We start from the raw sequence: 57671 nt of genomic DNA on the forward strand, positions 1-57671 counted from the left end.
TGCCGTTGCGGGTGATGCCGGGCGCGACGGAGTTGATGGTGATGCCCCGGGGGCCCAGCGCCTTCGCGTAGTGCAGGGCGAGCTGTTCGAGCGCCCCCTTGCTCATCGCGTAGGCGATCTCGTCCGGGTTGGCGAAGCGGGTCAGGCCGGAGGAGATGTTGATGATCCGGCCGCCGTCGGGCATGTTCCGCAGCGCCCGCTGGATCAGGAAAAACGGCGCCTTCGCGTTGACCGCGAAGATCCGGTCGAACTGGTCGGGGGTGATGTCGGCCGGGCCGACGCCCCCCATCACCCCGGCGTTGTTCACCAGGATGTGCAGGTCGGTGCTGCCGGTGCGCTCCAGCAGGTCCGCTTCCAGGGCGCCGAACAGGCTCTCCACGTCTCCGGGGACGCCGAGTTCGGCCCGGATGGCGAAGGCCCGCCCGCCGTCCTTCTCGACCGAGGCGACGACCTCTTCGGCGGCCGCCCCGTCACTGGTGTAGTGGACGGCGACGAGCGCGCCCTCCTCCGCCAGCCTGATCGCCGCCGCGCGGCCCATGCCCCGGCTCGATCCGGTGACCAGCGCGGTCCGGCCGGCGAGCCGGTCCGTGCCGCCGCCCCGGACCTCCCGGGCCGCCGTCACCGGGGTGACCCGCACCGCCTCGCGCGGGGCGGCCTGGCGCGGGGGACGCAGCGCGGCCGGCCCGAACCACCGTTCCAGGGCGGCCGTCAGGTCCTCGCCGGGCGCCGTGTCCGGCGTCCCGTCCGACCAGGCGACGTGGCCGTCGGGACGCACCAGGAGGGCCGCGGGGCCCGCCTCCCCGTCCGCTCCGGCCGCCGTGGCGATCCGTACGCGGTCCCGCCAGGGCGCGGCGGCGGCCCGCAGTTCCTCGCGGCGTGCCTCGTCGCCCGGGGCGAGCAGCAGCAGTCCCCGGCCCGGCCGCAGCAGCTCGAAGACGGTGGTGCCGCCCTCTTCGCCCACCGCCCCGGCCTGCGGGACCCGCAGGCCCGCCGCGGGGTCCTGGGAGCCGGCGCCGTGGCGGACGTCCAGGCCGGTGATCATCCCGGCCAGGTGGGTGCGTACGTCCTCGTGGCCGGTCAGTTCCGCGAACACCTCCCGGATCGCGTCGACCTCGGGTCCGCCGAGGAGGAGCAGCGCCTGGGTGCGGATGTTGGCCTGCACGGCCCGGCCCACGGCGTGCCGTTCCTCGTGGTAGCTGTCGAGGAGCGCCTCGCCGCCGTGCCCGGACACCACGGCGGCCAGCTTCCAGCCGAGGTTGAAGGCGTCCTGGAGACCGAGGTTGAGGGCCTGGCCGCCGATCGGCATCTGCTGGTGCGCCGCGTCCCCGGCGAGCAGGAGGCGGCCCTTGCGGTAGCTCGCGGCCTGCCGGGAGGCGTCCCCGAAGGAGTTGACCCACAGGGGGGTGCCGCCCCCGATGTCCTCGCCCGTGATGCGCTTCCAGGTGTCGGCCACCTCCTCGAAGGAGGGCGCTCCGGGCCGGGGCCGGGCCCCGAACTCGTGCACCATCACCCGGGTCACCCCGTCGGGGCGCCGGGCGGCGATGGCGAGTCCGCCCTCCAGCCGCTCGAAGCGGCGGCCGGGGATGTCGATGCCCGCCACGTCGGCGCGCAGCAGTTCGCGCTCGGCCCCGGTACCGGGGAACTCGAAGCCGCCCAGCCGGCGCACGGCGCTGTGCTCGCCGTCGCAGCCGACCGCGTACGCGGCCCGGACGGTGGAGACCGTGCCGTCCGGGCCGCGCGCCTCCGCGGTGACCAGGTCCCCGGTCTCGGTCAGCGACGTCAGCTCGTGGCCGCGCCGGATGTCCGCGCCCAGGTCCGCCGCCCACTGGCCCAGCACTTCCTCCAGGCGGGTCTGGGCGACCTTCCACTGGCCCGGGTAGGGGCCGGGGAGGGCCAGGTCGAAGGGGATCCCCCCGAAGTGGCCGGAGGGGTCGTTCGGGATGTCGCCCAGGCCGTCGAGCAGGCCGCGGGTGTCCAGGATCTCCATGGTGCGGGAGTGCAGGGTGGACGCCCGCGATTCGGTGGTCGGCGCGGTGAGCTTGTCGAGGACCACCACGTCCGTGCCCGCCAGCCGCAGTTCTCCGGCGAGCAGCAGCCCGACGGGACCCGCACCGACCACGATCACCTGGGTTTCGCTGTAGTCCCCGCTCATGGTCAGTCCTTCTTCCCGCCCCGGGCGATGCCCTCGGCGTAGGCCTTGGCGTGGTGGAGGGTGGCGGTGCTGTTGGTGCTGAGGGCGGTGTGGACGTAGCGTTTCGCGTCCTCGACCGTGGCCGACTCGCCCAGGATCCGGGCGATGTTGTCGGTGTTGATCGTCACCGTGTGCTGCGAGGAGGCCGCCACCCCGCCCTCGTTCTCCTCGAACGTCCAGTAACCGGTGTGCAGGGTCATCAGCGCCGGCAGGGTCGTCTGCTTGTACGCGATCCGGTGGTGCGCGAACGTCACCCGGTAGGACTTGGTGGTGTGCACCGAGCCGTCCTTGGCGCGGGTGTCCATCTCCAGCTCCTGCAGCCCGGGGGTGTCCTCGCGCAGACGGACCGTGGCCACGTGCGGCAGCCGCTCGTGCCAGCGGTCCGCCTCGTTCACGAAGTCGTACACGTCCTTCGCCGAGCCCTCGATCTGCACGGTGTCCTCGAAGGAGAACGTCAGCTCTTCGGCCGCGTGCGCCGCCTCGACGTTCTTCTTCAGCGCCGCAAGCTCCGAACGCGAGTTGCGGTCGACGGCCTCGTCGATCCACGCCAGCGAGTCCGCGTCGTCGTCGACGGCCCGGTAGTCGTGCAGCAGCCGCACCCGCGACTCCTGCGCGGACAGCTCCTCGATGATCCAGGTCCCGCCCATCGCGGCCACCGGCGGCGCGGTGACCTCCTGGCGGAAGGTGATCCTCAACGCCTCCGCGTCCAGGGTGCGGCGCGAGGTCCAGTTCTTCGCCTCGCCGTTCGCGGTCGCCCAGATCCGGATCCGCTCCTCGCCGGGCCCCTCCGGCACCTGGTCGACGTAGATCGTCGGGGGGAAGATCCGGGGCCAGTTCACGACCTCGGCGATCAGACGGTAGACGGCGGCGGCCGGAGCCGAGACCGTGATCTCGTGCTCCACCTCGCGCAGACCGGGCTGCGTCATGCCGATGACTCCTCAACAGTCGAAACGAGCACGGTCAGAAGTTGCCGAGGCCGCCGCAGACGTTCAGCGCCTGCGAGGTGATGGAGGCGGCGGCGTCGGAAGCCAGGTAACCCACCAGGCCGGCCACTTCCTCCGGCGTCGAGTAACGGCCGAGGGGGATCTTCGCCTGGAACTTCTCCAGGATCGCCTCCTCCGTCGCGTCATAGGCGGCCGCGTAACCCTGCCGCACGCGCTGCGCCATCGGCGTCTCCACATAACCCGGGCAGACGGCGTTCACGGTGATACCGGTGGGGGCCAGCTCGTTGCCGAGCGCCTTCGTGAAGCCCACCACCCCGTGCTTGGAAGCGGAGTACGGGGCGCCCAGCACCACGCCCTGCTTCCCGGCCGTGGACGCGATGTTGATGATCCGGCCGCGGTCCTTCGCCCGCAGCCCGCCCGTGGTCAGCGCCTCACGCGTGACACGGAAGACACTGTTGAGGTTCGTGTCGATCACGTCGTGCCACAGCTCCTCGGCGATGTCGGCCGTCACACCGCCACCCGAACGCCCCGCGTTGTTCACGACCACGTCCACGCTGCCGAAACGGTCCACCGCGGCCTGGATCCAGGCCCGTACCCCGTCGGTGGAGCGGACGTCGACCACCGCTCCGTCGACCTCCAGACCCTCGTCCTGGAGCTCCTTGACGGTCTGCGCCACGTTCTCGGCGCTGCGGGCGCCGATGAAGACCCGGTGGTCCTGCGCCGCCAGCAGCCGCGCCACGGCCAGCCCGATTCCGCTGGTGGCACCGGTGACGACGGCGACCCGCTTGTCCTGATCCGACATGTGTCCGTTCTCCATGGATAAGAAGGGGGGGAGTGCTGGGAATGCCGGCGGCCGCCGCTCCGATGCGGCGGCCGCCCGCAGACGAGAGGGTCCTAGGCGTCGACCAGCGCGCTCAGGCTCTCGTTGATGGCCGTGACCAGGGACCGGGGCGTCGGGTTGTCGGTGAAGACGTCGTCGTCGAGCGTGATGCCGAACTCGCGCTCGATGCGCCCACCGGTCTCCAGCAGTGCCAGGGACTCGTAACCCAGCGTCTCGAACTCGCTGTCGAGGATGTCGCCGTCGAGGTCGACGCCCTCGTCCGCGCCCGCGCCCTCCAGGAGGATGCGCTTGAGGTCGTCGAAGGTGAATTCCTGCTTGGACAAAATGGATCCCTTCATCGGTCTTCCGCACCCGGGGGATCTCGGCTGCGGTCACACACAACGCCCGCCTCCGTCAGGGGGAACGACGGTGGGCGGACGCCGGCTCGGGGGGCCGTCAGTCGACGGCGCGCACCACGACCGCGGAGTTGAAGCCGCCGCGGCCGCGGGCGAGGACCAACGCGGTGCGGACCGAGGCCGTGCGCGGCCGTACGGCCACCAGGTCGAGGTCGTACGCGTCGGACAGCTCCACATTGGTGGTCGGCGGGATCAGGCCCTCCCGCATGGAGAGGACCGCCGAGACGACGTCGATCGGCGCCCCGCCGGAGTTGATCCGCCCGGTCATCGTCTTGGGGACGGTGACCGGGACCGCGCGCGGGCCGAAGACCGCGGTGATGGCCTCGGCCTCCTCGCGGTCGAGGCGCGGGGTGGCCGCGCCGTCGGCGAAGACCACGTCGACCTCGGCCGGATGGCACGCCGCGTCCGTGAGCGCCACGTCGATGGCCCGGCGCAGGCCCGGCTCCCGTCCGCTGCCCGGCTTGGGGTCGAGCGTGGCCCCGTATCCGGCGAACTCCCCGTAGACGGTACGCGCGCCACGGTCCCGGGCGCTGTCCTCGTCCTCCAGGATGAGCATGGCCCCGCCCTCGCCCGGGACGTAGCCGGCGGCGGCGTCGTCGAAGGGCAGGTAGGCGCGCTCGGGTTCGTCGCTCGTGGACATGAGGCCGCCGTGCAGGTGCGAGGCCCAGCCCAGGGAGCAGATCGGGGCGTCGAACCCTCCGGTGGCGATCAGCTTGCTGCCCTTGCGGAGCTGGCGGCGGGCCTGGGCGAGGGCGTCGAGGCCGCCGGCCTGGTCGCTGATGACCACCCCGGCCGGCCCGCGCAGCCCGTTGCGGATGGAGATCTGGCCGCTGTTGACGGCGTAGAACCAGGCGAAGGACTGGTACGCGCTGACGTGCTTGGCGCCCTCGCTCCAGAGCTTGCGCAGCTCGTTCTCGGCGAACTCGAACCCCCCGGCGCCGGCCGCGGTGACCACGCCCATCGCGTACGGGTCGATCGTGCCCGGTTCGATCCCGGCGTCGGCGAAGGCGCAGTCGGCGGCGACGAGGGCGAGCTGGGTGACCCGGTCCGTCTGCGGGACGAGCCGGCCCGGCAGGTGTTCCTTGGGCTCGAAGCCGTGGATCTCGCCCGCCAGCCGGGAGGGGTAGGCGGAGGCGTCGAAGCGGGTCACGGGTCCGATGGCGTTCTTGCCGATGCGGGTGACCGACCAGAAGTCCTCCACGCCGAGCCCGCTGGGGGCGGCCACACCGATGCCGGTGACCAGGATCCTCGCGCTCATGCGGTCCTCCTGTCGGGCCTGGCCAGCACCATCGCGCTCTGGAACCCGCCGAATCCGCTGCTGACGGTGAGGACGGCATCGGTGCGGTGGTCCCGCGCGACGAGCGGTACGTAGTCGAGGTCGCACTCCGGGTCGGGGGTGCGCAGGTTGGCCGTGGGCGGCACCACGTGGTGCTCCATCGCGAGGACGGAGGCGGCGATCTCCATCGAGCCGACGGATCCCAGCGAGTGCCCGATCATCGATTTGACCGAGCTCACGGGGGTCCGGTGGGCGTGCGGGCCCAGGGCCAGCTTGTACGCGGCGGTCTCGTGGAGGTCGTTCTGCCGGGTGCCGGAGCCGTGTGCGTTGACGTAGTCGAGGTCGCCGGGGTCCAGCCGGGCCTCGTCCAGGGCCACCGTGATGGCCTCGGCCATCTCCCGGCCGTCGGGGCGCAGACCCGTCATGTGGAAGGCGCTGGAGCGGGAGGCGTAGCCGGCGATCTCCGCGTAGACGTGTGCGCCGCGGCGGCGGGCGGCGCCGAGCTCCTCCAGGACGAACGCCGCCGCGCCCTCGCCCAGGACGAAGCCCTTGCGGGTGGCGTCGAAGGGGCGCGAGGCCGTCTCCGGTTCCTCGTTGAGCGCCGTCGTCGCCTTGATCGCGTCGAAGCAGGCCAGGGTGAGCGGGCTGATCGGGGCGTCGGTGGCGCCCGTGATCATGATGTCGGCACTGCCCTCGCGGATCAGGTCGACCGCGTGCGCGACCGAGTCGATGCCGGAGGTGCAGCCGGTGGAGACCACCGTGGAGGGGCCCTCGGCGCCGACGGCCCAGGCTACTTCGGTGGCGAAGGAGCTGGGCACGAAGTGGTCGTAGAGGTGGCCCGGCGCGTACATGTGGTCGACCTGGGCGATCCGTCCCTCGTCGCTGGCCACCCGGTAGGCGGTGTCGAGGCCGCTGATGGCCCCGACACCGGTGCCCATGGCGATGCCGATGCGGTACGGGTCGAATGCCGCGAGGTCGAGGCCGCTGTCGGCGAGCGCCTCACGGGTGGCGACCACACCGAACTGGGCGGCGCGGTCCATGCGGCGGACCTCCAGGGAGGTCAGCCCGTGCCGTTCGGGGTGGAAGTCCACCTCCGCGGCCACCCGGGAGCGGAAGGGGGCGGGATCGAAGAGGGTGATCCCGCGGGTGGCCGTGCGGCCCGAACTCAGCAGGTTCCAGAAGGCGGTGGTGCCGATGCCACCCGGCGCCAGCACTCCGATCCCCGTGATCACTACCCGACGGGTCACCGGTACGGCCCTCCCCTCGTGTTGGCCCGGACGGCTCTCATTCCGAGGCCGACCAGTCGTAGAAGCGCGTGGCCATGGCGTCGGCCGGGGTGCGCCAGGTGGCGGGGTCGTACGGCTGGATGAAGGGCAGCAGGTCGTGGCTGATCCGCATGAAGCGCGGGTCGGTGCGGGACTCCTGGATCCGCTGGCCGCCGTCGTCCTCCGCGAAGTCCTGGAGGTGGAAGTAGAGGCCCTTGTACATGAAGAGGCGGCGGCGCAGGGTCCCCATCCGTCCCGGCATGTCCGTCTTGTCGAACTCGGTGAACAGCTTGGCGACTTGGTCGCTCGACATGCTGTCCATCCGGGCCACGATGAGGTTGCTGTGCGTCATCCGAGGTCTCTTTCCGTGCGGTGGGGATGTTCGGGGGCGAGGTGCTCCGGCGGTACCGGAGCGCAGAAGTCCGCGGGTGGTGTCAGGGCCGGTAGAGGCGGATGAAGTCCGCCACCCCGTCGGCGATGAGCGCGTCGGCCTCGTCCCGGGGCAGCGGCAGCGCGCCCAGGAAGGAGCGCTGCACCACCCCGGAGGGGACCAGCAGGATGAAACGTTCCGCCGCCTGCTCCGCGTCGGAGATGTCCAGCAGGCCCATGGAGGCCAGGCGCCGGAGCCTGCGGGCCAGTTCACGACGTGCCTGGCGGGGACCGGTGGCCTGCCACTTGTCGACGGCCTCGGTCGGCAGCCGGGTGACCTCGGCGCTGATGTGCCGGACGATGGCGAAGTGCTCGCGGAAGGCCTCCAGCGGTGCGAGCCAGGCCCGGCCGAGGGCGATGAGGTCCGCTTCCAGGTCGGTGACCTCTTCGAGGTGGCTGTCGGCGACGGCCGCGAGGGCCGCCGCCACGGAAGCGGAACTGTCCAGCAGCACGCCCAGCAGCAGCTGCTCGTGGTCGGGGAAGTGCAGCGCGACGGTGTCGGCCGTTACGCCCGCCTCCGCCGCGGTGGCCTCGGCGGTGCAGCGCGTCCAGCCCTCGCGGGCCAGGACCGTACGGGCGGCCCGGACGATCTCACGGCGCTCCCCGGCCGGTCCGGACGGGGCGCGCTCGATGGTTGCCAGGGGCGTTGCCATGGGTGGTGTCTCCTCGTGAGGTGCTCGGGGATGCGCGTGCGGTGCTCTTGAGGTGCTCGTACGGGGGCGTGCCGGGGCGGGCGGACGCGCCCCGCCCCCGGCCGGCGCGGTGGCCGCCGGACGCGCGGTACTCGGGGCGACCCGGGCCGGACCGGCCCCGGGCGGGGCCCGGCCTCAGGCGGGGCCGAACCAGCGCTCCAGGGCCATCGGCAGGTCGTGGTGGCTGCCGGGCGCGGCCCAGGCCACGTACCCGTCGGGCCGGATCAGCAGGGCGGTGGTGTCGTCCGGCAGCTCGCCCCCGGCCGCTCCGGCGGGGCGGGCGGTGACGGTGTCCACCCGGTCGCCCCAGGCGGCGGCGCGCTGGCGCAGCCGGGGGTTGTCGGCCAGGTCCAGCAGGACGCCCCGGGCGGGGCACAGCAGCGCGGCGGCGGAGGTCCGCCCGCCGGGCCCGGCCAGTTCCAGTCCGGGCATCCGGCGGCCGAGCAGCGGGTGGCCGCCCTTGCCGACGTCGTAGGTGATCTCCAGTCCGGTCACCATGGCCGCGAGGTGGCGGGCGACGTCCTCGTACGCCATGAGCTCGCGCAGGGAGTCGCGCAGCGGCTGCACCTCGGCGCCGCTCAGGAACAGCAGCCCCTGGGCGCGGGTGTTCATCAGCAGCCGCCGGCCGACCGGGTGCCGCTCCCCGTGGTAGGTGTCGAGCAGGGCGAGCGGCGCCCGGCCGAGGACCACGGAGGCGAGCTTCCAGCCGAGGTTGACCGCGTCCTGGATGCCGGTGTTCATGCCCTGCCCGCCCGCGGGCAGGTGGATGTGCGCGGCGTCGCCCGCCAGCAGTACGCGGCCGCGCCGGTACTCGGTGACCTGCCGGGCCGCGTCCCCGAAGGCGCTCACCCACACCGGCTCGGCGGCCGAGATGTCCTCGCCGGTCAGCCGCTGCCAGGCGGCGGCGACCTCCTCGAAGGACGGCGGGGCCTCGCGCCGCCGCGGCGGGGTGCCCCGTTCGCAGACGACGATGCGGGTGGTGCCACCGGGCAGCGGACCGACCATCACCATCCCGCCGGGCAGCGTCTCGCCGATCATGCGGGGCTTGAGTTCGATGCCCTTGATGTCGGCGAGGAACATCTCCATGGTGGCGGCCGTGCCGGGGAAGTCGAAGCCGGCCGCCTTGCGCACGGTGCTGCGCCCGCCGTCGCAGCCGACCAGCCAGTCGGCGCGCAGGGTGTGCGTCCCGCCCGGACCGCGCACCTCGACCGCGACCGTGTCGCCGTCGTCGTGCACCGAGAGGACCTCGTGGCCGCGCCGGACGTCGGCGCCCAGGCCCGTGGCCCATTCCTCCAGGTGGGTCTCGGTGACGGACTGCGGAACGGTCTTGGCCGCCTGGCAGGCTCCGTCGAGCACGCCGAAGTCGAGGGGCAGGCCGCCGAAGTGGCCCAGCGTGCTGCGCTCGATGTCGCCGAAGCGCGCGAGGATGCCGCGCTGGTCGAAGGTCTCCAGCGTGCGCGCGGTGAAGCCGAGGCCGCGCGATTCGCCCGTACGCCGCTCCAGACGTTCGAGGACGATGACGGCGACACCCGCCAGCCGCAGTTCGCCCGCGAGCATCATGCCCGCGGGGCCCGCGCCGACGACGATCACTGGGGCGTCCATCGCGTCTCCTTGAATTCGCCTCCGGAGACAGTGCACCGGATCTTGACTACAAGGTTCTTCGGACGCGAGCGGCCGTTCAATGGCGCTGGATTCAGGACTCCGTCAGGTTCCACAAGGGATTCTCCGCTGGGTCGGAGAACGGCCAAGGGAGTGTCAAGGCCACGTCAGACTGCTCCATCCGGGCCCTACCGGTTGCTGTGCGGGTCCCCGGGGAACGTCGTGCGGAAGACCGGTGCGCCACCGGCGGATCACCGGTGGCGCGGGGGCGGCTCAGGCGCGGGCCTGCGCCCTGCGGGCGAAGCAGGCGCGGACGTCGCCCTCGGCGTAGAAGGTGCGCCCCGCGCGGTTGCGGCGGCGCCACCGCTCCTCGCTGGCCAGCCGGTACACGGTGCCCGTCGGGGTGTGCCACAGCTGTGCGATGTCGGCCGCGGTGAGCCAGCGTTCGGTGGCCGGGGCCGGGGCCGGGGCCGGGGCCGGGGCCGGGGCCGCGGCGGCGCCGGGCGCCCGCCCGGACTCCAGGGAGTCGCTGAGCTCGCTCCACCGGTCGCTGGTCCAGCGGTGGGCCGGGTCGGCGTCGCACACGACCGCCCGGTCGGCGTCCCGCTCCGCGCCGCGCACGGACAGGGCGAGGGCGCCGGAGCAGCCGGGCTCGGGGCAGGTGCCGAGGCGGAAGGTGCGGGCCGGTTCGGGGAAGGCCGCGCGGCGTCCGGCCCGGACCAGGCGGGCGACCTCGTCGCAGACCTCGCCGGCCGCCGGGTGGGCGGCGAGCCAGTCGGCGTTGCGCAGCAGGAAGGCGGTGAGGTCGGCGACGGTGCGCGGCGGTGCGGTGAGACCGCGCTGCTGTGCGACCAGGCCGCTCCAGGATCCCAGTACGGAGACCATCCTGGCCCGTACGTCCGCGGCGGCCCCGTTGAAGGGGAGCCCGGTCGACTCGCCACCGGTGGTCCGCTCGCGCAGGCTGCCGGGGCCCGCGCCGCCGAGCACGCGTCCGCATTCCTCGTAGAGGTGGGCGACTTCGCCGAGGCCCGCCGCGAGGTGCTCGCGGCAGGGGCGGCACAGCCGGCTGCCCCGGTCCGCGGCCCGCCGCCGGGTGCGTCCGGTGGCGTCCGCGCCCCGGCAGCTCTCCCCGTGGCACAGCGCGGTCACCGTCATGTCGTTCCCCCTCGGCTCGTGTCTGTGGTCGCTGGTCGGTGGTCGGTGCGGTGGGGTGGGGTCCGGCCGGGCTCAGCCCTGGCCGAAGCGGAATCCGACGCCGCGGATGGTGATGATCCAGCCGGCGCCGATCTTGTTGCGCAGGGTGCTGACGTGCGTGTCCACGGTCCGGCGGGACCAGGAGTCGCCCCACACCTGCTGCATCAGCATCTTGCGGGGGATGACGGTGTCGGGATGGGACGCGAGGAGATAGAGCATGTCGAACTCCTTGCGGGTGGTCTCGACGGGCACCCCGTCGAGCGTCACCTCGCGCGTCCCGGAGTCGATGGACAGTGGCCCGCAGGTGATGGTGGCGGAGGCGGGGCGGGTCGGGCGCGCGCGGCGCATGACCGCCTCCATGCGCGCCATGAGTTCGCGGAACCCGTAGGGCTTGGCCAGGTAGTCGTCCGCCCCCGCCTGGAGACCGAGGACCCGGTCGAGCTCGCTGCCCCGGGCGGTGACCGCGATGACGGGTATCTCGTGGGCCGCGCGGATGCCCCGGCAGACCTCCAGCCCGTCCAGGTCGGGCAGTTCCAGGTCGAGGAGGACCAGGTCGGCTTCGGCGTAGACGCGCAGCGCCTCGCCGCCGGTGCCCACGATGTCGACCTCGTGCCCGTGCCGGCGCAGACCGCGCGCCAGCGTCTCGGCCTCGGCCGAATTGCTCTCCACGATGAGGATCCGCCACAGCGCCGACTGCGCCGGCACGTGCTGCGGTGTTCTCGGGCCTTCGGCCGGTGAGAAACCGCCGTTCGCTCCCGCGGCGACTGTGTGAGGTTCCAGCACAGCCATGGTCCGCTGGTTCATCTGCCCCCCTCCCTCATGCTCGGTTGGGTCAACGTCAAGAAGATACAAACCGCTGCGTCGGTTTGTCAAAGCCCACAAAACGGAGCCGTGTTGCCGATAAAAGGGTTAAATCGGGCCATCGACAGGCGAATAACCACGCAGAACAGGCCATCCAGGGGGACCCACACCTGCTTCCAATACCAACGGGACGGTTTAATAATAGAAGGAAACTGATACAGGAGCTATGCGTGATCAAACAAGAACGCGCTGTCCGCACCCGCCGCGCACTGATCGAATCGGCGGCCAGGGTGTTCGGACGGCGCGGGTACGCAGAGGCGACGCTGAGCATGATCAGCGTCGGAGCCGGAGTCAGCCCGGGCGCGCTGCACTTCCACTTCGAGAACAAGGCCGCGGTCGCGGCGGCCGTCGAGGCGGCCGCCGCGCGAGCGCTGCGTTCGGCGGCCCGGGAGGTGTACGCGCGGCGCACCTCGGCCCTCCAGGCCCTGGCGGACAGCTCCCACGCCCTCGCCGGGCTGCTCCTGTCCGACACGGTGGCACGGGCCGGGTTCCAGCTCAGCCGGGAGCCCACCTACCCGTCGTCGTACGCCCTGCCCGGGGAATGGCACGAGTACGTCCACCGGCTGCTGGCGGAGGCGGCGCACGAGGACGCCCTGCTGCCCGGCCTCAACCGCCAGAGCGTCGCCACGACGGTGGTGGCCGCCACGCTCGGCTTCGAGGTGCTCGGCCGGGACGACCCCCAGTGGCTCGCCCCGCGCACGCTGGCGGGGTTCTGGCGGGTGGTCATGCCCTGTCTGGCAGCCCCGGCCACCCTGCGCTCCCTGGGCGCTGCGGGCCGCGGCTCCTGACGCGCCGGGGCGGCCCCCGCCACGGCGGCCACGGGCCGCCACGACGACGAAAGGACCGGGCCCCCGGCCCGCACCCCGCGATCGGGGGTACGGGCCAGGGGCCCGGTCCTTTCCGCCCACACACCCGGCCGGGCGAGCGGCCTCGGCCGGTCGGCCGGACGGCCGGACGGCCGGCCGGACGGCCGGACGGCCACAGTCGGGCACGGACGGCCACGGTCGGGCACGGACGGCCACGGTCGGGCACGGACGGCCACGGTCGGGCACGGACGGCCGCCCGGCCCGCTCACACCGGCCGCAGGCTCCTGACCGACTCCCGGGCGTACTGCTGCGCGGGCTCCAGGGTGGCCCGGCTCTCCCGGCCCAGCACCTCCCGCACGTGCCGGCCCGCCCGCGCGGGATCCGCGCCCGGTCCCAGCATCCGCTCGACCGCGCCCGCGTCCAGCAGCACGTCGTGCCGGCACACCACGGTGACCCCCGTGGCGTCAGGCTCCACGGACCACTCCCCGGCGTGCGCGGCCAGCAGGGGGTGCGGCCGGGTGCGCTTGAAGACGATGCGGCCGGCCGCCGGGAAGCACACCCGCACCTCCTCCGTGGTGTACGCGGAGCCGTCGTCGGCCAGGTTGACCATGCTGGTGCGCTGCACCCCGGCGCTCACCTCGGTGACCTCCGCGCCCACCACGTGCGCCACCCGGCCGGGCCAGGACCCCACGCGGTAGAGGAACTCGTGGACCGGTTCGCCCGGTCCCGGGATCCGCACCGAGTCCTCGAAGGACAGCAGCAGCCCGTCGAGCCGCCGCCAGCGTTCGGCGACGGCGCCCAGCCGGCCGAGCACGGACCTCGCACCGTCGCGCGCGGACGCGAGCACCCGCTCCACGTCGGCGCTCCGGTTGCCGGCGACGGTGATGTCCTGCTCCAGCGTCAGCCGTGACCAGCCCGGGGCCAGTTCCTCCACGCTCCAGGAACCCCCTTGCGTGGTGACGGGGTCGGCCGGCCGCTCCCGCCGGAAGTCGATCCGGCGCCGGTGCGCGTCCAGGGTCCGGCGCCACAGCGTCGGCCGCGGGCGCCCGTCCGTGTCCGCCCACTGGGAGAACCGGTCCGTGGTCCCGGTGGAGTCAAGTCTCTCCACGTGCACCGTGTCCGGCAGGAACAGCGGCCACGGCGCCGTGTCGGCCACCACGTTGTACAGGACCCCGGCCGGTGCGGCCGCGTCGACCGCGTGTGACATCCGGTGTACTCGCTCGACAGACATCAGACACCTCTCTCAACGCTTGACGCAGAGTCTGTCTGTATCCGCCGGAGTCCCCTTCGAATGCCGCTCGATTTCCGCACGCGGCCGGCACCCGGGATCACACCGCGGCGGTGGCCCGGCCGCGCAGGACCTGGTTGACGCACCGCAGGAAGCTCCTCGGGGTGTCCGCCAGTTCGAGCAGCTCACCGTCGAGGAGCACGTCGTACTTGCGCTCGATGGAGCCGGTTGCCTGCAGGAGGGAGAGGCTGTCGTAGCCGAGCTCGATCCAGTACAGGTCCTGGACGTCCTCGCTCAGCTCGACGCAGTCGTCTTCGCCTCCCCAGATCCGCAGGATGCGGGCCAGCTCCGTGAGCTCCAGCCGGTCCATGGCTTGCCTCTCTCCTCGTCCGCCGGGGCATCGGCGCACACCGGGTCGCGACGAGCCTGGTCCCACCGGATGGAGAGTCGCTCACGCCGTCGGCCAGCCGCGCTGGAGCCTTGGCGTCAGGCCGCGTAGAGGTCGAAGGTCGAGCTGCGGCGCGGGCCCGCGACCACGTCGAGCGCCGGGTCCACCCGGAGCATCGCCTGGTGCAGGCGCTGGAGCTGCTGCGAGGGTTCCACGCCCAGTTCGCCGATCAGCCGGGCCCGGAGCCTGCGGTACACGTCCAGCGCGGTGGCCTGCCGTCCCGACCGGTACAGCGCGACCATCGCCTGCGAGTGCAGGCCCTCGTGCTGCGGGTTCCTGGCCATCAGCTCGGTGAGCTCGGCGAGGAGTTCGCTGTGCCGTCCCAGGCGCAGGTCCACGTCGATGCGCCGCTCGGTGGTGACCAGCCGGCTCTCCGCCAGCCGCAGCACCTCGATCTCCAGGATCGGCCCGACCTTGACGTCGACGAGGGCGGGCCCCTGCCACAGGTCGAGGGCCTTGCGCAGCATGCTCGCCGCGCGTTCGTCGTCGCCCTCGTCGAAGGCGATCTGGCCGCCGGCCACCAGGGCCTCGTACGCGTGGACGTCCACCGACTCCTGCGGGATCTGGAGCAGGTAGCCTCCGTGCCGGGTCGCGAGCACGTCCTTGGCCGTGCCGGGGGCGCCCGGCCCCAGCGCGGTGCCCAGTCTGCGGCGCAGCTGCAGGATGTACGTCTGCAGGGTGGTGAGGGCGCTCTCCGGGAGCTTGGTCCCCCAGATCTCCTCCATCAGGGTCGGTACGGGCATCACCCGGCCCGGGTAGAGCGCGAGGAGCGCCAGGATCTGACGCGGCTTGCCCGCCGTAGGAACGATCGATGCCCCGTTGACCTCGGCACTCAACGGACCCAGAACCTGAATCTCCACGGTCTCCCGTCTCCCCTCCGTTATTTCGTCGAGATACTCACGGTTTTCAGTATTCGACCCGATGACGGTAAGGCAGCCCAGGGCGGCATCACCGCGTTCTCAAGCCGACGTCGAGCAGACCTCCGAAGGGGGCGAACGGCCGCGGGATTCGAAACCCCGCCTTCCGATTGACTGCCAGAACCCCTGTTCAGCCCGTAGATCAGTTCGGTCGCCGCTGTTCCGCTTGCCTGATGCGCAAATTCGGTCCACGGATTTCCGGGAGATACCGGAAAGCAGTGGGCGAATGATCTTTTAATGATCCGTCAGCCCACTCGGGCGAGCCGCTTGCGGGCCGTCTCCGGGGATTCCGCCGGGTTCTCCGGGCCGCTCATCAGGATCGACCGCTGGAGACTGCGCAGGGCCGAGGACGGCTCGATGCCGAGCTCGCGGACGAGGGTGGCGCGCAGCCGCTGGTAGACGCTGAGCGCCTCGCCGCGGCGTCCGGAGCGGTGGAGGGCGAGCATGAACTGCCCGTGCAGGTTCTCGTGGATGCGGTAGCGGCTGGCCAGGACGGTCAGTTCCGCGAGCAGTTCGCGGTGCCGGCCCAGGCGCAGGTCGGCCTCGATGCGCTGGTCGAGCGCGCACAGCCGGGTCTCCTCCAGGCGCCGCGTCTCCATGTCCAGCTGGACACCGCCCTCCACGTCGGCGAAGGCCGGCCCGGACCAGAGCGCCAGCGCCTCGCGCAGCAGCCGCGCGGCACCGGGGAAGTCGCCCGCGTCCATCGCCCGGTAGCCCATTCCGGCCAGCCGGTCGAATTCGCGGACGTCGCTGGTCCCGCCGGCGCTGCTGAGCATGTAGCCGCCCGGCAGCGTGACGAGCACGTCCTTGGGGGTGCGCGTCCCGTCCGTGCCCTCCAGTGCGGTGGCGATCAGCCCGCGCAGCTGGAGCACGTAGGTCTGCAGGGTCGTACGGGCACTGCGCGGGGGCTGCTCGCCCCACAGTTCCTCGATCAGCGCGGACACCGGGACCACCTGGTCCGCGTGGAGCGCGAGCAGGGCCAGCACCTGACGGGGCTTGGCGGCGGTCGGCGTGATGGAGACCCCGTTCTCCCGCACGGTCAGTGCGCCCAGTACATCGATGTCCACGCCGTACTCCCCTGCTTCGTCCATGGATGAGCCCTTGACTTTCGCTGGAACGAGCAAAAAACAGCCGGGCCGGTTTGTCAATACCAAACCGGCTGTACCGTTTTTCGCCCCCCAGTGACCGTGTCGACTCCTGAATCTCCCCCTGTGAACTGGGAGTTTCCTGACCAGAAGGCCGCCGGCGGCCCCGGACGGGCCCCTCCAGGGCCGCCCGAGGGCGGGAAGAACCGCTCTGGAAGGGGCGTCCTGCGGCCACTAAACGGCCGAGAACCGACCATGTGGTTGGCTCGCCCGCCCCGGCAGCCCCTCCGTACGGACCGCCCTGCCGCCAGGTTCAGACCGCGGAAGGCCATCCCCGCACCCTCGGACGTGATCAATACAAACCGCTTTAGCGGTTTGCTCACCGGCATTCGCGCTCGGCAGTCGCTGGAACGACGCCGGAGCCCCGCCGGAACACCGCTCGAACCACGGGGCCGCCCCCTCCGCCGACGGGCCGCCGACGGGCGCCCTCCGGGCCCCGGACGCGCCGCCGCCAGGCCGGTCCGGCGGCGGGGCCGGCCCGCACCGGGACGCCTCCCCCCTACCGCCGGGTGGCCGGATCGGCGGCGGGCGGGCTCCGGCGCGCGCCCCCGCGGCGCAACGGCATATGCAGAAATCTTCACGTAGGCAAACGGTGAACGAGACTGGCGTTACGGTGCGCCCCGACCGCACCGCTCCCGGCGGCCGCACCCCGCCGCCCGTACCGGCGGCACGCCGGCCCCGGAACCGGCGCACCACCCGTGGACTGCGGGGCTCCATGCGCGGCGGGACCCCCGGGGCACCCGCCCCGACCCCCTGCCGGCCCCACGGGGGGCCACGGCCCCGCCGGGTGCGGGGAGCCCGCCCGCGATCCGCGCGCAAACCCGGGCGCCCGATGCGAATCGGCCATTCTTCGTCCCCGGGGGTTCACCGGACGTCCGACAACCGGTTCACGCACCCCGAGGGGTCCCCTTGAGATGCTTCAGTGCGAGTGGCGGAGATCCGATGCCGGATGAGGGGTGGGGGCACGGACGGTAGGGGGGGTCACCGATTGCCGGAACCCCACCCTCCGCATTTTTCATGGCCAAGGGTCGTGATCCCTCTGGATAAAAAACCGGTTGGTATATATTTTTCTCGCAGTCACACCTGTAACTGGCCAGCGCTGCCTAGGGGGAACAATGAGCGCGAGCACGTTTCAAGTCGAGCGCACAGCGGTCTACGAACCGGCGTGGCGGACGGCCGCCCCTCCGCTCGGACAACGGGGTAACCGCTTCACCTCGCTGACCTCCACCGTCCCGAAGGAATTAGTGCACCGCGCCTCGGTCGCAGAAGTCCTTCTCACCGACTGGGAACGCGTCGACCACAGCCGTTTCACCGTCAGCGCGCAGTGGCCCCGCTCCCACAGCTTCTTCACGCCCGTCGCGGGCACCTACCACGATCCGCTGATGGTCGTCGAGACGATCCGGCAGATCGGCAGCCTGCTGGGACACGCCGAGTTCGGGGTCCCTTTCGGCCAGCACTTCCTGCTGTGGGACCTCAGCGTCACGGTCGTCCCGGAACACCTCCAGGTCAGCAGGACCCCCGCCTCCCTCGACATCGACGTCAGCTGCACCGAGGTCAGACGCCGCAGCGGTGACCTGGGCGGCCTGAACTACGAGGCCGTGGTCCACCGCGCCGGCCACGTCGTCGCGACGGGGCGCGTCTCCTACACCTGCACCACACCCGCCGTGTACCGGCGCATACGCCCGCCGCACACCCTGCTGCCCGGCCACAAGCCGCTGCCCCTGACCGCTCCGGTGGCACCGCAGAGCGTGGGACGGGTCTCGCCCACCGACGTGGTGCTGTCCCCCACCGGCACGCAGGACCGCTGGCAGCTGCGGGTGGACTCCCTCCATCCCATCCTCTTCGACCACCCGGTGGACCACGTTCCGGGCATGGTGCTGCTGGAGGCCGCCCGGCAGGCCGCCTCGGCCGCCCTGGGCCGCTCCTCCCTGCTCCCGCTCAACATCTCCGGCGATTTCAAGCGCTACGCCGAACTCGACCTGCCGTGCTTCATCGAGGCCGAGCGCCTGCACGACGGCGCCCCCGGCGGGGAGGAGACGGTGGCCGTGACGGGCCACCAGGACGGCCACCTCGTCTTCAACTCCACGGTGACGGCGGCCCCTTACATCGGCTGACCGAATGCCCCTCAGCGCGGCCCGAAGGCCGTCAGGTGTTCCCCGGCCCACTCCCGGAACGAACGGGCGGGCCTCCCCACGACGTCCGCAACCGTGCTCCCCACACCGGCCTTGGCCCCGGCACGCTGCCGCTCGGCGCTCTGCAGCAGTGCCTCCGCCACGGCCTCCGGGTACCGCGCACCCCACACCGCGCGGGCCTGCTCCGGATCCCACTCCTCGAAACGCAGTGGACGGCCCAACAGGACGGAGAGCTGGGCCGTCTGCTCCACCGCCGAGAGCGCCTCGGGTCCGGTCAGCGTGTGCACGCGCCCGGTGTGTCCCGGCTCGCCGAACGCGCGCACGGCCACCTCCGCGATGTCGCCCGGATCGACGCAGGCGTTCGGCGACGTCCCGTACAGGCCACGCACGACGCCCTCCGCACGCACCGCACCGGTCCAGGAGAGGGCGTTGGACATGAAGGAACGCGGGCGCAGCAGCGTCCACTCCATCCCCGAACCCCGCAGGGCCTCCTCGTTCCCCCGTTGCCAGCGGGTGATCAGGTCATCGGCCCCGCCGTCCTCGACGGCGGCCGCGGAAAGCTTCACCACGTGCCGCACCCCGGCCGACCGGGCGGCGGCCAGGAACCGCTCGTCGTCGTCGCGGCCGACGCGGCTGGTCACCAGGAAGGCGGTGTCCACCCCCCGCACGGCCCGGGCGAGCGAACCGGGGTCGTCGTAGTCCCCGTGGACGGCCTCGACCGTGCCCCGGCCGGCCACGACACGTTCCGGTTGCCTCGCCATGGCCCTGACCGCGGGGCCCGGGCCGATGCGCCCCAGCACTTCCCGTCCCACCGTCCCGGTGGCCCCCGTCACGAGAATCATGGTGCTTCCTTCCGGTCATGTACGCGCCCTCCGGCGCGTACGGGGTTGGCGTAAGAGTTACCCGCTGTAAGATACGTACGGGACGGACGGTTTGCATCAGGGCTTCCGACGCTCCGAGAATCCTGTGAAGGAAGGGAGCCACAGTGGCTGAGCAAATTCGAGCCATCCGCACACGCCAGGCGATCCTCGGCGCGGCGGCCAAGATCTTCGAGGAACGCGGCTACCAGGCCGCCACCATCTCCGAGATCCTCTCGGAGGCGGGCGTGACCAAGGGCGCCCTGTACTTCCACTTCCAGTCGAAGGAGGACCTGGCCTTCGGCGTGCTCAACGCGCAGAACCAGAGCCTCGTCGTCCCCGACCGCGCGATCAAGATGCAGGGGATCGTCGACATCGTCATGCTGCACACCTACCGCCTGCAGACGGACCCGATGGTCCGCGCGGGCGTACGGCTGACGATGGACCAGCTGGCACAGGGCCTGGACCGCAGCGGCCCCTTCCGCGCCTGGGCCGTGCCGATGCGCGAGGGCCTGGAGCGGGCCCAGAGCCAGGGCGAGCTGCTCCCCCAGATCGATCCGGCCGAAACCGCCGACGTCATCGTCGGCACCTACGCCGGCATCCAGTCCATGTCGCAGGCGCTCACCGAGTACGAGGACCTCGTGATCAGGGTCAGCGCGCTCATGCGCCACCTGCTGCCGAGCATCGTGCAGTCCTCCGTCCTCACCTCCCTCCACCTCGGCGAGAGCCGCGGCGCCGAGGTCTACGCCGAGGCCGTCCGGGCCATGGAGATCTCGCAGGCCCGGGAAGACCTCGCCAGCTGATCCGCGCCGTCGGCGGCCGCGCGCGGCCCCGGCCCGAAGTACCGGGACAGGGCGTCGGCCAGCGGGCCGCCGTCCTGTGACCAGGCGATGTGTCCGTCGGGACGCACCAGCAGCGCCTCGTACGGCAGCGCGGGGGTCGCCCGCGCGTGCACCACGCGCAGGGTGTCCGACCACGGGCGCGCCTCTTCCCCGTGGCGGGCGGCCAGCCCGCCGAAGAGGAGGAGCAGCGGGCTCCCCTCCCGCAGCAGCGCGATCAGGTCCGTCTCCCCTTCCCGGGTGACGATCCGCGCGTTCGGCAGGAACCGTCCCTCCGGCCCGGAGGGACGGCCCGTGCGGGCGGGCAGTACCGTCCCCTGGCCGCTGATCATGTCGCCGAGCCGCCCGGTGTCCCGGTCCGCGGTCAGGAGCCCGGTGAACACCTCGCGCAGCGCGTCGACCTCGGGCCCCTGCCGCATCAGCGCGAGCTGGGCCCGCGTGTTGTCGACGACGGCCCGCGCCGCCGGCCCGCGTTCGAGGCCGTAGGTGTCCAGCAGGCCCGCGCCCGCCGTGCCGCGCACCGCGAGGGCCAGCTTCCAGCCGAGGTTGAGGGCGTCCAGCACCCCCGTGCTCAGCCCCTGGCCGCCGATGGGGAAGTGCACGTGCGCCGCGTCGCCCACCAGGAAGACGCGCTCCGCCCGGAAGGTGCGGGCCACGCGCGTGAAGTCGCTGAACCGGCTGATCCACCGGGCCCCCTCCATCGCGATGTCGCGCCCGGCGATCCGGGACACCTCGCGCTGGAGCTCCAGCGGCGACGGCGGCGCCTCCCGGCCCGCGTGGGCGCCGGAGCAGTCGACGGTACGGATGTGCGTTTCACCGGCGGGCGTCCGCTTGGAGACGATCCACCCCCGCGGGGTGCGCAGCCACCCCTGCTCCAGGTCGCCGGGGTCCCGCAGCCGTGCCAGCCCCACCAGGGCGGACACCGTGGCGGGAGTGGCGTCGGACGCGATGCCCGCCAGTTCGCGGACCGTGCTGCGGGCCCCGTCCGCCCCGACGGCGTAGGCGGCGGTACAGGTGGCCGTCCCCTGCGGCCCCTCGACGGTGAGCAGCACGGCGCCGTCCCGCTGCGTGAGCCCCGTGACCCGGTGCTCCCTCAGGACCCGCGCGCCCGCCGCCCGCGCCCGCGCCTCGAACCGCCGCTCCAGCTCCGCCTGGGGGCGCTTGAGGATCGGCTCCGGCTCGTTCTCGGGCACGGTGATGACCAGTTCGTGGATGCCGGCGAAGTGGAAGCGGCCCGATTTCGTACCCGCGGACGTCTGCGCCGCGTCCGGCGGAAGGTGCCCGCGCCGGGCCAGCCCCTGTACCGCACGGGCGTGCAGGGTGGTGGCCTTGGGCCGCTCGCAGACCTCCGCCCGCGCCTCCAGGACCAGCGTGTCGACCCCGTACCCGGCCAGCTCGGCCGCGACCAGCAGGCCGACCGGCCCCCCGCCGACGACCACCACTTCAGCGCGCACGCCGTCCCCCTCTTCCTCATCCGGCGAGGAGAAAATATACCGGCTGCCCCGTTCTTTTCAATGACCTGACCGTAGGATCACCGCATGATCAGCTCTACGCTCCGTCTGGTACCGGTCACCCCGGACAACTTCGACGCCGTGTGCGCCGTGCGGGTACACCCACGCCAGGAACACCTCGTCTCCCCCGTCCAGAAGTCGCTGGCCGAGGCCTACGTCCACGGGGACACCGCCTGGCCGCGTGCCCTGGTCGACGGCGACGAGGTCGTCGGTTTCGTCATGGCCTTCCTCGACATCGTCTGGGACCCGGCGAAGGACCCCGAGCACCGCCGTTCCGGCCTGTGGCGTCTGAACATCGCGGCCGGCCACCAGGGCAAGGGGTACGGCAGCTTCGCGGTGGGCGCGGTCCTCGAAGAACTCCGCCGGCGCGGCGCCGGGCAGGCGTACGTCACCTGGGACACCGGCGAGGGCACCCCCGAGCCCTTCTACGCGGGCCTCGGCTTCCGCCGCACCGGCGAGCTCAGCGGCGACCAGCCCGTCGCCGTGCTGGACCTGGCGTAGGCCGTCCAGCGGCCCCGGTCCGTCAGGCCAGCACCGCCGTGGCGGAACTCCCCGCGGGCACCGGCGAGGTGCCCGCGCGGAACTCCTGCGGGCTGACCCCGCGCACCCGCTTGAAGGCCGTCGACAGCGCGAACGCGCTCCCGTAGCCGACCCGGCGGGCCACCGTCGCCACCGTGGCCTCCGGCTCGCGCAGCAGGTCGGCGGCGAGCGCGAGCCGCCAGCCCGTCAGGTACGCGACGGGCGGCTCCCCGACGAGCGCGGTGAAGCGGCGGGCCAGCACGGCCCGCGACACCCCCGCCCGCCGCGCGAGTTCCGCCACGGTCCAGCCGTGCGCGGGGTCCTCGTGGAGCAGCCGCAGGGCGACCCCGACGACCGGATCGCCCTGCGCCCGGTGCCAGGCCGGCGCCCCCGCCCCGGGCGCGGCGAGCCAGGCCCGCAGGACGCCGATCAGCAACAGGTCCAGCAGCCGGTCCAGCACCAGCTCCTGCCCCGGCTCGTCGCGGGCCGTCTCCGAGGCCAGCAGCCCGATCAGGGTGGCGTCGGCCGCCCCCGCCGGGCGGACCAGCACCGTCGGGAGCGTGCCGAGCAGCCGCCGCCCGACCTCACTGGGAGCCTGGTAGGTGCCGCTCAGCAGCACCGCCGCCCCCGGCTCCGCCCGGGCGTCGCCCCAGGTCCGCACGCCCTGCGCCAGGGTGTCCGTGAGGTCCTCGCCCGTCTCGGTGCTGCACCGCTGGTCCGGTCCCACCACGATCTGCGGGGTGGCGGTGCCGGGGGTGTCCGGGCTGTCGGCGAGCCCGTACGGCGCGGGACCCCGCACCACCGCCACGTCGCCCGGGCCGATCGGGACCGGCTCGCCGTCCTCGGGCAGCAGCCAGGCCGTACCGCTCACCAGGGCGATCACCGACAGCGGGGCCCGGTCCTCCACCCGCAGGGACCAGGGCGGGTTGAGGACGGACTTGAGGATGAAGGCTCCGCGGGCCTTGGGCCCGTCCAGCAGGCAGGTCAGCGTGTCCATGCCCCCATCCTCCCCTCCCCGCCGCGCCGTTCAGACGTCCCATACCCCGGTCGCCGCCGTCTCGCGGGCGTAGTCGGCGAAGTCCTTCGGCGCCCGCCCCAGCACCTCGCGCACCCCGTCGACCAGATGCGCGTTGCGTCCGTCCAGGATCACGGTGAACAGGTCCACCAGTTCCTCGGGCAGACCGTTCTCGCGCAGCACCGCCCGGTAGTCCTCCGGCGAGACGGGCACGTACGCGATCTCGCGTCCGGTCGCCTTCGACAGCTCGTCCGCCACGTCGGCGAGGGAGAGCAGCCGCGGTCCGGACAGTTCGTAGGTCCGGCCGACGTGCCGGTCGTCGGTGAGCGTGGCCACCACCACGTCGGCGATGTCGCCGGTGTCGACGAAGGGTTCGACGGCGTCGGCGACCGGCAGGGCGATCTCCCCGGCCCGTACGGAGTCCAGGAAGAAGCTCTCGTCGAAGTTCTGGTCGAACCAGCTGGCGCGGACCACGGTCCACTCGGCGCCGGGCACCTTCAGCCGCTCCTCGCAGAGCACCGCGGCCTCCTCGCCGCGGCCGGACAGCAACACCAGCCTGCGGACCCCCGCGGCCACCGCCGCCGAGGCCAGGGCGCCGATCAGGTCGGGGGCACCGGGCACGGAGAGGTCGGGCTGGAAGGTCACGTACACCCGCTCCACCCCCTCCAGCGCGGCCGGCCATCCGGCGGGGTCGTCCCAGTCGAAGGCCGGCTCCCCCGTGCGCGACCCGACCCGTACCGCGTCGCCCCGCTCCCGCAGCCGCTCCACGACCCGCCGTCCGGTCTTGCCGCGCCCCCCGATCACCAGGGTCAGCCCCGCGTGCACGTTCTCGTTCTCGTTCTCGTTCGTCGTCATGCGTCCCAGTCAACCGCCGCCCGCCGAGACGCGACATGGCCCAGAAGCTCACCTCCATGTGCGAGCGTCTCGCCGCAAACGCGTCGACACCGCCACCGGAATCCCTGATCATCCTGTGGTGACCTGGACCGAACGCATCGTCATCCGGGACGGCGTACGCCTGTCCTGCCGCGACTGGGGCGGCAGCGGCTCCCCCGTCCTCCTCCTGCACGGCCTCGCCGGGCACGCGGGCGAATTCGACGCCGTCGCGGCCCACCTGTCCGCCCGCCACCGGGTCGTCGCCCTCGACCAGCGAGGTCACGGCGCCTCCGAGCGCCGCCCGGCCGACGTCTCCCGCGAGGCCCACGTCGCGGACGTGCTCGCCGTCGCCGCGCGGCTCGGCCTCGACCGCCCCGTCCTGGTCGGCCAGTCCCTGGGCGGGCACACCGCGATGCTGACCGCCGCCGCCCACCCGGACCTGGTCCGCGGCCTCGTCCTGGTCGACGCCGGTCCGGCCGCCGCCGCCCCGGACACCCCCGCCACGATCGACGAGGGCCTCGGCTCCTGGCCCCTGCCCTTCCCCTCCCTCGACGCGGCACGGGAGTTCCTCGGCAGCGACGCCTGGGCCGCGGGCCTGGAACGCCGCCACGACGGCTGGTACCCGCGCTTCGACCGCGACGTCATGGTCGCCGCGATCACCCCCGTCACCACCCGTCCCTGGTGGCCCGAGTGGCAGCGCGTCGCCTGCCCCGCCCTCGTCGTCCTGGGCGAGCGGGGCATCGTCCCGCCCGCCGAGTCCGCCGAGATGCTGCGCCTCGCCGGCCCGGACACCACCCTGGTCTCGGTCCCCGGCTCCGGCCACGACGTGCACCTCGACCGCCCCGAGGTCCTGCACCCCCTGCTCTCCGGCTTCCTGGACGCCCTCCCCCGCACCTGACCCCGGCCCGCCGCGCAAACCCGGGTGCGCGTCCCCCGTACCGGGTATTAGGGTCGACCCCCGTGGAACCGCTCAGTGAGATACAGATCCGCTCATCCTTCGTGAACTGCACCAAGGGCGAGGCCGCACGGCTGCGCCTGCCGCTGGACTTCGCCGAACTGCCCTGGCAGGACCTCGACTTCCTCGGCTGGGTCGACCCCGGCGCGCCGCTGCGGGCGCACCTCGTGCTGCCCCGGGAAGGGGGCCCGGTCGGGATCTCCCTGCGCGTGCCCTCCGTGGGCCGCACCAGCGCCGTCAAGTCCAGCCTCTGCCAGATCTGCCTGACGGGCCACGCCTCCTCCGGGGTCACCCTGCTCGCCGCGCCCCTCGCGGGCGCCCGCGGCCGCGAGGGCAACACCGTCGGCACCTACATCTGCGCCGACCTCGCCTGCTCCCTGTACGTACGCGGCAAGCGCCGGCCGAAGCTGCGCACCACGCGGTACGAGGAGTCGCTGACCCTGGACGAGCGGCTCGCGCGGATGTGGGGGAACCTCGACGCCTTCACTTCCAAGATCACCGCGGGCTGAACCCGCGCGCGGAATGTGATCACATGACCGTATGACGAGGACTCTCTACCTGCTCTGCTCCGCCGCCCCGCCCGTGTTCGACGTGGCCCACGTGATCGAGGACGCCCAGTCGCGCGGCTGGAACGTGTGCCTCGGCCTGACCCCGGCGGCGGCGCAATGGGTGTCCGGGAGCCTCGACGGACTCGCCGCGCTCACCGGCAACCCGGTGCGCTGGCAGTACAAGCTGCCCGGAGAGCCGGACGTGTGGCCGCCGGCGGACGCCCTGCTGTTCGCCCCCGCCACCTTCAACTCGGTCAACGCGTGGGCCCTCGGCCTCACCGACCGCGTCGTCGTCGGCATCGCCGCCGAGGCCCTCGGCAAGGGCACCCCGGTCGTCGCCGTACCGTGCCTGAACGCCGCCCTCGCCGCGCACCCGCAGTTCGAGCAGTCCCTGACGGTCCTGCGCGGCGCGGGCGCCGAACTGCTCTACGGCGAGGGCGGTTTCGTCCCCGGACCGGCCGGTCCCGACGCCCCGCCGCACTTCCCGTGGCAGGCCGCCCTGGACGCCGTGGACCGGACCGGCACCGACCAGGTCTGATCCGAAGCGGGCCGGCCGCTACTCCCCCGTGACCCCGTCGATCGCCTCGCGCAACAGGTCCGCGTGCCCGTTGTGCCGGGCGTACTCCTCGATCATGTGGGCCAGGACGTAGCGCAGGGAGTACGGCTGGTCCCCGTAATACCCCGGCACGTCGAGGGAGGCGGCGGCCTCGACCACGGCCCGCGACCGCGCGCAGGTCTCCTCCCAGATCGCGAAGGACTCCGCCGGGTCCGCGTCCTCCACGTGGAACTCGGTCCACTCACCGGCCTCGTTCCGGGGGAAGTACCCGCGTACGTCCTCGCCGCCCACCACGTTGCGGAACCAGCCGCGTTCGACCTCGGCCAGGTGCCGCACCAGCCCGAGCAGGCTCAGCCCGGACGGCGCGACGGCCCTGCGGCGCAGCTGCTCGTCGGTGAGGCCCGCGCACTTCATCATCAGGGTGTCGCGCTGGCGCTGCAGGAGGCTGGTGAGGGTGGCGCGTTCGTCGCCGTCCAGGACGGCCGGGGTCCGCTGTTCGTCGTTCATCATCGGATGATCACACCCGCGCCGGGCCCCGCCCGCACGTTTTCACATGCCGGACGCGGCCAGGTCCCGGAAGAAGCTCCTGATGTCCCCCACCAGCAGCTCCGGCACCTCCATGGCCGGGAAGTGGCCGCCCCGGTCGTACGAGGTCCAGCGCACGACGGTGTCGGTGCGCGCGGCGACGTGCCGCAGAGGGATGAAGTTGTCCCGGGGGAAGTCGGCGAGGGCGGTCGGCGTGGCGGACACCTCGGGCGGCTGCCCGTAGTAGTCGGCGTGCGCCCGCTCCCAGTAGATCCGCGCGGCGGAACCGGCGGTGCCGGTCAGCCAGTACAGCATCACGTTGGTCAGCATCTGGTCCCGGTCCACCGGGCAGCGCGGGTCCGCCCACTCCGTGAACTTCTCCCCGATCCAGGCGAGCAGCCCGGTGGGCGAGTCGTTCAGCGCGTACGCGAGGGTCTGCGGCCGGGTCGCCTGGATGTCGGCGTAGCCCTGCCGTTCCCGCGCCCAGACGCGGTACCGCTCCCAGGAGGCCCGCGTCCGCTCCCGCTCGGCGGGGCTCAGCGCGGCCAGTTCGGCCTCCGCCGGCTCGGCGGTGGCCCCCGCCCCGGGCAGCAGGTTCAGGTGGACGCCGCACACCCGCCCGGGCAGCAGCCGGCCCAGCTCCCGCGAGACGGCCGCGCCCCAGTCCCCGCCCTGGACCCCGTACGTCCCGTACCCGAGGCGCTCCATCAGCACCCCGAAGGCCCGCGCGACCCGCTTGAACTCCCAGCCGGGCGAGGCCGTCGGCCCGGAGAGGGCGAAGCCGGGGATGCTCGGCAGCACGAGGTGGAAGGCGTCGGCGGGGTCCCCGCCGTGCGCCCGGGGGTCCGTCAGCGGGCCCGCGACCCGCTGGAACTCCACGAACGAGCCGGGCCAGCCGTGCGTCATCAGCAGGGGCGTCGCGTCCGGTTCGGGCGAGCGGAGGTGCGCGAAGTGCACCCGCGCCCCGTCGATGACGGTGGTGAACTGCGGCCACTCGTTCAGGCGCGCCTCGGCGGCCCGCCAGTCGTACTCCTCGCGCCAGTAGCGCACCAGCTCGCGCATCTCGCCGAGCGGTATCCCGTAGGCCCACCCGGCGCCGTCGATCCCGTCGGGCCACCGCACCCGGCGCAGCCGCCCGTCGAGGTCGTCGAGCTCCTCCTGCGCCACGTCCAGCCGGAACGGGGTCAGTCCCTCACCGAGATCGTCCATCCCCCCACCCTGCCAGCCCGCCCGGCACGGCCGAGCACGGGGTGCGGCGACCGGGCCGGAGAGGGGTCAGGCCGCGTAGAGGTCGAAGGTGGAGCCGCGCTTGGGGCCCGCCGCCACGTCCAGGGCCGGGTCGACCGTCAGCATCGCCTGGTGCAGCCGCTGCAACTGCGGCGACGGTTCGACGCCCAGGTCCCCGATCAGCCGCTGCCGCAGCCGCCGGTAGACGTCCAGTGCCGTCGCCTGCCGCCCGGACCGGTACAGCGCCACCATCAGCTGGGAGTGCAGACCCTCGTGCTGGGGCTGTCGCGCGGTCAGCTCGGTCAGCTCGGCGAGGAGTTCGGTGTGCCGCCCGAGCCGCAGGTCGACGTCGATGCGCCGCTCCACCGCGACCAGCCGGCTCGCCTCCAGCCGCAGCACCTCGATCTCCAGGACCGGTCCCACCCGTACGTCGACCAGAGCGGGCCCCCGCCACAGCGCGAGTCCCTCGCGCAGCAGGTCGGCGGCGGTGCGGTCGTCGCCGGCCTCGAAGGCGCTCTGCCCCCGGCCCACCAGGCTCTCGTAGGCGTTCACGTCGACGCACTCGGGCGGCACCTGGAGCAGGTAGCCGCCGTGCCGGGTCGTGAGGACCTCCTTGGCACCGCCGGGCCGGCCCGGCCCCATCGCGGTGCCCAGCCGGCGGCGCAGCTGCAGGATGTACGTCTGGAGGGTGGTCAGCGCGCTGACGGGCAGGTTCTGGCCCCAGATCTCCTCCATGAGGGTCGGCACGGGCATCACCCGCCCGGGGTGCAGTGCGAGGAGGGCCAGGATCTGCCGCGGCTTGGCCGCCGTCGGCACGATCGAGTCCCCGTCGACCTCGGCACTCAACGGACCCAGAATCCGGATCTTCACGGTCTCCCCCTTCGTGGTTCCTCGCATCGCCCGATACCGCCGGGCTCCGGCCGGAGCCCGCTTCCCACACTCCGTGCGGGTCCGCCCGCACGGCACGGCCCCCGGAACCCGGCGGACCCGCGAGGGCCACCGCGGCCCTGGGACCCGTCAGACCCCGCTGCCGAGGAACTCGTAGGCGCACACTCCGCCGCTCTCGGGCACCTCGCGGGCGTCCGTCCGGTACTCGCCCGAACACGCCCGTCCCACCAGGCTCGGCAGCAACAGCCCCCACAGGGCGGCCACCTTCCGCCGCAGCTCTCCGTAGGACAGTCCGGTTCCCGACAGCACCTCGATGCCGCAGACGGCCGCCGCCACCAGTGCCTCGGCGCTCTCCCACCGCTCGGCGGGCGAGAGCCCGTCGCCCTCGGCGCCGCCGTCGCCGGCCTCGCCGGCCGGTCCGCCGAGGGGCAGTTCCCCGGTGTCCCGCGCCATCCGCAACAGGTCGGACACCGTCGCCAGCCACGCGCCCTGGAAGTCCTGCTGCGCCGACGGGTGCCCGCCGCACTCCTTGGTGATCCGGAAGCTCGCCGGGATCGCCGGTTCCTCGTGCAGCGTCCGCGCCAGCCAGTGGGTCGCGTCGATCAGCGCCTGCAGGGGCGAGACGCCGCTCTCGTTCAGCCCGCGCACCGCCTCGCGCAGCAGGCGGCAGCCCCGCCGCTGCACGGCGTCCGCGAGCTCGTCCTTCGAGGCGAAGTGGAAGTACAGCGCCCCCTTCGTCACCCCGGCCGCGCCCGCGATCTCGCCGAGCGTCGCGTTGGCGTATCCGCTGCGGTGGAACAACTCGGCCCCGGCGAAGACCAACCGCCTACGGGTCCGCTCCGACCTCTCCTGCACCGCTCCGTCTCCCTTCCGCTCCGCCGCGCCCCGCTCCGGTGCCCGGGCTCAGGCGCGTACGAGCCGGTCCGTCCGCAGGCCCGGCACGGCCACCGCGCCCACCGCCGCGGCCGCGGCCGCGCCCGTCGTCTTGCCCACGCTCGCGCTCTCCGGTCCCGCCATCAGGATCGATCGCTGCAACCGGCGCAGCGCGGTGGACGGTTCCAGACCCAGGTCCCGTACGAGCGTGGCCCGCAGCCGCTGGTACACGTCGAGCGCCTCGCCCCGCCGCCCCGAGCGGTGCAGGGCGATCATGAACTGCCCGTGCAGGTTCTCGTGCGTCCGGTACCGGCTCACCAGCACCGTCAGCTCCGCCAGCAGTTCGCGGTGGCGGCCCAGCTTCAGATCGGCCTCGATGCGCTGGTCGAGGGCGCACAGGCGGATCTCGTCCAGCCGTCGCGTCTCCATGTCGAGCTGCACCCCGCCGTGCACGTCGGCGAAGGCGGGGCCGGACCACAGGGCGAGCGCCTCGCGCAGCCGCTGGGCGGCGACCGGGAAGTCCCCGGCGTCCATGGCCCGGTAGCCGAGCGCCGCCAGCCGGTCGAACTCCCGCACGTCGCTGGTCCCGCCACCGCTGTTCAGCAGGTAGCCGCCGGGCAGCGTGACGAGCACGTCCTTCGCCGTCCGGGACCCGTCGCCCTGCCCCTCGCCCTCCTCCAGGGCGGTCGCGATCAGCGCGCGCAGCTGGAGGACGTACGTCTGCAGCGTCGTACGGGCGCTGCGCGGCGGTACCGCGCCCCACAACTCCTCGATCAGCGCCGACACCGGCACGACCTGGTCGGCATGGAGGGCCAGGAGGGCCAGGACCTGCCGGGGCTTGGGGGCGGTCGGCGTGATGGAGATTCCGTTCTCCCGCACGGTGAGTGCGCCCAGTACATCGATGTCCACGTCGTACTCCCCTGTCCTTGGATGAGTCGCAAGAGTCAGTAGAAAACAGGCCGGACGGTTTGTCAATACCAAACCGGCTGCGCTGTTTTGGACCCGGCAAGGTCGTGGCGCCACGCGAAGATTCCTACCTGACCTGCACTTTTGCATGCAGTGCACCTATGCGCGACGACTTGGAAGGCTTCGGCCGCCTCGCAACAGGGGTCATATAACACCCAGAGGAGCTCAAAAATCAAACCATTCAGTCTGTTTCTTGGGGTTCTGCCGCGATGCCCGGCAGCACGACCGACCAGATACGGGTGAGGGCCTGGTGCACGTCGGCCCCGTCGGCGTGCACCGCGCCCAGCACCTCCAGCCCGGCCGTCACGGCCACCACCAGGCGGGCGGCGTCCCGCGCGGACACCCTGTCGGCCAGCTGCCCGGCGCGCGCCGCGGCCCCGAACGACTCCTCGGCCCAGAGCCGCCACTGCCCGCGCAGGTCCACCCGACTGCGGTGGGCGACGTCCGCCCCGAGCGCGAACCCGGCCCGGACGAGCACGTCACCGACGAGCAGCCGCTGGAGCGCGTACGTCGAGTCGACCAGCGCTCCCAGGGGATCGCCGGCCCGTCCCGCCCCGCCCCCCGCGCGGGTGATCGACCGCACGGCCTCGGCGGCCCGTCCCTCGACGGCCCGCGCGAGGGCGGTCTTGCCGTCGAAGTGGAAGTTCAGCGCGCCGGGGCTCACTCCGGCCCGTTCGCTGATCGCGGCGATCGAGGCGGCGACGAAGCCCTCCTCGGCGAACACCTCCGCGGCCGCACGCACCAGGGACTCCCGCGTGCGTGCCGCACGCTGCTGCTTGACCATGGGGGCTCCGCGGTTCGCCCCAGAGACAGGGGTACGACATCGTCGCGGCAACGGTCGGCGCCGCCACCGGAGGCCGGGCGGACTCCCACCGGAGACCCCCGCGGGCCACCGCCCCGGTACGGCCTTTTCCGGACACCCACCACCCTCCGAACATGCCGCCGAACCCTCCCGAACAGCACCTACGCCACCCCCACCCACCCTCCAACAACCCCAAACAGGCCCCCTTCCCCCACACCTGGTCTCCCCCACCCCAACACCCGCTCCCGCACACCCGGTCCCAGTCCCGGTCCCAGTCCCAGTCCCAGTCCCAGTCCCAGTCCCAGTCCCAGTCCCAGTCCCAGTCCCAGTCCCAGTCCCAGTCCCAGTCCCAGTCCCAGTCCCAGTCCCAGTCCCAGTCCCGCTCCCGCTCCCGCTCCCGCTCCTGCTGCCGCCCCCAGTCCCAGTCCCAGCCCCAGCCCCAGTCCCGCTCCCGCACACCCGGCCCCGCTCCCGCACACCCGGTTGCACCAACCCCGCGCCCAGTCCCCGACCCCGCACCCCCGGTTCCACCGCCCCGCGCCCCGACACCCACACACCCGCTTCCGACGCCCCAGCCCCGGCCCCCACGCACCCGCGCACCCGCGCCCCGACACCCGGCCACCCAGTTCCGACGCACCCGCGCCCGCACCCAACACCCCGCACCGCGGCACCCGCACACCCGGCTCCACCACCCCCGCCCCCGCCCGGCCCCCGACCCCGCGCTCCCGGTTGCACCGCCCCCCGCAGTCGATCCCCGCCGCCCCCAAGCCCACCCACCCGGCCACCCGCCCCGCCATGCCCCCGGCCGCACGGATCACCCCTACGCCCCAGAGCCGGCCCCCCGGCCCTCGCGCAGTGCTCTCACCACCGGCCCCGTCATCGCCGTGGTCACCACGGCCATCAGCACCAGGACCGTGAACAGCTCCACGCCGATCACCCCCAGGCCGATCCCGATGTTGAGCACCACCAGCTCGGTCACCCCGCGGCAGTTCATCAGCGCCCCCAGCAGCACGGCCTCCTCCCGGCTCCGCCCCGCCAGCAGCGCCGCACCCGTCGCCCCGCCCCACTTCGCCACGACGGCCACCGCCGGCACGACCGCCGCCCACAACCAGACCCCGCCGCCCCCCAAGGCCCCCACATCGGTGCGCAGCCCGCTGCCCACGAAGAACAACGGCAGCAGCACCGGCACCGCGAACTCCCGTATCCGCTCCGCCGCCCGCTCGACCGCCTTCACCCCCCGGGGTACCACCGCCCCGAAGACGAAGGCCCCGAACAGCGCGTGCAGCCCGAGGGAGTCGGTCGCGTACGCCGCCAGGCAGAGCCCGCCGAACAACCCGGCCAGTACCCCGCCGCCACCGGTCCCGCCCGACCGCCTCCCCACGACCCGGGCCAGCAAGGGCCGTACGCCCCACCACATCCCCGCCACGAACGCCCCGGCCGCCAGGGCCCGTACCGGCCCGGCCCCCGCCCCGCCTCCGCCCGCCACGGCCACCACCACCGCGAGCAGGCACCAGGCGACCACGTCCACCACCGCCGCGCAGGCCATCGCCAGCGCCCCCACCGGCGTCCCGTACAGGCCCTGCTCGGTGAGGATCCGGGCCAGCACCGGAAAAGCGGTCACGCTCAGCGCGACCGCCACGAACAGGACGAACTCCGCCCGGCCCACCCCCTCCGGGGCGAAGGACCCGTACAACCCGAGGGCCAGCAGCGCGCCCAACGCACAGGGCACCCACACACTCGCCTGGCTCACCAGAACAACCGCGCGCCCCTGCCCCCGTAGCAGCCCGAAATCCAACTCCAGCCCCACCAGAAACATGAAGGCGACCAACCCGAGGTCCCCCAGCACCCCCAGATACGGCAGGACCTCCCCCGGCAGCAGCCACCGCTGCCCCTGCGGCCACACCCACCCCAGCAGCGTGGGCCCGAGCAGGATGCCGACGGCGATCTCCCCGACCACCACCGGCTGCCCGAGCCGGCGCGCCCCGGCACCGCCCACCCCACACGCGAGCACCACCACCGCCACGGCGACCAGCACCTCACCCGCCACAGCCCCTCACTGCCCGGCGGACCCCACCGAAAACAACCCGGCCCCCGACTTCGGCAGGTCGTCACCGTTCGGTTGCCGTCAGCCGTGGCCGCAGCGCGCACCGATCCGCCGATGATCCCGTCGGACTCCGACGCGCACCCCCCGACCGACCCACCCGGTGCCCTGGTGCTCTGACCGGAAGGGCTCACCGGAAGGGTCCACCGGAAGGGCTCACCGAGGGGTCACGGCACCGGCAGCCGACGATCAGCCCCCCGCCCCCCGCGCGGCCACCAGCAGCCCGATCCCGTCAAGAATCCGTTCCAGCCCGAAGTCCAGCGCCTGGTCCTGCCCGCCGTCCCGCGCGACCGACGCCAGCGCGGCCCCGAGCGCCGGGAAGTCCGCCCCGCGCAGCCGCATCACCTCCCCCAGCACCGCCCCGAGCTCCACGTCCGGCCCACCCCCGGCGGCGCCACCGGCGGCACCCCCAGCGACAGCAGCTCCAGCCGCACCCCCGGCCGACACCGCCCGCTCCTGCTCCGCGATCCCCCGCACGTGCCCGGCCACCAGCACCACCGCGTCCATCGACTCGGCCCCGCTCAGCCCACACCCCTCCAGCGCCGCGAGCGCCCGCTCCAGCCACCCCACCTCCCGCGGCCCCACCGCCCGCGCCCCCACCGTCGCCCGGAGCAGCCACGGATGCGCCCGGAAGGCGGCGAGCAACTCCCGCGCCCAGGCCCCCAGCCGCTCCCGCCAGCCGCTCCCGGCCCGCTCCAGCGCGGCGTCGAGTCCCGCGGCCGGATCCGGCATCGCCGCCTCCGCCATCAGCGCGACCAGTTCCGCCTTGCCCGGCACGTACCGGTAGAGCGCCATCTTGGTGACCGCCAGCTCCGCGGCCACCCGCTGCATGGACACCCCGCCCAGGCCCTCCGCGTCGGCGATCGCGACACCCGCCCCCGCGATCCCCTCCAGCGTGAGCCCGCGCCGGGGCCCCCGGGCCGGCGGCCCCGGCGGCGGCCCCCACAGCAATCGCACCGCCGGGCCCCACTGTTCGTCCGCCATCGGATCCCCTTGCGCTCGCACCAAAACTGCGTCTACCGTACACAAAACAAAAAAGTATCCACCGGACACAATTACCGAACGCCTGGAGCCCCCGTGCCCACACCCACCCGACCCGCCCGCACCGTCCTGATCTCCGGCGCGAGCATCGCCGGCCCGGCCCTCGCCCAATGGCTCGGCCGCCACGGATTCCGCCCCACCGTCGTCGAACTCGCCCCCGCGCTGCGCCCCGGCGGCCGGGCCGTCGACTTCCGCGGCGAGACCCACCTCACCGTCCTGGACCGCATGGGGATCCTCGACGAGCTGCGCCGGGCGCAGACCGGCGGCACCACGATGACCTTCGTCGACGCCGACGACCGCGAACTCCTCCACCTCCCCGCCTCGTTCGCGGGCGGCGACATCGAGGTACTGCGCGGCGACCTCTCCCGCATCCTGTACGCCTCGTCCCTGCCCACCACCGAGTACGTCTTCGGCGACTCCGTCACCGGCCTCAGGGAGACCCCCACCGGCGTGGACGTCACCTTCCGCCACGCCCCGCCCCGCACGTTCGACCTGGTCATCGGCGCCGACGGCCTGCACTCCACCGTCCGCCGCCTCGCCTTCGGCCCGGAGCGACGCTACGTCCGCCACCTCGGCTACTACGCCGCCACCTGGAGCCTCCCCCTCGGCCCGTCCCCGTCCCCGTCCCCGTCCCCCATCACCACCGGCGCCCCCCACACCTGCGCGACCATCGGCCTCAACACCCCCGGCCGCCTCGCCGGCATCGGCACCTCTCCCGCGGACCCGACCCGGGCGCACGCGTTCTTCCTCTTCGCCTCCCCGGAACTGCGGTACGACCGCGACGACCCCCTGCCGCAGAAGGCCCTCGTCAAGCAGGCCTTCGACGGACTCCCCTGGCGGGTGCCCCACCTCCTGGACTCCCTCGACGCCGCCGAGGACCTCTACTTCGACTCCATCAGCCGCGCCGACGTCGGCACGTGGTCCACCACCGGCGGCCGGATCGCCCTCGTGGGCGACGCCGCCTGCGGCGCGACGATCGGCGGCATGGGCACCGGCACCGCACTCGTCGCCGCGTACGTCCTCGCGACCGAGCTGGCCCGCTCGCCCGACGACCCCCGCTCCGCCCTCACCCGCTACGAGTCCCTCGTACGTCCCTACGCCGAGCGCTGCCAGAAGGGCGGCGACCGCACGGGCCCCTTCCTGGCCCCCGCCACCGCCTTCGGCCTACGGGTGCGCAACACCCTGCTCAGCCGCCGCCGCTGCCTGGAGTGGATGCTGCGGCAGGGCCGGAGGGCCACCGCCCTCCCCCTCCCCTCCATCACCGTTGACCGTTAACGCCGTTAACGCCGTTAACGCCACCGACGCGCCCCCCACCAAAAAGTAACAGTGCAAATCGCCCCACAGTCCGTCAAAACCCCTTCCCGCGCCTCCTTAAACGTACTGGTCGACTGGTTTTCTTTCACCGAAGCCCACTAGATTGATCACGTACCGCCGGAGCGATCCGGCACCGGAAGCAGAGAGGCAGAGGCAGACGTGGCAAGGGTCAGGCAGGAACGGGCCGAGATCACCCGACAGGCGATCCTCAACGGTGCGGCCATCGCCTTCGACCGCTCCGGCTTCGGCGGCACCAGCCTCAGCGACGTCGTCAAGCACGCCGGGGTCACCAAGGGGGCCCTCTACTTCCACTTCCCCTCCAAGGAAGCCCTCGCCCGCAGCCTGATGGGCGAGCAGTTCCAGGTGTCCCAGGACATCCCGGCCATGGAGGACCCGGGCCTCCAGACGGTCATCGACCTGACCCACCAGCTGGCGGCCGGGCTGCGCTCCAACGTCCGCGTCCGCGCCGGGATCCGCCTGGTCATCGAGTTCGGCTCGTTCACCCACCCGGACCCATCCCCGTACAACGCGTGGATCGACACCTGCGTCCACTGTCTGACGCCGGCCCGGGACCGCGGGGACATCATGCCCTCGCACGACGTATACGACCTGTCGACCTTCCTCGTCGGTTCGTTCACCGGCGTCCAGGTCACCTCGCACGTCCGCACCGGCCGCGAGGACCTGCACGCACGGGTCGTGGACCTGTGGAACTACCTCCTCCCGGGCATCGTGCCCGCCCGGCGGATGCACCTCTTCGACCCCGCGGGCTCCCGCGCCTGCCGCGCCGAACTCGGCCTGACCACCACGGCGGCCACCCCGGCCACCCCGGCCGCGACCGACTGACGACCCGCCTCCAGGGCGGCCTCGCACACGCCGTGGCGAACCACGGGGGTGCTCGCTACGGCGTGCGCGAGGCCGCCCTGTCGCATGTCCGGACCCTCCCGACGCCCCCAACCACCCTCCCCGACGCCCTCCGCACCCATTTCGTTAGCAAAACCCAAGCGTGGCGCCCACATGCACCCAAGAACGTTAGTAAAGTCCCTCTCATGACTTCGCCCTCGTCCCAGAGCGACCGAGAGAAGGTCGTCTCCAAGCTCCCCCCGTGGCTCCGCCAGGAGTTGAAGATCCGCACCGCCCAACTGCGGGTCGACATCCAGGACGCCGTCCACCAGGGCATCGCCCACTGGAGCGGTCTCGCCTCCGCCCCCTCCCCCGTCGACACGGCGGGCGCCGAATCGTTCTCCACCTGGCTGCCCGCGGGCCAGTGGGAGTCCTTCCGCGCCGACTCCAAGGACCGCGGCGTCTCCCTCATCCAGGGCCTCGCCCAGGCGGTGCACCTCTGGCTGGAGTTGAACCCGGCCCCCACCGTCAAGCGGCCCTCCGTCGTCCGCCGCATCGTCGTGTGCAACCAGAAGGGCGGCGTAGGCAAGACCGCCATCACCGCCGGCACCGCGGAGGCCCTCGCGGAGGACCCCTCCTCCCTCCACCCGGTCCGCATCGCGCGCCAACTGGCCCGCCTCACCCCGGCCGAGGAGAGCGAACACCCCCACGCGCCGGTCACCCCGCTGGACCTCGAAGACCTCCCCGGGCTCGGCATGCGCGTCCTGCTCGTCGACTTCGACCCGCAGGGCCACCTCACCAAGCAGCTCGGCCAGCAGCCCCTGCCCATCGGCGGCGACAGCCTCACCTGCCACATGGCGGGCGAGGCCAAGGGACCGCTCTCCGACCTGATCGTCCCCGTCCCGGACGACCGCTTCGGCGACCGCCTCCACCTCCTCCCCGCCTGCACGGACGCCTTCCTCCTCGACGTCCGCCTCTCCACGGTCCGCGCCCGCGAGGCCGCCCTCGAACGGGCCCTCTCCCCCGTCGAGTCCGATTACGACGTCATCCTCATCGACTGCCCTCCCAGCCTCGGCCTCAGCATGGACGCGGCCATCTACTACGGCCGCCGCCGCGACGCCGAGCAGCCCGGCGCCTCGGGCGCGCTGATCGTCGTACAGGCCGAGGACTCCTCGGCGGACGCGTACGACCTCCTCACGTCCCAGATCAACGACCTGCGCGACGACCTCAGCCTCGACATCGACTACCTCGGCCTCGTCGTGAACCTCTACGACGGCCGCCGCGGCTACATCGCCACATCCTCCCTCCAGGCCTGGATGGACATAAAGGATCCGCGGGTCGTGGCGATCGTCCCCGACCTCAAGGAACAGCGCGAAGCGGTACGGGTGAAGCAGCCGCTCTTCGTCTACGCACCGAAGGGCGACCAGGCCGTGGCCCTGCGCGCCCTCGCCAGGGAGATCTCATGAGCAAGGCCGACAAGCTCGGGGTATCGGCTTCCTTCGCCCGGGCCCAGCCCGTCGGCGTCAGTTCCCGCCGCGCCGCCATCGCCGAGGCCACGGGCGCCCCCACCTCCGGGGTCGTTCCCCCCTCCGAGGTGCCCATCGACGCCCTCGCCCACAACCCCTTCAACCTCCGCGAGGACCTCACGGACCTGGCCGAGCTGGCCGAGTCCCTGACCGTACGGGGACAGCTCCAGCCCCTGGCCGTCGCGACCCGGATGGCCTTCATGGAGGCCCACCCCGGGGCCACCGACGGCCTGGGCCGCGCCCCGTACGTGGTCATCGACGGCAACCGGCGCCTCGCCGCGGCCCACCTGGCGGGCCTGAAGACCATCCAGATCCACGTCAACGACTCCCTGTCGGCGTCGGCCGCGGACATCCTCGAATCGGCGCTCATCGCCAACGTCCACCGGGTCGACGTGGCCCCCATGGACCAGGCGCGTGCCCTCCAGGAACTGGTCGACGTCCACGGCTCCCAGGCACAGGTCGCCAAGCGGATCGGCAAGACGGCCGCCTGGGTCTCCCAGCGGCTGACCCTGCTCAATCTGACGCCCACCCTCCAGGAGAAGGTGGAGACGGGCGAGCTGAAGGTCGAACCGGCCCGCCGCATCGGCCGCCTCCCCCAGGAGGAACAGGCCGCCGCTGCCGACGAGAGCCTGAGCGCGGTCAACCCCCCGCGCCAGCGCACCCGCCCGGCACCCGCCACCGCCAACCCGCAGCCGCAGCCCCAGCCCCAGCCACCGGCGCCGACCGCGTCCCCCTCTCCCTCCCCTTCTCCTTCTCCCTCCGCCGCACCGGCCCCCCGCATCACGATCTCCACCCACTCCCCGGAGACCATCGCGGACGCCCTGACCGCCCACCTCACCCCGGACGACCTGAAGGCCGTCACCGAACTCCTGATGACCCGCATCTGACCGGGCCCGCGGGAACCGCGAAGCACCAGACGCCCGGGGGCGCCGACGGCACGGAGCCGCAGGCGCCCCCGCGTGCTGCCGCGAACACCTCCGGCAGAGGGCCTCAGCGCTCCCGGCCGTCCGCGTCCAGGCTGCGCCGGCGCACCAGCAGCCGCCCGTCCTCACCGCGCACCAGGTCGTCGTGGCAGAGCAGCGAACCGCGGATCTTCAGCGGGCCGCCCTGCGGGGTCGCCATCGCCAGCGCGTAGTAGCGGGTGCGCAGCGTGTCGTCGGGCCGCTGCTCGACGCCGACCATCCCGAACCAGTGCCGGAAGTCCAGCCCCTGCGCGGCGATGTGGTTCACGCCCGCGCGCACGGTCTCCCGCAGGTCCTCCCGTCCGGTCTGCGGCTCCGGCTCGCCCGCCGACTCGAAGACGGCGTCCTCGGTGAAGGTCTCCGCCCACGCGTCCGGGTCCGCGGCCTCCCCTTCCAGGAGGTTCATCTGCCGGGCGTAGAACTGCTGCACCTCCGCGTACAGCGCCGCCGGCACGTAGTCCGCGCCCGCCCCGCTCGTGGCCTCGCTCATCGCACATCCCCATCTCTCACACGGGCGCTCGTCGCGCCGAGGTTCCACCGCACCTCTCAAGTCCGAGTTGAGCCGCGCCCGTCATCGTGGCCGCGCAGCCGTTTTCCAGCCGAATCGAGGTCGCCGCCATGCGCGTGCTGTTCAACGTCTCCCCCGGACTCGACCACGTCTATCCAGCCCTCGGACTGGCCTGGGCCCTGCGCACGGCCGGCCACCAGGTGGCCGTCGCCACCACGGGAGTCTCCGTACAGGCCGCCGTGGGTGCCGGGCTGACCGCGTACGACGTGGCCCCCGGGGCCGACTTCTCCAAGATCTTCCCCAAGAAGGGGACCCCCGAGGAGCGGGCCGCCGCGATGCGTGCCCGCGGCGCGGAGATCACCGTCTCCGAGGAGACCCCGGACTTCATCCTGCAGAAGTTCGGCGAGATCAACGACCTGATGGCCGACCGGACCCTGGAGTTCGCCCGCAACTGGCGGCCCGACCTGGTCGTCTACTCACGGCTCCAGGGCACCGCGCTGCTCACCGCCCGCGCCCTGGGCATCCCCGCCGTGGAGAACGGATACAGCTTCCTGCGCGAGGGCAACCTGCCGGGCCGGCTGCTGCCGCACCTCGCGCCCACCTTCGAACGGCTCGGCGTGCCCCTGGAGCTGCCCACCGTGCAGCCCGTCTACTTCGCCCCCGAGGAGCTCATGCGCGGCGAGGGCCAGGGCTGGACGATGCGTTTCGTCCCGCACCACGGCGGCGGGGTGCTCCCCGAGTGGCTGGCGGCCCCCAAGGAACGTCCCCGCATCGTCGTCACCCTGGGCACCATCGTGCCCGGCGTGGCCGGGGTGGGCAGCCTGCGCAGCGTGCTCGACGCCGCGGAGGGGCTGGACACCGAGATCGTCCTCGCCCTCGGCGACCAGGTGGACCTCGAACCGCTCGGCCCCCTGCCCGCCAACGTCCGTCCGGTCGGGTGGACGCCGCTCAACTCGCTGCTGCCCACCCTCGACGGCATCGTCCACCACGGCGGCGCGGGCACCACCCTGGCCTCCGCGCACGCCGGAGTGCCGCAGCTCGCGATGCCCTACGGATCCGACAACTGGATCAACGCCGGCATCGTCGAGACCGCGGGGGTCGGCTTCAACCTCCAGCCGGAGGAGATCACCCCGGCGGTGCTGCGCGCACTCGTCGAGGACCAGCCGCTGCGCAAGGCGGCCACCGCCCTGGCCGAGAACCTCGCCGCGCAGCCCGGCCCGGACGCGATGGTGCCCCGCCTGGTGGAACTGGCCGGCGTCCGCTGAAGCCGTCCCCGCCCGACCCGGCCCGGCCCCGCCCGGCCCCCCATACCGCACCACCACCCCGCACCGCCATCCAACCGCACCACCGAGAGGAATCCCGCAAGATGAGACTCAGCCCGCTGTCCCGCGCAGTGCGAGGAGCCGGCCTCGTGCTCGGCACGGCGACCCTGCTGGCGGCGACCGTACTGCCCGCGCACGCGGCGGTCACGGTCACCGACCTCGGCACCCTGCCCGGCGGTACCTCCAGCCTGGCGTACGGGATCAGCCCGCACGGCGTCACCGTCGGCTTCTCCGACAACGCCCAGGGCGCCACCCGCCCCGTCCGCTGGTCCGCGAACGGAACCGTGTCCGACCTGGGCACGCTCCCCGGTGACGTCGGCGGCTCGGCGTTCATCGTCAACGACTCCGGCGTCACCGTCGGAAAGTCGGTCGGCGCCGACAAGTCCGAGCACGCCGTCGTGTGGCGTCAGGGCGCCGCCCCCACCCAGCTGCAGGCCCTGCCCGGCTCGGTCAAGAGCCGCGCCTACGCCGTCAACTCGTTCGGGGACATCGTCGGCTTCTCCGCCACCCCGGAGAACGTCTACAAGGCCATGCGCTGGACCCTCAACGGCAACGCCGTCCCGCTGCCCCCGCTGGCCGGCGGCACCGCCAGCTCCGCCGGCTCCATCAACAACCTGGGCACCACGGTCGGCTACTCCGTCCAGAACGGCTTCCAGAACGCCGTCCGCTGGAACCCCGACGGCACCCCGGTCGCCCTCGGCGGGATCCTGCCCGGCGACGACTCCAGCCAGGCCAGCTGGATCAACGACTTCGGTGTCGTGGTCGGCAACTCCTTCAAGGCCGGCAAGTTCTACGACGGCCCGTACCACGCCGTTCGCTGGAACCGGCAGGGCCAGATGACCGCCCTGTCGCCGCTGCCCGGCCACACCGGAACCGCCGTCTACGGCATCAACAACCACGGCGTCGCGGCCGGGTTCTCGTACTCCCCGGGCGGTGTCTACCACGCCGTGACCTGGGACGAGAACGGCGCCGTCACCGACCTCGGCGTCGCCTGGAACGGGGCCACCGAGGCCTACGCCGTCAACGACGCCGGCACCGTCGTCGGCTCCGTCACCACGCCCGCCGGCGTCCTGCGCGCGGCACGCTGGCGCAGCTGACCGGCCGCCATGGAAGAGGAGCACATGGGACAGACACCGATCCACCGGTCCTCGCACGGGGCACCGGTACGGGCCCCCGCGCGGGAGGTCCACCGGCTGCTCGCGGACGAGGACAACTGGCCCCGCGTCTTCGCGTCCTTCGTCCACCTGGAGAACCTCGGCCGTGACGGCGGGTTCGACCGGATCGGCATGTGGGGGCACTACGACGGCACCGTCGAGCACTGGGTGGCGCTGCGCAGCGTCGACGAGGAGGCCCTGCGCGTCGAGTTCCGGCCGGAATCCCTGCCGCCGCAGCTGGAGTCGATGAAGCGGACCTGGGTGGTCGAACCGTCCGCCGACGGCGGCTGCGTGGTCCGCCTGGAGCACGAGTTCCGCCTCAAGGAGGAGGACCCGGAGGCGGCCGCCACCACTCTCGCCACCGTCGAGGGCATCGCCCTCTCGGAGGTGGCCGCGGTCCGCGAGGCCGCGGAGCTCGCCGCGCTGCGGCCGCAGGCCCTGGTCACCGTCGAGGACACCGTCACCGTCGAGGCTCCCGTCGGGCGGGTGTTCGCCGCCCTGTACGGGGCCGGGGAGTGGCCCGACCACATGGAGCACGTGGCGCGGGCCGAGGTACGGGGCGAGGGCCCGGGACACACCCACGTCCTGGAGCTCGACACCATCGAGCGCCACGGCGGGTCCTTCACCACGCGGGCCGCCCGCGTGGGCCTGCCCGACAACAAGATCGCTTACAAGCAGCTGCTGCTGCCCCCGCTGGGCGCCTCGCACCACGTGCAGTGGCTCCTGACGGAGGAGGGCGGCACCACCCGCGTCCGCTCCGTGCAGACGGTCGTCATCAAGGAGTCGGGGGTCGCCGCCGTCCTCGGCGAAGGCGCCTCGACCGAGGCCGCGCGGGGCTTCGTGCAGAGCGAGCTGAGCTCCAAGGTTCGGCTGATACTCGACGCGGTCAAACACCGTCTGGAGCAGGATGCGAAGTGATCCACCGATCGACAGCCGAATTCTCCGCTGGACCGCTGAACAGCTGAAAGGACCCCACGATGCGAGCAGCCGCTCTGACTGAGTTCGGCGCACCCGAGGTGCTGCGGGAAACCACGGTCAAGGACGTGGAAGCCGGCCCCGGGGAAGTACGTGTCCGCGTCCGGGCCGCCGGGGTACTGCCCTTCGACGTCCGGGTGCGCGGCGGCTGGACCCCGCCGTTCATCAAGCGGGAGTTCCCGCTGGTCCTGGGCAACGAGTTCGCCGGCACGATCGACCGGACCGGCGAGGGCGTGAGCGGGTTCGAGGTGGGCGACGAGGTCCTCGGCTACGGCGTGCTGGGCGGGTACGCCGAGTACCTCGTGGTGCCCGCCGATCAGATCGTCCGCAAGCCCGCGGGCATGCCCTGGGAGGTCGCGGCCGGCTTCTCGGGCAACGGCCAGGGCGCGCACATGGCCCTGTCCACGGTGGGCGTCCAGCCGGGCGACACCGTCCTCGTCAACGCCGCCGCCGGCGGTTTCGGCACCTTCGCCGTACAGCTCGCCCTCGCCTGGGGCGCGGGCCGGGTCATCGGCACGGCCAGCGAGCGCAACCACGACCACCTGCGCGCGCTGGGCGCCATCCCCGTGACCTACGGCGAGGGCCTTGCCGAGCGGGTCCGGGCGATCGCGCCCGAGGGCGTGGACGCGGCCGTCGACGCGGCGGGACCCGAGGCCCTGCGGGCCTCGGTGGAGGTGGCAAAGGACCGCAGCCGGGTCACCACGATGATCGCCGACGAGGTGGCCCAGGAACTGGGCCTCCCGCCGGTCGCGGGCGCCCGCTCGGCCGAGCGCCTCGCCGAGCTCGTCGAGCTGTACGTCCGGGGCAAGGTGAACATCCACATCCGGGAGGCGTACCCGCTCGCCCGGGCCGCCGACGCCCACCGGGACGTGGAGAGCGGCCACGGCCGCGGCAAGGTCGTCCTGACCGTCGACTGACCCACCGCGCGGGACGGCGGGAGGGGGGTGGCCGTGACGGCCGCCCCCCTCCTCCGCGTGCGGGCTTCAAGGCTCCCTCGACCGCATGGCCGCAGGCTCGGCGCAGGCGACGACGACATGAGGTGAGACTTCCGTGAAGGGCATCATCCTGGCCGGCGGGAACGGTACCCGGTTGCATCCGCTCACCCTCGGGATCTCGAAGCAGCTGCTGCCCGTCTACGACAAGCCGATGATCTACTACCCGCTGTCGGTGCTCATGCTCGCCGGGATCCGGGACATCCTCGTCATCAGCTCCCCGGTCGACCTGCCCCAGTTCCGCCGGGTCCTCGGCGACGGCAGCTCCCTGGGCCTGCGCCTGTCCTACGCCGAGCAGGCCGAACCGCGCGGACTCGCCGAGGCCTTCGTCATCGGCGCCGACCACATCGGCGACGACTCCGTCGCCCTCGTCCTCGGCGACAACGTCTTCCACGGCCCCGGCTTCGCCCAGCTGCTGCACCACCACGTCCCGCACACGGACGGGGCCCTGCTGTTCGGCTATCCCGTGCGCGACCCGGAGCGGTACGGCGTCGGCGAGACCGACGCACACGGCCGGCTGGTGTCCATCGAGGAGAAGCCGGTCCGGCCCAAGTCCAACCGGGCCATCACCGGCCTGTACTTCTACGACAACGACGTGGTCTCCATCGCCCGCGGCCTGCAACCCTCCGCACGCGGCGAGCTGGAGATCACGGACGTCAACCTGGAGTACCTGGCCCGCGGCAAGGCCGCCCTCGTCGACCTCGGCCGGGGTTTCGCCTGGCTGGACACCGGCACGCACGACTCGCTGCTGGAGGCCTCGCAGTACATCCAGACGCTGGAGCGCCGCCAGGGCCTGCGCGTCGCCTGCGTCGAGGAGATAGCCCTGCAGATGGGCTTCATCGACGCCGACCAGTGCCATCGGCTCGGCCGTGCCCTGCACAAGTCCGGCTACGGGGAGTACGTGATGTCGGTCGCGGAGGCGGCCCGTACCGCGGAGCACGCGCAGGCGGTCCCGGCCGGTGTGGCCGGGACCGCCCCGGTCCTGTTCTGAGGGGGCTGAGCGGGCTGAGCGGGCTGAGGGGGCTCCCCCTCAGCCTCGGCGACAGTCCGCGCCCGCCCCGGCTCCCGGCTCCGCCGACGGTGCCGCCTCCGCGGCGGGCTCCTCGGCGGCGGCCTCCGTCCGGGGCCGCTTCGGCATGAAGAGCGCGGGCACGACCATCGCCGCCACCATGCCCAGCACCCACCAGAAGGTGTTCGCGTACGCGGCGGGGTCTGCACCGGCCTCTCCCGAACCGCCGCCGGAACCGAGGTTGACCGACAGCAGCAGCGCGACCATCGCCGTCCCGAAGGAGGCCCCGACCCGCTGGACCACCGCGATCATGACGGTGCCGCGGGGGATCCGGTCGCTCGGGATGTCGAGGTAGGCGGTGATCAGGATGGAGACGCCGACGACGCCAAGACCCAGGCCCCGCAGCCCCAGCGAGAAGCCGAGGAGCAGGTCGTCGGTGTCTGCCGAGAGCTGGGTGAAACCGACGGTGCCGGCCACGGACAGGACGGTGGCGCCCAGGATCAGCAGCCGGGGGTCGTAGCGGTCCGTGAGCCACCCGGCCGCCGAGATGCCCACCAGCATGCCCAGGCCCTGGGGGGCCAGCAGCCAGCCGATGGTGGAGCTGTCGTAGCCGAGGTAGCGGGCGTAGAAGAGCGGCAGGACGAAGAGCGGGCCGTAGACGGCCACGGCGTTGAGGAAGACCAGCAGGGACGAGGAGGAGAAGGCGCGGGAGCGGAACAGCGCCACGTCGACCAGCGGGTCGGCGGAGCGCGCGGAGTGCACGCAGAACGCGGCGACCAGCAGCAGACCAGCCAGCAGCACCGCGAGCGTCAGCGGATCCGTCAGCTGCGACACGTCCCTGACCCGGGAGAACCCGTACACCAGCGCCACCATGCCGGGCGGCAGCAGCATGATGCCGCGCCGGTCCACCTTGACCTCCCCGCCCTTGGCGGACGACGGCAGCACCCGCTGTGCCAGCACCAACGCCACCAGGATCACCGGGACGTTGACGAAGAAGATCCAGCGCCAGCCGGCCGCGTCGATGATGAGGCCGCCGACGACCGGCCCCAGGATGGGCGCCAGCTGCCCGGGAATGCCCACCAGGCTCATCACCCGGCCGAAGCGCTTGGGACCGGCCGCCTGGGCGAGGATCGTCTGCACCATCGGCAGGACCATGCCGCCGCCGATGCCCTTGACGACGCGGAACGCGATCAGACTCTCGACTGACCACGCCAGCCCGCACAGCACCGATCCGCCCAGGAACACCGTCAGGGCGCACATCCACATCCGTTTGTTGCCGAACCGGTCGACGGCCCAGCCCACGAGCGGGGTCACCAGGGCCAGGGTGAGGAGGTAGGAGGTGCTCACCCATGAGAGGGCGGACTCGGACGCGTGCAGATCGGCCGAGATGTCGTTGAGAGCGACGCTGACGATCGTGGAGTCCAGCAGGGAGGCGATGGCGCCTATGAGGAGCGTGCCCGCAAGGATGAGCAGCTTGCGGTCCAGGCGTTCCGGGGGTGGAGTCTGCATGCGAGGACCGTACGGACGGAGCCTCCACTCCTCCTCGAATCCGGTTCGAGCGAATCGGTGGTTCCGGATCGTGCCCCCGGTGCCCGGACGCGCCCGCCGCGGCGGGGCGAAAACCAGACGGCCCGCCGGGTGCGGGGCGGGCCGTCGAGCGGTACGGGAAGGTCAGGCGCGGGTGCCGAGGAAGAATCCCGGGCGGCCGCCGCCCGTCTCGACGTACTCCACGTCGGACAGACCGCTCTTGCGGAACGCGTTCGCGTAGTCCTCACGCGAGAACAGGGTGAGGTCGTCGATCTCGCTGCGGTGCTGGACGCCCGTCTCGGGGTCGGCGGTGAGGTAGTGGATCTCCATGCGGGTGACGTTGCCGTCGACGAGCGTGGAGTGGGAGACGCGGGATATGGCCCGGTCGCCGTCCTTGAGCGCGTGCACGGACACGTGCTGCGGAAGGAAGGTGTCCGGGAAGTACCAGGGCTCGATGGCCAGCACACCGCCCTCGGAGAGGTGCCGGGTCATCGCCGCCACCGCGGACTCCAGGTCCTCGACGGTACGCAGGTAGCCGATCGAGCTGAACATGCACACGACGGAGTCGAAGGTCTCGCCCAGATCGAAGCTGCGCATGTCGCCCCGGTGTACGGGCACACCGCCCAGGCGCTCGGAGGCGACCTGCGCCATCCACTCGGACAGGTCGAGGCCGGCGACACGGTTGAACTGCTTGGCGAAGGCGGCGAGGTGGATGCCGGTGCCGCACGCCACGTCCAGCAGGGAGGAGGCCCCGTCCTTGCGGGCCCGGACGAACCCGGCGACCTGGGCGGCTTCGGCGTCGTAGTCCTTGCGGTCCTGATAGAGCCGGTCGTAGAGCTCCGCCTGGTTCTTGTTCTCGTACATCGAATTCCTCCCGTTGGGCCCGTGGGACCGGGTCGCCCTCGAACCGCGACGAGGCTTCCGCACCCGGCTCGCGCCCCCCTGGACTCCGGGTCGACGTACACCGCCCGTCGGCATGGCCCCGTCAGGCGTCGCCCGAGCCGCCGTCGAGCGCCTCGCGGCACAGTCTGCGCCGAAAGCCGGCATGGTCCTCCATGCATCATTCGGGATTGAGGTCGTCGCGATGCGCGTACTGTTCGCTGTCTCTCCGGGGTTTGACCACCTGTATCCGCTCTCAGGCCTCGCGTGGGCGTTCCGTACCGCCGGACACGATGTCGTCGTGGCCACCTCGGGCGTCTCCACGCAGGCGGCGGCCCACGCCGGCTTCGCCGTCCGCGAGGTCTCTCCCGGCGCCGACTTCGCCTCGATCTTCCCCAAGGTCGGCACGCCGGAGGAGCGGACGCGCGCCATGCGCGAGCGCGGCCTGGCCATCGCCGAGACCCTGGAGACCCCCGACGTCATCCTGGAGAAGTTCTCCCGGGTCAGCGACCTGATGCTCGACGGGATCCTGGAGTTCGCGACCGCCTGGCAGCCGGACCTGATCGTGTACTCCAAGCTCCAGGGTGCCGCGCTGGTCACGGCGAGGGCCCTGGGCATCCCCGCCGTCGAGCACGGGTTCAGCTTCCTGCGCGAGGGCACCATGGCCGAGCGTTTCCTGCCGTACCTGGCGCCGCTCTACGAGCGCGTGGGCGTACCGGTGGAACTGCCGTCCATCACCTCTCTGTACTTCGCGCCCGAGGACATGATGCACGGTGAGGGCGAGGGCTGGACGATGCGGTCCGTCCCCTTCCACGGCGGCGGAACCCTGCCCGACTGGATGGCCCGGCCCAAGGAGCGCCCGCGCGTCTGCGTCACCCTGGGCACCACCGTGCCCCACGTGGCCGGCATCGGAAGCCTGGAGAGCGTACTGACGGCGGCGGCCGACGTGGACGCGGAGTTCGTCCTGGCCCTCGGGGACGACCCCGACCTGGACTCCCTCGGCACGCTGCCGGAGAACGTACGGGTCGTCGGCTGGACCCCGCTGAGTACCCTGCTCACCACCTGCGACGCGATCATCCACCACGGCGGGTCCGGGACCACCCTGACCGCCGCGCACGCCGCCGTCCCCCAGCTGGCCATGCCCCACGGCGCCGACAACTGGATCAACGCCGCGATGGTGGAGCGCTGCGGCCTCGGCCTGAACCGGGACCCCGAGCAGGTCGACGCCCAGCTGTTGAAGACCCTCCTGCACGACACGGAACTGCGGGCCTCCACCCGGGCCGCGGCCACCGCCCTGGCCGCCCAGCCGGGACCCGACCAGATCGTGCCGCGGCTGCTGGGCCTGCTCGACGCGAACTGACCGACCCGGCAACGACCGGACGTTGAGCGGACTTCCAGAACCGCTGCCCAGCATGGAGGTCCGCCCGCCGGCGCCACCCGTCCACCCCCAGCCACCGGAGAGTCATGTCCCGCCGTCTGTTCACCTCGGAGTCCGTGACCGAGGGCCACCCCGACAAGATCGCCGACCAGATCAGCGACACGATCCTCGACGCCCTCCTCACCGAGGACCCGACCTCCCGCGTGGCCGTGGAAACCCTGATCACCACCGGTCTCGTCCACATCGCGGGCGAGGTGACCACCAAGGCGTACGCGCCGATCGCCCAGCTCGTCCGCGACAGGATCCTCGACATCGGCTACGACTCCTCCGCCAAGGGCTTCGACGGTGCCTCCTGCGGCGTGTCGGTTTCCATCGGCGCGCAGTCCCCCGACATCGCGCAGGGCGTGGACACGGCGTACGAGCAGCGCGTCGAGGGCGAGGGCGACGAACTCGACAAGCAGGGCGCCGGCGACCAGGGCCTGATGTTCGGCTACGCCACCGACGAGACCCCCGAACTGATGCCCCTGCCCATCCACCTCGCGCACCGGCTCTCCCGCCGCCTGACCCAGGTCCGCAAGGAAGGCGTCATTCCCTACCTGCGGCCCGACGGCAAGACCCAGGTCACCATCGAGTACGACGGCGACCGCCCCGTCCGCCTCGACACCGTCGTCGTCTCCTCGCAGCACGCCGCCGACGTCGACCTCGACTCCCTCCTCGTCCCCGACGTCCGCGAGCACGTGGTCGAGCACGTCCTGGCGCAGCTCGTCGAGGACGGCATCAAGCTGGACACCGAGGGCTACCGGCTGCTGGTCAACCCGACCGGCCGCTTCGAGATCGGTGGCCCGATGGGCGACGCCGGCCTCACCGGCCGCAAGATCATCATCGACACCTACGGCGGCATGGCCCGCCACGGCGGCGGCGCCTTCTCCGGCAAGGACCCGTCGAAGGTCGACCGCAGCGCCGCCTACGCCATGCGCTGGGTCGCCAAGAACGTCGTCGCCGCCGGCCTCGCCGCACGCTGCGAGGTCCAGGTCGCGTACGCCATCGGCAAGGCCGAACCCGTAGGCCTCTTCGTCGAGACCTTCGGCACCGGCACCCTCCCCGACGAACGCATCCAGGAAGCCGTGTCCAGCGTCTTCGACCTGCGCCCCGCCGCGATCATCCGCGACCTCGACCTCCTGCGCCCGATCTACGCCCAGACCGCCACCTACGGCCACTTCGGCCGCGAGCTGCCGGACTTCACCTGGGAACGCACCGACCGCGTCGACGCCCTCCGCAAGGCCGCGGCCGCGCACTGACCGCAAGTCCGCAGTCCGCGGGTCCGCACCGCCCACCCGCCCGCCCGCCCCGAGTGAGAGGAACAGCGTCTTGCGCATCGCCGTGTCCGGCTCCATCGCGACCGACCACCTCATGGTCTTCCCCGGCCGCTTCGCCGAACAGCTGATCACCGAGATGGTCGAGCACGTGTCCCTGTCCTTCCTGGCAGACAAACTGGAAGTACGGCGCGGCGGCGTGGGCGCGAACATCTCCTTCGGCCTCGGGCGGCTGGGCCTGCGGCCCGTACTCGTGGGCGCCGCGGGCGTCGACTTCCGTGAATACGAGGACCTGCTGCGCGAGGCGGGCGTGGACACCACGTCCGTCCGGGTCAGCGAGACCCTGCACACGGCCCGCTTCGTGTGCACCACGGACGTCGACCAGAACCAGATCGCCACCTTCTACGCGGGCGCCATGGCCGAGGCCCACCTCATCGATCTCGCCGATGCCCACCACCGTACGGACGGCCTCGACCTGGTCATCGTCGGCGCCGACGACCCCGCCGCCATGCTCCGGCACACGGCCACCGCCCACGCCCTCGGCATCCCGGTGGCCGCCGACCCCTCCCAGCAACTCGCCCGCCTGGACTCCGAACAGACCCGCTCCCTGGTCGACGGGGCCCACCTGCTCTTCACCAACGAGTACGAGAGCGCCCTCCTGCGCGAACGCACCGGATGGACGGAGGAGGACGTCCTGGTCCGCGTAGGCACCTGGATCACCACACGCGGCGCCGACGGCGTCTCCATCACCCGCGCCGACGGACTGCACCTGGACATCCCGGCCGTCCCGACCCAGGACGTCGTCGACCCGACCGGCGTCGGCGACGCCTTCCGCGCCGGCTTCCTCTCCGGCCTCTCGTGGGAGCTGTCCTACGAACGTGCCGCGCAGCTCGGCTGCGCCCTGGCCACGGTGGTGCTCGAATCGGTGGGCACGCAGGAGTACAAGCTGCTCTCCGCCGACCTGCTGGCCAGGATCGGCCGGGTCTACGGGAACGAGGCGGTCCGGGAGATCGAACCGTGGCTGGCGGAGTCCCTGTGACCACGCACCAGACCCGGGCCGATGCCCTCCGGGAGGCGCTCGCGACCCGTGTGGTCGTCGCCGACGGAGCCATGGGAACGATGCTCCAGGCGCAGGACCCCACGATGGAGGACTTCCAGCAGCTCGAAGGCTGCAACGAGGTCCTGAACGTGACGCGCCCCGACATCGTGCGCTCCGTCCACGAGGCGTACTACTCGGTGGGTGTGGACTGCGTCGAGACGAACACCTTCGGTGCGAACTTCGCGGCGCTCGCCGAGTACGACATTCCCGAGCGGAACTTCGAGCTGTCGGAGGCCGGTGCGCGGATCGCGCGTGAGGTGGCGGACGAGTTCACCGCTTCGACGGGTCAGCAGCGGTGGGTGCTGGGTTCCATCGGCCCGGGCACCAAGCTTCCCACCCTGGGCCACATCACTTACGCGCAGATCCGTGACGCCTATCAGATCAACGCGGAGGGTCTGATCTCCGGCGGGGCGGATGCCCTGCTGGTGGAGACCACGCAGGACCTGCTGCAGACGAAGTCCTCGATCATCGGTGCCCGGCGCGCGATGGAGGCCCTCGGGGTCAGCGTTCCGCTGATCTGCTCCGTCACCGTCGAGACCACCGGCACGATGCTCCTGGGTTCGGAGATCGGCGCGGCGCTGACGGCGTTGGAGCCGCTGGGGATCGACATGATCGGTCTGAACTGCGCGACCGGCCCCGCGGAGATGAGTGAGCACCTGCGCTACCTGGCGCGCAACGCCCGTATCCCGCTGTCCTGCATGCCGAACGCGGGTCTGCCGGTGCTGACGAAGCAGGGTGCGCACTATCCGCTGTCGGCTCCTGAGCTGGCGGATGCGCAGGAGACGTTCGTGCGTGAGTACGGTCTGTCCCTGGTCGGCGGCTGCTGTGGCACCACTCCGGAGCATCTGCGGCAGGTGGTGGAGCGGGTGCGTGGCACGGCCGTCACCGCGCGCAGCCCGCAGCCCGAGCCGGGTGCCGCTTCGCTGTATCAGACGGTGCCGTTCCGGCAGGACACCTCGTACATGGCGATCGGTGAGCGGACGAACGCGAACGGGTCGAAGAAGTTCCGTGAGGCGATGCTGGAGGCGCGCTGGGACGACTGTGTGGAGATGGCCCGGGACCAGATCCGTGAGGGCGCGCACATGCTCGATCTGTGTGTGGACTACGTCGGGCGTGACGGTGTCGCGGACATGCAGGAACTCGCCGGGCGTTTCGCGACCGCCTCGACGCTGCCGATCGTGCTGGACTCCACCGAGGTTCCGGTGATCCAGGCCGGTCTGGAGAAGCTGGGCGGGCGTGCGGTCATCAACTCGGTCAACTACGAGGACGGTGACGGGCCCGAGTCCCGCTTCGCGAAGGTCACGCAGCTGGCGCGGGAGCACGGTGCCGCGCTGATCGCGCTGACCATCGACGAGGAGGGCCAGGCCCGCACGGTCGGGCACAAGGTCGCCATCGCCGAGCGTCTCATCGCCGACCTGACGGGGAACTGGGGGATCCGCGAGTCGGACATCCTCATCGACACGCTCACGTTCACGATCTGCACGGGGCAGGAGGAGTCCCGCAAGGACGGCATCGCGACGATCGAGTCGATCCGTGAGCTCAAGCGCCGCCACCCCGACGTGCAGACCACCCTCGGTCTGTCGAACATCTCCTTCGGCCTGAACCCGGCCGCGCGTGTCCTGCTGAACTCCGTGTTCCTCGACGAGTGCGTGAAGGCGGGTCTGGATTCGGCGATCGTGCACGCGTCGAAGATCCTGCCGATCGCCCGGTTCGACGAGGAACAGGTCACCACCGCCCTGGATCTGATCTACGACCGCCGTGAGGGCGACTACGACCCGCTGCAGAAGCTGATGGCCCTCTTCGAGGGCGTCAACACCAAGTCCCTGAAGGCCGGCCGCGCCGAGGAACTCCTCGCCCTGCCGCTGGATGAACGCCTCCAGCGCCGCATCATCGACGGCGAGAAGAACGGCCTGGAGGCCGACCTCGACGAAGCCCTGCGGACACGCCCCGCCCTGGACATCGTCAACGACACCCTCCTGGAAGGCATGAAGGTCGTCGGCGAGCTGTTCGGCTCCGGCCAGATGCAGCTGCCCTTCGTCCTGCAGTCGGCGGAGGTGATGAAGACGGCCGTCGCCTACCTCGAACCGCACATGGAGAAGACGGACGACGAGGGCAAGGGCACGATCGTGCTGGCCACCGTCCGCGGGGACGTCCACGACATCGGGAAGAACCTCGTCGACATCATCCTGACGAACAACGGCTACAACGTCGTCAACATCGGGATCAAGCAGCCGGTCTCCGCGATCCTGGAAGCCGCCCAGGAACACAAGGCCGACGTGATCGGCATGTCGGGTCTCCTGGTCAAGTCCACCGTGATCATGAAAGAGAACCTGGAAGAGCTCAATGCCCGGGGACTCGGCTCACGCTTCCCCGTCATCCTCGGCGGCGCGGCCCTCACCCGCGCCTACGTCGAACAGGACCTCCACGAAATCTACGAAGGCGAAGTCCGCTACGCACGCGACGCCTTCGAAGGCCTCCGCCTCATGGACGCCCTCATCGCCGTCAAACGCGGCGTCCCCGGCGCCACCCTCCCACCCCTCAAGCAACGCCGTGTGCCGCCCACCGGCTTGGTCCTCGAAGAGCGCCCCGAAGAACCCCCCGCACGCTCCGACGTAGCGGCCGACAACCCGGTCCCCGCCCCGCCGTTCCTCGGAACCCGGGTGGTCAAGGGCATCCCGCTCAAGGACTACGCCTCCTGGCTGGACGAACAGGCCCTCTTCAAGGGCCAGTGGGGTCTGAAGCAGGCCCGGGGCGGTCCCTCCTACGAGGAGCTGGTCGAGACCGAGGGGCGGCCCCGGCTGCGCGGCTGGCTGGACCGCCTGCACACGGACAACCTGCTCGAAGCGGCCGTGGTCCACGGCTACTTCCCCTGCGTCTCCAAGGGCGACGACCTGATCATCCTCGACGAGGACGGGAGCGAGCGGACCCGCTTCACCTTCCCCCGCCAGAGCCGCGGCCGCCACCTCTGCCTCTCGGACTACGTCCGCCCCGAGGACTCCGGCGAGACCGACGTGGTCGCCCTCCAGGTGGTCACCATGGGCTCCAAGATCGGCGAGGCCACCGCCAAGCTGTTCGAAGCCGACGCCTACCGCGACTACATGGAGCTGCACGGCCTGTCCGTCCAGCTCGCCGAGGCCCTGGCCGAGTACTGGCACGCCCGCGTCCGCGCCGAACTGGGCATCGACGGGTCCGACCCGGCCTCGGTCGACGGCATGTTCCGCACCGAGTACCAGGGCTGCCGCTACTCCCTCGGCTACCCGGCCTGCCCCGAACTCGCCGACCGGGCGAAGATCGCCGACCTCCTCCGGCCGGAACGGATCGGCGTCCACCTCTCGGAGGAGTTCCAGCTCCACCCCGAACAGTCCACGGACGCCATCGTGATCCACCACCCCGAAGCCACCTACTTCAACGCCGGGGGACGCTCATGACAGCCCTGCGTGAAGCCCTTGCCGGCGGGGTGCCGTCCTTCTCCTTCGAGTTCTTCCCGCCCAGGACCGATGCGGGCTCCCGCGTGCTGTGGGAGGCGATCCGCCGTATCGAGGCACTCGCCCCGACCTTCGTATCGGTCACCTACGGGGCCGGCGGCTCCTCCCGGGACCGTACCGTCGAGGTGACCAAGCGGATCGCCGCCGAGACGACGCTTCGCCCCGTCGCCCACCTCACCGCCGTCGGGCACTCCGTCGCCGAGCTGCGCCACATCATCGGGCAGTACGCGGACGTGGGCGTACGGGACGTCCTGGCCCTGCGCGGCGATCCGCCCGGCGATCCGAACGCTCCCTGGGTCCGCCATCCGCAGGGCCTGACCCATGCGCACGAGCTGGTCAGCCTGGTCCGGGACTCCGGTGCATTCAGCGTCGGCGTCGCCGCGTTCCCCGAGCGGCATCCGCGCTCCCCTGACTGGGAGAGCGAGATGCGGCACTTCGTGGCCAAGTGCAGGGCGGGCGCCGACTACGCGATCACCCAGATGTTCTTCCACGTCGACGACTACCTGCGGCTGCGTGACCGGGTGGCCGCCGCGGGCTGCGACACCCCGATCGTCCCGGAGATCATGCCGGCCACGGACGTACGCCAGATCGGCCGGTTCGCCGAGCTCAGCGGCGCCTCGTTCCCCGGGGAACTGGCCCGCCGCCTCGATGCCGTGCGCGACGACCCGGCCGCCGGACACGCCATCGGCGTCGAGTACGCCACCGCCATGGCACAGCGGCTGCTGGCCGAGGGAGCCCCGGGGCTGCACTACATCACCCTCAACCGCTCCACGGCGACGCTGGAGATCCACCGCAACGTACTGAACTCAAGGAGCACACAGCATGTCCTCGCAGCCCACCGCTGACCTCAAGGACTCCACGGACTTCACGGATTTCAAGGTCGCCGATCTTTCCCTCGCCGCTTTCGGCCGCAAGGAGATCACCCTGGCCGAGCACGAGATGCCGGGTCTGATGTCGATCCGCCGCGAGTACGCCGAGGCGCGGCCGCTGGCCGGCGCGCGGATCACCGGTTCGCTCCACATGACCGTGCAGACCGCCGTGCTGATCGAGACCCTCGTCGCCCTCGGCGCGGAGGTCCGGTGGGTGTCGTGCAACATCTACTCGACGCAGGACCACGCGGCCGCGGCGATCGCGGCGGCCGGGATCCCGGTCTTCGCCTGGAAGGGCGAGACGCTGGAGGAGTACTGGTGGTGCACGGAGCAGGCGCTGACCTGGCCCGGTCACGCCGGTCCGAACATGATCCTGGACGACGGCGGTGACGCGACCCTGCTGGTCCACAAAGGCGTCGAGTACCAGAAGGCCGGCGCGGTCCCGGACCCGTCCACCGCCGACAACGAGGAGATGGCCCTGGTCCTGGGCCTGCTGGCGAAGACCGGCATCGACTGGACGGCCCTGGCCTCCGGGATCCGCGGCGTCACCGAGGAGACCACCACCGGTGTCCACCGCCTCTACGAGATGCACCAGGCCGGCACCCTCCTCTTCCCCGCGATCAACGTGAACGACGCCGTCACCAAGTCGAAGTTCGACAACAAGTACGGCTGCCGCCACTCCCTGATCGACGGCATCAACCGCGCCACCGACGTCCTGATCGGCGGCAAGGTCGCCGTCGTCTGCGGCTACGGCGACGTCGGCAAGGGCAGCGCCGAATCCCTCCGAGGCCAGGGCGCCCGTGTGATCGTCACCGAGATCGACCCGATCTGCGCCCTCCAGGCGGCCATGGACGGCTACCAGGTCGCCACCCTCGACGACGTCGTGGAGATCGCGGACATCTTCATCACCACCACCGGCAACAAGGACATCATCATGGCCGCCGACATGGCCAGGATGAAGCACCAGGCCATCGTCGGGAACATCGGCCACTTCGACAACGAGATCGACATGGCCGGCCTGGCCAAGGTCGAGGGCATCGTCAAGGACGAGGTCAAGCCCCAGGTCCACACCTGGAAGTTCCCCGACGGCAAGGTCCTCATCGTCCTCTCCGAAGGCCGCCTCCTCAACCTCGGCAACGCCACCGGCCACCCGTCGTTCGTGATGTCGAACTCCTTCGCGGACCAGACCCTGGCCCAGATCGAGCTCTTCACCAAGCCCTCGGAGTACCCGACCGACGTCTACGTGCTGCCCAAGCACCTCGACGAGAAGGTCGCCCGCCTCCACCTCGACGCCCTCGGCGTCAAACTCACCACCCTGCGCCCCGAACAGGCCGCCTACATCGGCGTCGACGTCGAAGGCCCGTACAAGCCCGACCACTACCGCTACTGATCCCCACGCGACCCGTACAGAGACGGCCAAGAGAGGCGGCTATGATCAATCTCTTCCAGCCCCAGGTGGGTGCTGAGGAACTCGACGCTGTTGCCCAGGTGTTCCAGGACCACTGGCTCGGCCACGGCCCCCGCACCAAGGCCTTCGAGGCGGCCTTCGCCGAGCACCTCGGCGTCGCACCCGAACACGTGGTGTTCATCAACTCGGGCACGTCGGGGCTCTTCCTGGCCACGGAACTGCTGGACCTGGAGGAGGGCGACGAGGTCGTCCTGCCCTCGCTCAGCTTCCTCGCCGCCGCCAACGCGATCATGACCAGCGGTGGCCGCCCGGTCTTCTGTGACGTCGACCCCCGCACCCTCAACCCCACGCTCGACGACATCGAACAGGTCCTCACCGACCGCACCAAGGCGGTGATCGTCCTCCACTACGGCGGCTACCCCGGCGACATCGTCCGCATCGCGGAACGCTGCCGCGAGCTCGGCATCACCCTCATCGAGGACTCCGCCTGCTCGGTGGCCTCCCGCGTCGACGGCAGGGCCGTGGGCACCTTCGGCGACCTCGCCATGTGGAGCTTCGACGCCATGAAGGTCCTCGTCACCGGCGACGGCGGCATGATCTACGTCAAGGATCCCGAGCAGGCCGCGAGGGTCCGTCGCCTCGCCTACCACGG

53 protein-coding genes (2 of these 53 running past the window's edge) are annotated in these 57671 nt (G+C 72.2%); 23 read left to right on the top strand and 30 right to left on the bottom strand.

The features are described 5' to 3' along the window. The 11 genes from SLAV_RS40260 to SLAV_RS40310 all read right to left on the bottom strand — a co-directional run. Positions 1–2152, bottom strand: the 5' portion of a protein-coding gene (locus tag SLAV_RS40260) for an SDR family oxidoreductase (RefSeq protein WP_030238003.1). Its footprint begins 173 nt before the window's first position; only the first 2152 of its 2325 coding nucleotides appear in the window; its start codon is at positions 2150–2152; the stop codon falls past the left edge of the window. A gap of 2 nt (positions 2153–2154) precedes the next feature. Further along, complete coding sequence (locus SLAV_RS40265) at positions 2155–3117, bottom strand: aromatase/cyclase (protein ID WP_100661372.1); 963 nt, start codon at positions 3115–3117, stop codon at positions 2155–2157. Positions 3118–3151: 34 nt separating this feature from the next. Further along, on the bottom strand, positions 3152–3937 hold the full coding sequence (fabG, locus tag SLAV_RS40270) for a 3-oxoacyl-ACP reductase FabG (RefSeq protein WP_100661373.1): 786 nt from the start codon (positions 3935–3937) through the stop codon (positions 3152–3154). Between the two features lie 92 nt (positions 3938–4029). Further along, positions 4030–4299, bottom strand: coding sequence for an acyl carrier protein (locus tag SLAV_RS40275; RefSeq protein ID WP_030240823.1), 270 nt, complete (start codon positions 4297–4299; stop codon positions 4030–4032). A 112-nt stretch (positions 4300–4411) separates the two neighbouring features. Then, positions 4412–5629: a ketosynthase chain-length factor gene (locus SLAV_RS40280; protein WP_030240821.1), complete on the bottom strand. Its 1218-nt coding sequence runs from the start codon at positions 5627–5629 to the stop codon at positions 4412–4414. Next, entirely contained in the window at positions 5626–6894 is a 1269-nt protein-coding gene (locus tag SLAV_RS40285; RefSeq protein ID WP_030240819.1) for a beta-ketoacyl-[acyl-carrier-protein] synthase family protein, read from the bottom strand. Before SLAV_RS40285 ends, SLAV_RS40280 begins: the two co-directional genes overlap by 4 nt. A 37-nt stretch (positions 6895–6931) precedes the next feature. Continuing rightward, entirely contained in the window at positions 6932–7264 is a 333-nt protein-coding gene (locus SLAV_RS40290; protein WP_030240817.1) for a TcmI family type II polyketide cyclase, read from the bottom strand. 82 nt (positions 7265–7346) lie between these two features. Beyond that, on the bottom strand, positions 7347–7994 hold the full coding sequence (locus SLAV_RS40295; protein WP_030240816.1) for a TetR/AcrR family transcriptional regulator C-terminal domain-containing protein: 648 nt from the start codon (positions 7992–7994) through the stop codon (positions 7347–7349). 174 nt (positions 7995–8168) lie between these two features. Then, the gene (locus SLAV_RS40300) at positions 8169–9635 is read right to left on the bottom strand and encodes an FAD-dependent monooxygenase (RefSeq protein ID WP_030240810.1); all 1467 of its coding nucleotides are present in this window, start codon (positions 9633–9635) and stop codon (positions 8169–8171) included. A 270-nt stretch (positions 9636–9905) separates the two neighbouring features. Further along, the gene (locus SLAV_RS40305) at positions 9906–10787 is read right to left on the bottom strand and encodes a hypothetical protein (protein WP_031943728.1); all 882 of its coding nucleotides are present in this window, start codon (positions 10785–10787) and stop codon (positions 9906–9908) included. Between the two features lie 72 nt (positions 10788–10859). Continuing rightward, a complete protein-coding gene (locus SLAV_RS40310; protein WP_030240803.1) occupies positions 10860–11630 on the bottom strand; it encodes a response regulator transcription factor in 771 nt (256 codons plus the stop codon). 227 nt (positions 11631–11857) lie between these two features. On the opposite strand from SLAV_RS40310, the gene SLAV_RS40315 reads away from it, so the two are divergent. After that, the gene (locus SLAV_RS40315; protein WP_030240800.1) at positions 11858–12475 is read left to right on the top strand and encodes a ScbR family autoregulator-binding transcription factor; all 618 of its coding nucleotides are present in this window, start codon (positions 11858–11860) and stop codon (positions 12473–12475) included. Positions 12476–12758: 283 nt separating this feature from the next. Here the strand turns inward: SLAV_RS40315 and SLAV_RS40320 are convergent, their stop codons facing one another. The 4 genes from SLAV_RS40320 to SLAV_RS40335 all read right to left on the bottom strand — a co-directional run bounded on the left by SLAV_RS40320 (position 12759) and on the right by SLAV_RS40335 (position 16153). Continuing rightward, positions 12759–13700 (bottom strand): SRPBCC family protein, encoded by a 942-nt coding sequence (locus SLAV_RS40320; RefSeq protein ID WP_233109168.1) that lies wholly within the window; start codon positions 13698–13700, stop codon positions 12759–12761. 121 nt (positions 13701–13821) lie between these two features. After that, complete coding sequence (locus tag SLAV_RS40325; protein ID WP_030240796.1) at positions 13822–14091, bottom strand: phosphopantetheine-binding protein; 270 nt, start codon at positions 14089–14091, stop codon at positions 13822–13824. Between the two features lie 116 nt (positions 14092–14207). Then, positions 14208–15029, bottom strand: a complete 822-nt coding sequence (locus SLAV_RS40330) for an AfsR/SARP family transcriptional regulator (RefSeq protein ID WP_030240794.1) — start codon at positions 15027–15029, stop codon at positions 14208–14210. 302 nt (positions 15030–15331) lie between these two features. Further along, positions 15332–16153: an AfsR/SARP family transcriptional regulator gene (locus SLAV_RS40335; RefSeq protein ID WP_030240791.1), complete on the bottom strand. Its 822-nt coding sequence runs from the start codon at positions 16151–16153 to the stop codon at positions 15332–15334. Positions 16154–17346: 1193 nt separating this feature from the next. Between SLAV_RS40335 and SLAV_RS40340 the strand changes: the two genes are divergently transcribed. Then, positions 17347–18345 (top strand): ScbA/BarX family gamma-butyrolactone biosynthesis protein, encoded by a 999-nt coding sequence (locus tag SLAV_RS40340; RefSeq protein WP_031943727.1) that lies wholly within the window; start codon positions 17347–17349, stop codon positions 18343–18345. Between the two features lie 11 nt (positions 18346–18356). Here SLAV_RS40340 and SLAV_RS40345 read toward each other — a convergent pair whose 3' ends face one another. Next, on the bottom strand, positions 18357–19205 hold the full coding sequence (locus tag SLAV_RS40345) for an NAD(P)H-binding protein (RefSeq protein ID WP_030240786.1): 849 nt from the start codon (positions 19203–19205) through the stop codon (positions 18357–18359). Between the two features lie 143 nt (positions 19206–19348). Here SLAV_RS40345 and SLAV_RS40350 point away from each other — a divergent pair, with 143 nt between their 5' ends. Beyond that, positions 19349–20023, top strand: coding sequence for a ScbR family autoregulator-binding transcription factor (locus SLAV_RS40350; RefSeq protein ID WP_030240784.1), 675 nt, complete (start codon positions 19349–19351; stop codon positions 20021–20023). Here the strand turns inward: SLAV_RS40350 and SLAV_RS40355 are convergent. Then, a complete protein-coding gene (locus tag SLAV_RS40355; RefSeq protein WP_031943726.1) occupies positions 19963–21513 on the bottom strand; it encodes an FAD-dependent monooxygenase in 1551 nt (516 codons plus the stop codon). The two genes, SLAV_RS40350 and SLAV_RS40355, sit on opposite strands and share 61 nt — an antisense overlap. An 84-nt stretch (positions 21514–21597) precedes the next feature. Here SLAV_RS40355 and SLAV_RS40360 point away from each other — a divergent pair, with 84 nt between their 5' ends. After that, a complete protein-coding gene (locus SLAV_RS40360) occupies positions 21598–22071 on the top strand; it encodes a GNAT family N-acetyltransferase (RefSeq protein ID WP_030240779.1) in 474 nt (157 codons plus the stop codon). Positions 22072–22093: 22 nt separating this feature from the next. On the opposite strand, the gene SLAV_RS43325 is transcribed toward SLAV_RS40360, so the two are convergent. After that, on the bottom strand, positions 22094–23086 hold the full coding sequence (locus SLAV_RS43325) for an AraC family transcriptional regulator (protein WP_030240776.1): 993 nt from the start codon (positions 23084–23086) through the stop codon (positions 22094–22096). A gap of 30 nt (positions 23087–23116) precedes the next feature. Then, entirely contained in the window at positions 23117–23959 is an 843-nt protein-coding gene (locus SLAV_RS40370; RefSeq protein WP_030240772.1) for an NmrA family NAD(P)-binding protein, read from the bottom strand. A 118-nt stretch (positions 23960–24077) separates the two neighbouring features. Here SLAV_RS40370 and SLAV_RS40375 point away from each other — a divergent pair, with 118 nt between their 5' ends. From SLAV_RS40375 to SLAV_RS40385, 3 genes are all read left to right on the top strand, one after another. Further along, positions 24078–24875, top strand: a complete 798-nt coding sequence (locus tag SLAV_RS40375) for an alpha/beta fold hydrolase (RefSeq protein WP_030240769.1) — start codon at positions 24078–24080, stop codon at positions 24873–24875. Positions 24876–24937: 62 nt separating this feature from the next. Further along, on the top strand, positions 24938–25441 hold the full coding sequence (locus tag SLAV_RS40380; protein ID WP_030240766.1) for an FBP domain-containing protein: 504 nt from the start codon (positions 24938–24940) through the stop codon (positions 25439–25441). A gap of 31 nt (positions 25442–25472) precedes the next feature. Continuing rightward, positions 25473–26018 (top strand): flavoprotein, encoded by a 546-nt coding sequence (locus SLAV_RS40385; RefSeq protein WP_030240764.1) that lies wholly within the window; start codon positions 25473–25475, stop codon positions 26016–26018. An 18-nt stretch (positions 26019–26036) separates the two neighbouring features. On the opposite strand, the gene SLAV_RS40390 is transcribed toward SLAV_RS40385, so the two are convergent. The 8 genes from SLAV_RS40390 to SLAV_RS40425 form a co-directional block, all read right to left on the bottom strand. Further along, entirely contained in the window at positions 26037–26543 is a 507-nt protein-coding gene (locus tag SLAV_RS40390; RefSeq protein ID WP_030240761.1) for a DinB family protein, read from the bottom strand. A gap of 42 nt (positions 26544–26585) precedes the next feature. Next, on the bottom strand, positions 26586–27770 hold the full coding sequence (locus SLAV_RS40395) for an epoxide hydrolase family protein (RefSeq protein ID WP_030240759.1): 1185 nt from the start codon (positions 27768–27770) through the stop codon (positions 26586–26588). Between the two features lie 66 nt (positions 27771–27836). Then, positions 27837–28658, bottom strand: a complete 822-nt coding sequence (locus tag SLAV_RS40400) for an AfsR/SARP family transcriptional regulator (protein ID WP_030240756.1) — start codon at positions 28656–28658, stop codon at positions 27837–27839. Between the two features lie 147 nt (positions 28659–28805). After that, a complete protein-coding gene (locus SLAV_RS40405; protein ID WP_031943722.1) occupies positions 28806–29531 on the bottom strand; it encodes a ScbR family autoregulator-binding transcription factor in 726 nt (241 codons plus the stop codon). Between the two features lie 48 nt (positions 29532–29579). Continuing rightward, positions 29580–30458 (bottom strand): AfsR/SARP family transcriptional regulator, encoded by an 879-nt coding sequence (locus tag SLAV_RS40410; RefSeq protein ID WP_030240749.1) that lies wholly within the window; start codon positions 30456–30458, stop codon positions 29580–29582. Between the two features lie 238 nt (positions 30459–30696). Then, positions 30697–31299, bottom strand: a complete 603-nt coding sequence (locus SLAV_RS41425) for a ScbR family autoregulator-binding transcription factor (RefSeq protein WP_030240746.1) — start codon at positions 31297–31299, stop codon at positions 30697–30699. Between the two features lie 838 nt (positions 31300–32137). Next, positions 32138–33364 (bottom strand): cation:proton antiporter domain-containing protein, encoded by a 1227-nt coding sequence (locus SLAV_RS40420; RefSeq protein WP_031943721.1) that lies wholly within the window; start codon positions 33362–33364, stop codon positions 32138–32140. Positions 33365–33607: 243 nt separating this feature from the next. After that, positions 33608–34402 (bottom strand): TetR/AcrR family transcriptional regulator, encoded by a 795-nt coding sequence (locus SLAV_RS40425; protein WP_030241866.1) that lies wholly within the window; start codon positions 34400–34402, stop codon positions 33608–33610. Positions 34403–34495: 93 nt separating this feature from the next. On the opposite strand from SLAV_RS40425, the gene SLAV_RS40430 reads away from it, so the two are divergent. The 4 genes from SLAV_RS40430 to SLAV_RS40445 all read left to right on the top strand — a co-directional run bounded on the left by SLAV_RS40430 (position 34496) and on the right by SLAV_RS40445 (position 39026). Continuing rightward, complete coding sequence (locus SLAV_RS40430; protein ID WP_031943720.1) at positions 34496–35734, top strand: FAD-dependent monooxygenase; 1239 nt, start codon at positions 34496–34498, stop codon at positions 35732–35734. Between the two features lie 198 nt (positions 35735–35932). Then, a complete protein-coding gene (locus SLAV_RS40435; protein WP_031943719.1) occupies positions 35933–36616 on the top strand; it encodes a ScbR family autoregulator-binding transcription factor in 684 nt (227 codons plus the stop codon). Positions 36617–36819: 203 nt separating this feature from the next. After that, positions 36820–38079 carry a ParA family protein gene (locus tag SLAV_RS40440; RefSeq protein ID WP_030241873.1) on the top strand — a complete coding sequence of 420 codons (1260 nt, stop codon included), beginning with the start codon at positions 36820–36822 and terminating at the stop codon, positions 38077–38079. After that, positions 38076–39026 carry a ParB/RepB/Spo0J family partition protein gene (locus SLAV_RS40445; protein WP_031943717.1) on the top strand — a complete coding sequence of 317 codons (951 nt, stop codon included), beginning with the start codon at positions 38076–38078 and terminating at the stop codon, positions 39024–39026. The genes SLAV_RS40440 and SLAV_RS40445 overlap by 4 nt, the downstream gene beginning before the upstream one ends. Positions 39027–39129: 103 nt before the next feature. On the opposite strand, the gene SLAV_RS40450 is transcribed toward SLAV_RS40445, so the two are convergent. Continuing rightward, positions 39130–39591, bottom strand: a complete 462-nt coding sequence (locus tag SLAV_RS40450; protein ID WP_030241878.1) for a nuclear transport factor 2 family protein — start codon at positions 39589–39591, stop codon at positions 39130–39132. A 128-nt stretch (positions 39592–39719) separates the two neighbouring features. On the opposite strand from SLAV_RS40450, the gene SLAV_RS40455 reads away from it, so the two are divergent. From SLAV_RS40455 to rfbA, 5 genes are all read left to right on the top strand, one after another. After that, complete coding sequence (locus tag SLAV_RS40455; protein ID WP_030241880.1) at positions 39720–40874, top strand: nucleotide disphospho-sugar-binding domain-containing protein; 1155 nt, start codon at positions 39720–39722, stop codon at positions 40872–40874. Between the two features lie 146 nt (positions 40875–41020). Further along, positions 41021–42028, top strand: a complete 1008-nt coding sequence (locus SLAV_RS40460) for a hypothetical protein (RefSeq protein ID WP_030241882.1) — start codon at positions 41021–41023, stop codon at positions 42026–42028. Between the two features lie 24 nt (positions 42029–42052). Continuing rightward, positions 42053–43003: an aromatase/cyclase gene (locus SLAV_RS40465; protein ID WP_030241884.1), complete on the top strand. Its 951-nt coding sequence runs from the start codon at positions 42053–42055 to the stop codon at positions 43001–43003. 59 nt (positions 43004–43062) lie between these two features. Further along, positions 43063–43977 (top strand): NADP-dependent oxidoreductase, encoded by a 915-nt coding sequence (locus tag SLAV_RS40470; RefSeq protein WP_030241887.1) that lies wholly within the window; start codon positions 43063–43065, stop codon positions 43975–43977. Positions 43978–44110: 133 nt separating this feature from the next. Then, a complete protein-coding gene (gene rfbA / locus SLAV_RS40475; protein WP_031943715.1) occupies positions 44111–45043 on the top strand; it encodes a glucose-1-phosphate thymidylyltransferase RfbA in 933 nt (310 codons plus the stop codon). A 39-nt stretch (positions 45044–45082) separates the two neighbouring features. On the opposite strand, the gene SLAV_RS40480 is transcribed toward rfbA, so the two are convergent. Next, the gene (locus tag SLAV_RS40480; RefSeq protein ID WP_031943714.1) at positions 45083–46570 is read right to left on the bottom strand and encodes an MDR family MFS transporter; all 1488 of its coding nucleotides are present in this window, start codon (positions 46568–46570) and stop codon (positions 45083–45085) included. A gap of 162 nt (positions 46571–46732) precedes the next feature. Continuing rightward, positions 46733–47452 carry a class I SAM-dependent DNA methyltransferase gene (locus SLAV_RS40485; RefSeq protein ID WP_030241892.1) on the bottom strand — a complete coding sequence of 240 codons (720 nt, stop codon included), beginning with the start codon at positions 47450–47452 and terminating at the stop codon, positions 46733–46735. A 220-nt stretch (positions 47453–47672) separates the two neighbouring features. Here SLAV_RS40485 and SLAV_RS40490 point away from each other — a divergent pair, with 220 nt between their 5' ends. From SLAV_RS40490 to SLAV_RS40520, 7 genes are all read left to right on the top strand, one after another. After that, the gene (locus SLAV_RS40490; RefSeq protein WP_030241894.1) at positions 47673–48827 is read left to right on the top strand and encodes a nucleotide disphospho-sugar-binding domain-containing protein; all 1155 of its coding nucleotides are present in this window, start codon (positions 47673–47675) and stop codon (positions 48825–48827) included. 104 nt (positions 48828–48931) lie between these two features. Next, positions 48932–50143, top strand: a complete 1212-nt coding sequence (gene metK, locus SLAV_RS40495; RefSeq protein WP_031943713.1) for a methionine adenosyltransferase — start codon at positions 48932–48934, stop codon at positions 50141–50143. 70 nt (positions 50144–50213) lie between these two features. After that, on the top strand, positions 50214–51197 hold the full coding sequence (locus SLAV_RS40500; RefSeq protein ID WP_030241897.1) for a carbohydrate kinase family protein: 984 nt from the start codon (positions 50214–50216) through the stop codon (positions 51195–51197). Further along, positions 51194–54685: a methionine synthase gene (gene metH / locus SLAV_RS40505; RefSeq protein WP_031943712.1), complete on the top strand. Its 3492-nt coding sequence runs from the start codon at positions 51194–51196 to the stop codon at positions 54683–54685. The genes SLAV_RS40500 and metH overlap by 4 nt, the downstream gene beginning before the upstream one ends. Further along, positions 54682–55587, top strand: coding sequence for a methylenetetrahydrofolate reductase [NAD(P)H] (gene metF, locus SLAV_RS40510; RefSeq protein WP_031943711.1), 906 nt, complete (start codon positions 54682–54684; stop codon positions 55585–55587). Before metH ends, metF begins: the two co-directional genes overlap by 4 nt. Next, complete coding sequence (gene ahcY, locus SLAV_RS40515) at positions 55565–57001, top strand: adenosylhomocysteinase (protein ID WP_031943710.1); 1437 nt, start codon at positions 55565–55567, stop codon at positions 56999–57001. Before metF ends, ahcY begins: the two co-directional genes overlap by 23 nt. Positions 57002–57042: 41 nt before the next feature. Then, positions 57043–57671 carry the 5' portion of a DegT/DnrJ/EryC1/StrS family aminotransferase gene (locus SLAV_RS40520; protein WP_030242218.1) on the top strand. The gene runs 529 nt beyond the window's last position, so 629 of the gene's 1158 nt are visible here — the first part of the coding sequence; the start codon lies at positions 57043–57045; its stop codon lies off the right edge, out of view.

The sequence above is a fragment of the Streptomyces lavendulae subsp. lavendulae genome, assembly GCF_002803845.1.
GTDB lineage: Bacteria > Actinomycetota > Actinomycetes > Streptomycetales > Streptomycetaceae > Streptomyces > Streptomyces lavendulae.

Coding starts and splice junctions, on each gene's coding strand:
- SLAV_RS40455 (WP_030241880.1), top strand. CDS start 39,720: ATGCGCGTGCTGTTCAACGTCTCCCCCGGACTCGACCACGTCTATCCA.
- SLAV_RS40480 (WP_031943714.1), bottom strand. CDS start 46,570: ATGCAGACTCCACCCCCGGAACGCCTGGACCGCAAGCTGCTCATCCTT.
- SLAV_RS40425 (WP_030241866.1), bottom strand. CDS start 34,402: ATGGCGGACGAACAGTGGGGCCCGGCGGTGCGATTGCTGTGGGGGCCG.
- SLAV_RS40300 (WP_030240810.1), bottom strand. CDS start 9,635: ATGGACGCCCCAGTGATCGTCGTCGGCGCGGGCCCCGCGGGCATGATG.
- SLAV_RS40385 (WP_030240764.1), top strand. CDS start 25,473: ATGACGAGGACTCTCTACCTGCTCTGCTCCGCCGCCCCGCCCGTGTTC.
- SLAV_RS40445 (WP_031943717.1), top strand. CDS start 38,076: ATGAGCAAGGCCGACAAGCTCGGGGTATCGGCTTCCTTCGCCCGGGCC.
- SLAV_RS40360 (WP_030240779.1), top strand. CDS start 21,598: ATGATCAGCTCTACGCTCCGTCTGGTACCGGTCACCCCGGACAACTTC.
- metK (WP_031943713.1), top strand. CDS start 48,932: ATGTCCCGCCGTCTGTTCACCTCGGAGTCCGTGACCGAGGGCCACCCC.
- SLAV_RS40370 (WP_030240772.1), bottom strand. CDS start 23,959: ATGACGACGAACGAGAACGAGAACGAGAACGTGCACGCGGGGCTGACC.
- SLAV_RS40290 (WP_030240817.1), bottom strand. CDS start 7,264: ATGACGCACAGCAACCTCATCGTGGCCCGGATGGACAGCATGTCGAGC.
- SLAV_RS40485 (WP_030241892.1), bottom strand. CDS start 47,452: ATGTACGAGAACAAGAACCAGGCGGAGCTCTACGACCGGCTCTATCAG.
- SLAV_RS40470 (WP_030241887.1), top strand. CDS start 43,063: ATGCGAGCAGCCGCTCTGACTGAGTTCGGCGCACCCGAGGTGCTGCGG.
- SLAV_RS40395 (WP_030240759.1), bottom strand. CDS start 27,770: ATGGACGATCTCGGTGAGGGACTGACCCCGTTCCGGCTGGACGTGGCG.
- SLAV_RS40265 (WP_100661372.1), bottom strand. CDS start 3,117: ATGACGCAGCCCGGTCTGCGCGAGGTGGAGCACGAGATCACGGTCTCG.
- SLAV_RS40305 (WP_031943728.1), bottom strand. CDS start 10,787: ATGACGGTGACCGCGCTGTGCCACGGGGAGAGCTGCCGGGGCGCGGAC.
- SLAV_RS40450 (WP_030241878.1), bottom strand. CDS start 39,591: ATGAGCGAGGCCACGAGCGGGGCGGGCGCGGACTACGTGCCGGCGGCG.
- SLAV_RS40310 (WP_030240803.1), bottom strand. CDS start 11,630: ATGAACCAGCGGACCATGGCTGTGCTGGAACCTCACACAGTCGCCGCG.
- fabG (WP_100661373.1), bottom strand. CDS start 3,937: ATGTCGGATCAGGACAAGCGGGTCGCCGTCGTCACCGGTGCCACCAGC.
- SLAV_RS40295 (WP_030240816.1), bottom strand. CDS start 7,994: ATGGCAACGCCCCTGGCAACCATCGAGCGCGCCCCGTCCGGACCGGCC.
- SLAV_RS43325 (WP_030240776.1), bottom strand. CDS start 23,086: ATGGACACGCTGACCTGCCTGCTGGACGGGCCCAAGGCCCGCGGAGCC.
- SLAV_RS40325 (WP_030240796.1), bottom strand. CDS start 14,091: ATGGACCGGCTGGAGCTCACGGAGCTGGCCCGCATCCTGCGGATCTGG.
- SLAV_RS40440 (WP_030241873.1), top strand. CDS start 36,820: ATGACTTCGCCCTCGTCCCAGAGCGACCGAGAGAAGGTCGTCTCCAAG.
- SLAV_RS40345 (WP_030240786.1), bottom strand. CDS start 19,205: ATGATTCTCGTGACGGGGGCCACCGGGACGGTGGGACGGGAAGTGCTG.
- SLAV_RS41425 (WP_030240746.1), bottom strand. CDS start 31,299: ATGGTCAAGCAGCAGCGTGCGGCACGCACGCGGGAGTCCCTGGTGCGT.
- SLAV_RS40490 (WP_030241894.1), top strand. CDS start 47,673: ATGCGCGTACTGTTCGCTGTCTCTCCGGGGTTTGACCACCTGTATCCG.
- SLAV_RS40280 (WP_030240821.1), bottom strand. CDS start 5,629: ATGAGCGCGAGGATCCTGGTCACCGGCATCGGTGTGGCCGCCCCCAGC.
- SLAV_RS40390 (WP_030240761.1), bottom strand. CDS start 26,543: ATGAACGACGAACAGCGGACCCCGGCCGTCCTGGACGGCGACGAACGC.
- SLAV_RS40320 (WP_233109168.1), bottom strand. CDS start 13,700: ATGTCACACGCGGTCGACGCGGCCGCACCGGCCGGGGTCCTGTACAAC.
- metF (WP_031943711.1), top strand. CDS start 54,682: ATGACAGCCCTGCGTGAAGCCCTTGCCGGCGGGGTGCCGTCCTTCTCC.
- SLAV_RS40465 (WP_030241884.1), top strand. CDS start 42,053: ATGGGACAGACACCGATCCACCGGTCCTCGCACGGGGCACCGGTACGG.
- SLAV_RS40340 (WP_031943727.1), top strand. CDS start 17,347: ATGAGCGCGAGCACGTTTCAAGTCGAGCGCACAGCGGTCTACGAACCG.
- ahcY (WP_031943710.1), top strand. CDS start 55,565: ATGTCCTCGCAGCCCACCGCTGACCTCAAGGACTCCACGGACTTCACG.